At 34.0% G+C, this 57,671-nt stretch carries 57 protein-coding genes and 2 pseudogenes; 39 read left to right on the top strand and 20 right to left on the bottom strand.

From position 1 onward, the window contains the following. The first annotated feature begins 17 nt into the window (after window positions 1-17). Both ACODS7_RS10120 and ACODS7_RS10115 read left to right on the top strand, forming a co-directional pair. Window positions 18-545, top strand: coding sequence for a GrpB family protein (locus ACODS7_RS10120; protein WP_029442933.1), 528 nt, complete (start codon window positions 18-20; stop codon window positions 543-545). 141 nt (window positions 546-686) lie between these two features. Further along, window positions 687-1,286, top strand: coding sequence for an FMN-binding negative transcriptional regulator (locus tag ACODS7_RS10115; RefSeq protein ID WP_016512491.1), 600 nt, complete (start codon window positions 687-689; stop codon window positions 1,284-1,286). A gap of 73 nt (window positions 1,287-1,359) precedes the next feature. Here ACODS7_RS10115 and ACODS7_RS10110 read toward each other — a convergent pair whose 3' ends face one another. The 5 genes from ACODS7_RS10110 to ACODS7_RS10090 all read right to left on the bottom strand — a co-directional run bounded on the left by ACODS7_RS10110 (window position 1,360) and on the right by ACODS7_RS10090 (window position 5,900). Next, the gene (locus ACODS7_RS10110; protein WP_000592016.1) at window positions 1,360-1,548 is read right to left on the bottom strand and encodes a Phr family secreted Rap phosphatase inhibitor; all 189 of its coding nucleotides are present in this window, start codon (window positions 1,546-1,548) and stop codon (window positions 1,360-1,362) included. After that, window positions 1,545-2,639 (bottom strand): response regulator aspartate phosphatase, encoded by a 1,095-nt coding sequence (locus ACODS7_RS10105; RefSeq protein ID WP_029442932.1) that lies wholly within the window; start codon window positions 2,637-2,639, stop codon window positions 1,545-1,547. The genes ACODS7_RS10110 and ACODS7_RS10105 overlap by 4 nt, the downstream gene beginning before the upstream one ends. Before the next feature lie 255 nt (window positions 2,640-2,894). Further along, window positions 2,895-4,361, bottom strand: a complete 1,467-nt coding sequence (locus tag ACODS7_RS10100) for a protein adenylyltransferase SelO (protein WP_243168353.1) — start codon at window positions 4,359-4,361, stop codon at window positions 2,895-2,897. 177 nt (window positions 4,362-4,538) lie between these two features. Then, window positions 4,539-5,537 (bottom strand): NADP-dependent oxidoreductase, encoded by a 999-nt coding sequence (locus tag ACODS7_RS10095; protein WP_243168354.1) that lies wholly within the window; start codon window positions 5,535-5,537, stop codon window positions 4,539-4,541. 18 nt (window positions 5,538-5,555) lie between these two features. Next, complete coding sequence (locus ACODS7_RS10090) at window positions 5,556-5,900, bottom strand: ArsR/SmtB family transcription factor (RefSeq protein ID WP_017763468.1); 345 nt, start codon at window positions 5,898-5,900, stop codon at window positions 5,556-5,558. 91 nt (window positions 5,901-5,991) lie between these two features. Between ACODS7_RS10090 and ACODS7_RS10085 the strand changes: the two genes are divergently transcribed. The 6 genes from ACODS7_RS10085 to ACODS7_RS10060 all read left to right on the top strand — a co-directional run bounded on the left by ACODS7_RS10085 (window position 5,992) and on the right by ACODS7_RS10060 (window position 13,089). After that, complete coding sequence (locus ACODS7_RS10085) at window positions 5,992-6,123, top strand: hypothetical protein (protein WP_029442929.1); 132 nt, start codon at window positions 5,992-5,994, stop codon at window positions 6,121-6,123. A 287-nt stretch (window positions 6,124-6,410) separates the two neighbouring features. Then, complete coding sequence (locus ACODS7_RS10080; RefSeq protein WP_029442928.1) at window positions 6,411-8,030, top strand: FAD-dependent oxidoreductase; 1,620 nt, start codon at window positions 6,411-6,413, stop codon at window positions 8,028-8,030. A gap of 206 nt (window positions 8,031-8,236) precedes the next feature. Continuing rightward, on the top strand, window positions 8,237-8,821 hold the full coding sequence (locus ACODS7_RS10075; RefSeq protein WP_029442927.1) for a TetR/AcrR family transcriptional regulator: 585 nt from the start codon (window positions 8,237-8,239) through the stop codon (window positions 8,819-8,821). A 51-nt stretch (window positions 8,822-8,872) separates the two neighbouring features. Then, complete coding sequence (gene helD, locus ACODS7_RS10070; protein WP_243168355.1) at window positions 8,873-11,179, top strand: RNA polymerase recycling motor HelD; 2,307 nt, start codon at window positions 8,873-8,875, stop codon at window positions 11,177-11,179. Next, a complete protein-coding gene (locus ACODS7_RS10065; RefSeq protein WP_016080765.1) occupies window positions 11,180-11,776 on the top strand; it encodes a hypothetical protein in 597 nt (198 codons plus the stop codon). It abuts the gene before it with no gap. 368 nt (window positions 11,777-12,144) lie between these two features. Further along, the gene (locus ACODS7_RS10060) at window positions 12,145-13,089 is read left to right on the top strand and encodes a glycerophosphodiester phosphodiesterase (RefSeq protein ID WP_048564523.1); all 945 of its coding nucleotides are present in this window, start codon (window positions 12,145-12,147) and stop codon (window positions 13,087-13,089) included. Between the two features lie 38 nt (window positions 13,090-13,127). Here the strand turns inward: ACODS7_RS10060 and ACODS7_RS10055 are convergent, their stop codons facing one another. Continuing rightward, a complete protein-coding gene (locus ACODS7_RS10055; protein ID WP_098629685.1) occupies window positions 13,128-13,637 on the bottom strand; it encodes a DUF3916 domain-containing protein in 510 nt (169 codons plus the stop codon). After that, window positions 13,630-14,481: a LysR family transcriptional regulator gene (locus ACODS7_RS10050; RefSeq protein WP_098137848.1), complete on the bottom strand. Its 852-nt coding sequence runs from the start codon at window positions 14,479-14,481 to the stop codon at window positions 13,630-13,632. Before ACODS7_RS10050 ends, ACODS7_RS10055 begins: the two co-directional genes overlap by 8 nt. A gap of 86 nt (window positions 14,482-14,567) precedes the next feature. On the opposite strand from ACODS7_RS10050, the gene ACODS7_RS10045 reads away from it, so the two are divergent. Then, window positions 14,568-15,797, top strand: a complete 1,230-nt coding sequence (locus tag ACODS7_RS10045; protein ID WP_048564526.1) for an MFS transporter — start codon at window positions 14,568-14,570, stop codon at window positions 15,795-15,797. Between the two features lie 110 nt (window positions 15,798-15,907). Here the strand turns inward: ACODS7_RS10045 and ACODS7_RS10040 are convergent, their stop codons facing one another. After that, on the bottom strand, window positions 15,908-16,138 hold the full coding sequence (locus ACODS7_RS10040) for a hypothetical protein (RefSeq protein WP_016080770.1): 231 nt from the start codon (window positions 16,136-16,138) through the stop codon (window positions 15,908-15,910). A gap of 257 nt (window positions 16,139-16,395) precedes the next feature. On the opposite strand from ACODS7_RS10040, the gene ACODS7_RS10035 reads away from it, so the two are divergent. The 8 genes from ACODS7_RS10035 to ACODS7_RS10000 all read left to right on the top strand — a co-directional run bounded on the left by ACODS7_RS10035 (window position 16,396) and on the right by ACODS7_RS10000 (window position 25,767). Further along, window positions 16,396-17,523 carry a serine hydrolase domain-containing protein gene (locus tag ACODS7_RS10035; RefSeq protein ID WP_029442921.1) on the top strand — a complete coding sequence of 376 codons (1,128 nt, stop codon included), beginning with the start codon at window positions 16,396-16,398 and terminating at the stop codon, window positions 17,521-17,523. A gap of 338 nt (window positions 17,524-17,861) precedes the next feature. Beyond that, window positions 17,862-19,019 carry an agmatine deiminase family protein gene (locus ACODS7_RS10030; RefSeq protein WP_016080772.1) on the top strand — a complete coding sequence of 386 codons (1,158 nt, stop codon included), beginning with the start codon at window positions 17,862-17,864 and terminating at the stop codon, window positions 19,017-19,019. Between the two features lie 167 nt (window positions 19,020-19,186). Further along, complete coding sequence (gene psiE, locus ACODS7_RS10025) at window positions 19,187-19,603, top strand: phosphate-starvation-inducible protein PsiE (RefSeq protein ID WP_000916570.1); 417 nt, start codon at window positions 19,187-19,189, stop codon at window positions 19,601-19,603. A 180-nt stretch (window positions 19,604-19,783) separates the two neighbouring features. Then, window positions 19,784-20,716 carry a bestrophin family protein gene (locus tag ACODS7_RS10020; protein WP_098629684.1) on the top strand — a complete coding sequence of 311 codons (933 nt, stop codon included), beginning with the start codon at window positions 19,784-19,786 and terminating at the stop codon, window positions 20,714-20,716. A 231-nt stretch (window positions 20,717-20,947) separates the two neighbouring features. Next, on the top strand, window positions 20,948-21,925 hold the full coding sequence (locus ACODS7_RS10015) for an agmatine deiminase family protein (RefSeq protein WP_088114165.1): 978 nt from the start codon (window positions 20,948-20,950) through the stop codon (window positions 21,923-21,925). A gap of 42 nt (window positions 21,926-21,967) precedes the next feature. After that, window positions 21,968-22,789: a MerR family transcriptional regulator gene (locus ACODS7_RS10010; RefSeq protein ID WP_016080775.1), complete on the top strand. Its 822-nt coding sequence runs from the start codon at window positions 21,968-21,970 to the stop codon at window positions 22,787-22,789. Window positions 22,790-22,870: 81 nt separating this feature from the next. Continuing rightward, the gene (locus ACODS7_RS10005; protein ID WP_088114166.1) at window positions 22,871-24,613 is read left to right on the top strand and encodes an amidohydrolase; all 1,743 of its coding nucleotides are present in this window, start codon (window positions 22,871-22,873) and stop codon (window positions 24,611-24,613) included. Between the two features lie 107 nt (window positions 24,614-24,720). After that, window positions 24,721-25,767: an agmatine deiminase family protein gene (locus ACODS7_RS10000; RefSeq protein ID WP_088114167.1), complete on the top strand. Its 1,047-nt coding sequence runs from the start codon at window positions 24,721-24,723 to the stop codon at window positions 25,765-25,767. A gap of 47 nt (window positions 25,768-25,814) precedes the next feature. Here the strand turns inward: ACODS7_RS10000 and pepF are convergent, their stop codons facing one another. Both pepF and ACODS7_RS09990 read right to left on the bottom strand, forming a co-directional pair. Beyond that, window positions 25,815-27,602, bottom strand: coding sequence for an oligoendopeptidase F (gene pepF / locus ACODS7_RS09995; protein WP_098629683.1), 1,788 nt, complete (start codon window positions 27,600-27,602; stop codon window positions 25,815-25,817). A gap of 117 nt (window positions 27,603-27,719) precedes the next feature. Then, a pseudogene (locus tag ACODS7_RS09990) lies at window positions 27,720-28,510 on the bottom strand (arylamine N-acetyltransferase family protein). A gap of 203 nt (window positions 28,511-28,713) precedes the next feature. Between ACODS7_RS09990 and amyS the strand changes: the two are divergent. The 4 genes from amyS to ACODS7_RS09970 all read left to right on the top strand — a co-directional run bounded on the left by amyS (window position 28,714) and on the right by ACODS7_RS09970 (window position 34,053). Further along, a complete protein-coding gene (gene amyS, locus ACODS7_RS09985) occupies window positions 28,714-30,255 on the top strand; it encodes an alpha-amylase (RefSeq protein WP_043936329.1) in 1,542 nt (513 codons plus the stop codon). 494 nt (window positions 30,256-30,749) lie between these two features. Beyond that, a complete protein-coding gene (locus ACODS7_RS09980) occupies window positions 30,750-32,651 on the top strand; it encodes an endonuclease MutS2 (RefSeq protein ID WP_043936328.1) in 1,902 nt (633 codons plus the stop codon). A gap of 6 nt (window positions 32,652-32,657) precedes the next feature. Beyond that, window positions 32,658-33,182, top strand: a complete 525-nt coding sequence (locus tag ACODS7_RS09975; RefSeq protein WP_043936327.1) for a GNAT family N-acetyltransferase — start codon at window positions 32,658-32,660, stop codon at window positions 33,180-33,182. Window positions 33,183-33,342: 160 nt separating this feature from the next. Continuing rightward, window positions 33,343-34,053: a histidine phosphatase family protein gene (locus tag ACODS7_RS09970; RefSeq protein WP_043936326.1), complete on the top strand. Its 711-nt coding sequence runs from the start codon at window positions 33,343-33,345 to the stop codon at window positions 34,051-34,053. Window positions 34,054-34,118: 65 nt separating this feature from the next. On the opposite strand, the gene ACODS7_RS09965 is transcribed toward ACODS7_RS09970, so the two are convergent. Then, entirely contained in the window at window positions 34,119-35,084 is a 966-nt protein-coding gene (locus ACODS7_RS09965; RefSeq protein ID WP_043936325.1) for a quinone oxidoreductase family protein, read from the bottom strand. A gap of 122 nt (window positions 35,085-35,206) precedes the next feature. On the opposite strand from ACODS7_RS09965, the gene ACODS7_RS09960 reads away from it, so the two are divergent. From ACODS7_RS09960 to ACODS7_RS09950, 3 genes are all read left to right on the top strand, one after another. Then, window positions 35,207-36,100, top strand: a complete 894-nt coding sequence (locus ACODS7_RS09960; RefSeq protein WP_029442909.1) for a LysR family transcriptional regulator — start codon at window positions 35,207-35,209, stop codon at window positions 36,098-36,100. 300 nt (window positions 36,101-36,400) lie between these two features. Beyond that, on the top strand, window positions 36,401-36,913 hold the full coding sequence (locus tag ACODS7_RS09955) for a YjfA family protein (protein WP_000473732.1): 513 nt from the start codon (window positions 36,401-36,403) through the stop codon (window positions 36,911-36,913). 17 nt (window positions 36,914-36,930) lie between these two features. Then, the gene (locus ACODS7_RS09950; protein ID WP_029442908.1) at window positions 36,931-37,407 is read left to right on the top strand and encodes a DUF2690 domain-containing protein; all 477 of its coding nucleotides are present in this window, start codon (window positions 36,931-36,933) and stop codon (window positions 37,405-37,407) included. Between the two features lie 113 nt (window positions 37,408-37,520). On the opposite strand, the gene ACODS7_RS09945 is transcribed toward ACODS7_RS09950, so the two are convergent. After that, on the bottom strand, window positions 37,521-38,009 hold the full coding sequence (locus ACODS7_RS09945) for a DinB family protein (protein WP_000902416.1): 489 nt from the start codon (window positions 38,007-38,009) through the stop codon (window positions 37,521-37,523). A gap of 192 nt (window positions 38,010-38,201) precedes the next feature. Here ACODS7_RS09945 and ACODS7_RS09940 point away from each other — a divergent pair, with 192 nt between their 5' ends. Together ACODS7_RS09940 and ACODS7_RS09935 are read left to right on the top strand one after the other, a co-directional pair. Continuing rightward, entirely contained in the window at window positions 38,202-38,657 is a 456-nt protein-coding gene (locus tag ACODS7_RS09940; protein WP_001081119.1) for a DinB family protein, read from the top strand. A gap of 192 nt (window positions 38,658-38,849) precedes the next feature. Next, window positions 38,850-39,887 (top strand): DUF4003 domain-containing protein, encoded by a 1,038-nt coding sequence (locus tag ACODS7_RS09935; protein WP_141542558.1) that lies wholly within the window; start codon window positions 38,850-38,852, stop codon window positions 39,885-39,887. A gap of 123 nt (window positions 39,888-40,010) precedes the next feature. On the opposite strand, the gene ACODS7_RS09930 is transcribed toward ACODS7_RS09935, so the two are convergent. Then, window positions 40,011-40,775: a DUF817 domain-containing protein gene (locus ACODS7_RS09930; RefSeq protein ID WP_098629682.1), complete on the bottom strand. Its 765-nt coding sequence runs from the start codon at window positions 40,773-40,775 to the stop codon at window positions 40,011-40,013. 276 nt (window positions 40,776-41,051) lie between these two features. On the opposite strand from ACODS7_RS09930, the gene ACODS7_RS09925 reads away from it, so the two are divergent. From ACODS7_RS09925 to ACODS7_RS09905, 5 genes are all read left to right on the top strand, one after another. After that, window positions 41,052-42,086, top strand: coding sequence for a FecCD family ABC transporter permease (locus ACODS7_RS09925; RefSeq protein WP_016080794.1), 1,035 nt, complete (start codon window positions 41,052-41,054; stop codon window positions 42,084-42,086). Further along, entirely contained in the window at window positions 42,087-43,103 is a 1,017-nt protein-coding gene (locus ACODS7_RS09920) for a FecCD family ABC transporter permease (protein ID WP_043936323.1), read from the top strand. Between the two features lie 21 nt (window positions 43,104-43,124). Beyond that, window positions 43,125-44,033, top strand: coding sequence for an iron-hydroxamate ABC transporter substrate-binding protein (locus tag ACODS7_RS09915; RefSeq protein ID WP_029442903.1), 909 nt, complete (start codon window positions 43,125-43,127; stop codon window positions 44,031-44,033). A gap of 204 nt (window positions 44,034-44,237) precedes the next feature. Beyond that, window positions 44,238-44,789, top strand: coding sequence for a GNAT family N-acetyltransferase (locus ACODS7_RS09910; RefSeq protein ID WP_016080797.1), 552 nt, complete (start codon window positions 44,238-44,240; stop codon window positions 44,787-44,789). A 99-nt stretch (window positions 44,790-44,888) separates the two neighbouring features. Further along, entirely contained in the window at window positions 44,889-45,116 is a 228-nt protein-coding gene (locus ACODS7_RS09905; protein ID WP_001047304.1) for a coiled-coil domain-containing protein, read from the top strand. Window positions 45,117-45,187: 71 nt separating this feature from the next. On the opposite strand, the gene ACODS7_RS09900 is transcribed toward ACODS7_RS09905, so the two are convergent. Further along, complete coding sequence (locus ACODS7_RS09900; RefSeq protein ID WP_224980009.1) at window positions 45,188-46,513, bottom strand: ArsB/NhaD family transporter; 1,326 nt, start codon at window positions 46,511-46,513, stop codon at window positions 45,188-45,190. Window positions 46,514-46,775: 262 nt separating this feature from the next. On the opposite strand from ACODS7_RS09900, the gene ACODS7_RS09895 reads away from it, so the two are divergent. Next, a complete protein-coding gene (locus tag ACODS7_RS09895; RefSeq protein WP_000407046.1) occupies window positions 46,776-47,126 on the top strand; it encodes a YojF family protein in 351 nt (116 codons plus the stop codon). Between the two features lie 15 nt (window positions 47,127-47,141). After that, window positions 47,142-47,804 carry a bacillithiol biosynthesis deacetylase BshB2 gene (gene bshB2 / locus ACODS7_RS09890; protein WP_000439487.1) on the top strand — a complete coding sequence of 221 codons (663 nt, stop codon included), beginning with the start codon at window positions 47,142-47,144 and terminating at the stop codon, window positions 47,802-47,804. A 112-nt stretch (window positions 47,805-47,916) separates the two neighbouring features. Here the strand turns inward: bshB2 and ACODS7_RS09885 are convergent, their stop codons facing one another. Further along, window positions 47,917-48,660 carry an SDR family NAD(P)-dependent oxidoreductase gene (locus ACODS7_RS09885; protein WP_000768018.1) on the bottom strand — a complete coding sequence of 248 codons (744 nt, stop codon included), beginning with the start codon at window positions 48,658-48,660 and terminating at the stop codon, window positions 47,917-47,919. Window positions 48,661-49,592: 932 nt separating this feature from the next. Between ACODS7_RS09885 and ACODS7_RS09880 the strand changes: the two genes are divergently transcribed. Continuing rightward, a complete protein-coding gene (locus tag ACODS7_RS09880; RefSeq protein ID WP_050844360.1) occupies window positions 49,593-49,871 on the top strand; it encodes a hypothetical protein in 279 nt (92 codons plus the stop codon). 330 nt (window positions 49,872-50,201) lie between these two features. After that, complete coding sequence (locus ACODS7_RS09875) at window positions 50,202-50,426, top strand: hemolysin XhlA family protein (protein WP_000390462.1); 225 nt, start codon at window positions 50,202-50,204, stop codon at window positions 50,424-50,426. A gap of 66 nt (window positions 50,427-50,492) precedes the next feature. On the opposite strand, the gene ACODS7_RS09870 is transcribed toward ACODS7_RS09875, so the two are convergent. Continuing rightward, window positions 50,493-51,059 (bottom strand): DUF5823 family protein, encoded by a 567-nt coding sequence (locus tag ACODS7_RS09870; protein ID WP_088114170.1) that lies wholly within the window; start codon window positions 51,057-51,059, stop codon window positions 50,493-50,495. 397 nt (window positions 51,060-51,456) lie between these two features. Here ACODS7_RS09870 and ACODS7_RS09865 point away from each other — a divergent pair, with 397 nt between their 5' ends. Together ACODS7_RS09865 and ACODS7_RS09860 are read left to right on the top strand one after the other, a co-directional pair. Beyond that, a complete protein-coding gene (locus tag ACODS7_RS09865) occupies window positions 51,457-52,662 on the top strand; it encodes a multidrug effflux MFS transporter (RefSeq protein ID WP_243168356.1) in 1,206 nt (401 codons plus the stop codon). 551 nt (window positions 52,663-53,213) lie between these two features. After that, entirely contained in the window at window positions 53,214-54,605 is a 1,392-nt protein-coding gene (locus ACODS7_RS09860) for an amino acid permease (RefSeq protein WP_001284410.1), read from the top strand. A gap of 196 nt (window positions 54,606-54,801) precedes the next feature. On the opposite strand, the pseudogene ACODS7_RS09855 reads toward ACODS7_RS09860, so the two are convergent. Next, a pseudogene (locus ACODS7_RS09855) lies at window positions 54,802-54,909 on the bottom strand (zinc-binding alcohol dehydrogenase family protein); the annotation flags it as partial. Between the two features lie 165 nt (window positions 54,910-55,074). On the opposite strand from ACODS7_RS09855, the gene aiiA reads away from it, so the two are divergent. Continuing rightward, entirely contained in the window at window positions 55,075-55,827 is a 753-nt protein-coding gene (gene aiiA / locus ACODS7_RS09850) for a quorum-quenching N-acyl homoserine lactonase AiiA (RefSeq protein WP_043936320.1), read from the top strand. 40 nt (window positions 55,828-55,867) lie between these two features. Here the strand turns inward: aiiA and ACODS7_RS09845 are convergent, their stop codons facing one another. The 3 genes from ACODS7_RS09845 to ACODS7_RS09835 form a co-directional block, all read right to left on the bottom strand. After that, window positions 55,868-56,362, bottom strand: a complete 495-nt coding sequence (locus ACODS7_RS09845; RefSeq protein ID WP_029442898.1) for a hypothetical protein — start codon at window positions 56,360-56,362, stop codon at window positions 55,868-55,870. An 89-nt stretch (window positions 56,363-56,451) separates the two neighbouring features. Continuing rightward, the gene (locus tag ACODS7_RS09840) at window positions 56,452-56,916 is read right to left on the bottom strand and encodes a DMT family transporter (protein ID WP_000965812.1); all 465 of its coding nucleotides are present in this window, start codon (window positions 56,914-56,916) and stop codon (window positions 56,452-56,454) included. Window positions 56,917-56,929: 13 nt separating this feature from the next. Further along, on the bottom strand, window positions 56,930-57,376 hold the full coding sequence (locus ACODS7_RS09835) for a DMT family transporter (protein ID WP_015000769.1): 447 nt from the start codon (window positions 57,374-57,376) through the stop codon (window positions 56,930-56,932). Between the two features lie 108 nt (window positions 57,377-57,484). Here ACODS7_RS09835 and ACODS7_RS09830 point away from each other — a divergent pair, with 108 nt between their 5' ends. Next, window positions 57,485-57,622 carry a hypothetical protein gene (locus ACODS7_RS09830; RefSeq protein ID WP_243168357.1) on the top strand — a complete coding sequence of 46 codons (138 nt, stop codon included), beginning with the start codon at window positions 57,485-57,487 and terminating at the stop codon, window positions 57,620-57,622. Window positions 57,623-57,671: the final 49 nt, after the last annotated feature.

Raw genomic sequence — 57,671 nt, 5'->3', positions numbered from 1 at the left:
TTGAGAAGAGGGGTACGTTGAAGCAGAGAATTGCTATCGAAGAATATAATGTCAAATGGGAAAGTGAATTTAATAAAATATACACTCTTATTAACAATGTAATGGAAGACAGCATTGTATCTATTGAACATGTTGGGAGTACATCTGTTAAAGGGCTTGTATCAAAACCAATACTAGATATCGATATTGTAATAGAAGAGTACGAAATTTTTCATGAGGTAGTAAAAAAACTTGAGAAGATAGGGTACTATCATCAGTTAGAATGGAGCTTTAAAGGAAGAGAGGCGTTTGGAAGAAAGGATACGTTCGTTCCATGGAACGAGGGAAATACAGTTTGGATGGAACATCATTTATATGTGTGTGATAAAAATAGTGAAGAGTTGAGAAGGCATATAGTGTTTCGAGATTACCTTCGTGAACATACTGAAGTAGCTAATGAGTATGGAAACTTGAAGGAAGAGTTAGCAAGAGAGTCGAAAAATCGATCTAGTTATATTGAGGGTAAGACCGTATTTATTACAAATATATTAGAAAAAATAAACTAAAGCAGCATGGAATACATGCTGCCTATTGTTTTGAAATAGAAAGCTGCCATTATAAAACAAATACAAACTGGCCCTGTTGATTGATGCGGTTACTAAATATAATAGGAAACAAAATAGAAAAGAGCGGAAAAGAGGGAGCTTATGTACATACCAAAATACTTTGCAATACAAGATGAAGAGATGAAGTACGAAATAATGGAACAAAATAGCTTTGCGACATTATTTTCTCAACATAACGGAGAACCATATGCAACGCACTTGCCGTTGTTGCTAAATAGGGAAACTCTTACTTTACATGGTCACTTCGCACGACCGAATGAACAGTGGAAAGATATTGGGACTCAGCAAGTACTAGCTATATTTCAAGGACCACATAGTTATATCTCTCCGTCATGGTATGAAACAAACAATGCAGTACCAACATGGAATTACGTTGCAGTGCATGTATATGGTGAATTAGAAATTGTTGAAGATGAGAAGACATTAGTAGATTCTCTTCAAGATTTAGTAAATAAATATGAAGATCCAGAGAGCACCTACTCACTTAATGATGTAGATCCAAATTATATGGGAGGATTAAGTAAGGGAATAGTTGGATTCAAAATAAAGATAAATAAAATAGAAGGAAAAGCGAAGTTAAGTCAAAATCATTCTGTAGAGAGACGAAATTTAGTTGTGGAGAAACTTGAGAAAGTTGGTAGTGAGGGGAGTAAGAGGATTGCGGAGTTGATGAGAAAATAAAGTCTACATGAAAGGAAAATATTCTAAATAAGCGTATTTAAAAAGACCTTCTTAATTGAAGGTCTTCCGTTTTTTAAAGTGCTTTTTCAGTTGTTGTTGAGTTGTAGTCTTTACTTACGTCAACGGATTGAACAAGGTCAGGTCTTTGTGGTGCAGGAAGATCAGCATGACCCGCTTGGTATGTAAATGAACTATGAATACCAGTAGCCAAAATACCGAAAACAGATAGTCCTAAAAAAACAGAGCTAATTTTTTTAATCATTTCAATGCCCCTTTCTCAAACGTTTTTTCTTTTGCTTGTAACGCTTTATGAAAATATTCACTTGCCTTAATGTGGTTATTTTCACTATAAAATTTAACGGCTAATTTTTCTGAGTATTCTTGAGTGTAGTTATATAATAATTCTTTGTCGAAAAACGTAATTCCTTTAAGGATAATTGTTTCTAATTCTTCAGAACCAACATTATTATTTAGTTCGTTTAGAATTTTAAAATGATATATATATTCTTCATTATTTAATTCCGTACAAATTTTTAACCCTTTTTGGATTAATCCTTCAGCGATACTTGTTTCATCTAGTTTAGAGTGTTCTCTTGCTTGCAAGAAGAGAGCCTTGAAATGTGTTGGTTTCTTTTCGGTCACTTCTGATAGGTGACGGATTGCGAGTGTGGAGAGGTTTTGACTGGCATACAACCAACCCAAATTATTACGTACACTTAAAATTAATTCTTTTTCATCAGATTTTTGTAAAAGGTGTATTGCTGAATTATATTGCTCTTCCGCTTGTTCATATTGTTTTAAATATACAAATGAGGCACCTAATGTATTTTTACATAATCCAACTTTAACTTCAAAACCAGTTTGTTTATCGAAAATCTCTTTAGCCTTAGTTGCATATTCAATAGATTCAATTGGTTGGTAAAAGTGATAATGGAAAATCGCCATTCGATAATAAAATTCAGCATGCTCTAGATTATCAGTGTTATTTACTAATAATAACTTAGCCTGTTCATAATGTTCGCTAGCTAAGTTATAGTCTGTGGTTAAAGTTGCATAAATGCCTTTAAAGAAATGATAGTAGTAAGACAGTGGATGATTGGATGAGATTACGTAAGAATCTATTTTATCAAAGCTATCTTTTGAAATACTTAAACTATCTGTCAAAACTTTATGTCGAAACTCTAGTAAGGAATGATATAATGCTAAGTTTTCATCTTCTTCAAAGTTTAGTTCCTTTTCCTCAATTTCATGCTTTAAGTTTGTCGCTTGGGACACATCTTGTTTTAACATAGTTAAATACCAGTCATTAAATAATTTTGTAATTTGTTCATTACCTTGTAGTTGAACGTTCATGAAATCCCCTCACTTTTTGAATATTCTTATAAAATATAGTATCAAAAATAAAAATATTTAGAAATGATGTTTTATATTTCTCAATATTTGTTTAACAAGCTTACGAGTAATTCTATTGGAATAGTGTAGAATTTATTTTGGATTAAAGAAATGGCATCGGGGGATGTGCATTTTAAAGTTTTAGTTGAGTGGGGGGATATAAAAAGGGTGCGTTCACACAATTTATATGAACGCATCTTTTTACATATTAAACAATCAAGTGCCACAAAAAGTACGATAAGGGCGATTCGTCGGTGCAGGCGGAATGCAGTATTCTTCTTGATCTGTAGAATACGCATAAGGGTTTGATAAAGCTTCAAGAAGTTGCTCCATTACGCTATAGTCTTCATTTGTAACAGCTGCTTCTAGTGCTTCTTCTACACGGTGGTTCCTTGGGATGATTGATGGGTTATTATTTTTCATCATCTCGTAGGCGTTTTCTTTCGATTCTTCTTGTCTTTCTAATCGAGATTGCCACAGTTTGTACCATTCTTTAAATTCAGGACTTTCAAATAGAGCTGTATTTTCGATAGCATCAAGAGTTAATGAACGGAATGTATTTGTATAATCCGCTTTATATTTCTCCATCATTTTTAAAAGTTGCTCAATAAGTGATTGATCTTGTTCTTCGTTGCTAAATAGTCCTAATTTCTTTTTCATTCCAAGGAACCAATTGTTTTCATACTGTACGCTAAATTTCGAAATTTCGTCTTGAGCGATTTTTAGTGCTTCTTCTTCATCTTCGTGCAGAATTGGTATTAAAGATTCTGCTAATCGGGCGAGGTCCCATGCGGCCATATATGGTTGATTTCCATATGCATAACGGCCTTGTGTGTCAATAGAGCTAAATACGGTTCCTTGGTCGTAATTGTCCATAAATGCACAAGGACCGTAATCAATTGTTTCGCCACTGATCGTTATATTGTCAGTGTTCATTACGCCGTGAATAAATCCAACAAGTTGCCATTTTGCGATAAGACTTGCTTGTTTTTTAATGACTTCTTGTAGTAATGCAGTATATCGGTTTTCAGGGGATTCACTTTCTGGGTAATGTCTTTTTATCGTATAGTCAGCTAGCGATTTAAGGTCCTCTATTGAACCACGAGCTGCAGCATATTGAAATGTACCGACCCGTATATGACTACTAGCTACTCTAGTTAAAATTGCTCCAGGTAACTTTGTTTCACCATATGTAGGTTCACCAGTTGTGACAACAGCCAAACTACGAGTAGTCGGAATATCAAGTGCATACATTGCCTCACTAATAATATATTCACGTAGCATCGGACCGAGTGCAGCACGGCCATCTCCTCGGCGTGAATAGGGAGTAGGGCCAGAACCTTTCAGTTGAATATCGAAACGCTCACCTGAAGGAGTAATTTGTTCGCCAATTAAAAGAGCACGACCGTCGCCTAACATATTAAAATGTCCGAATTGATGACCAGCATATGCTTGAGCTAATGGATGAGCTCCTTCTGGGAGTCCATTACCAGCGAAAATGGCAATTTCAGCTTCCTTTTTCAGTTCTTCAGGGGTCAAGCCAAGAGATATCGCTAATGAATGGTTTAGTTTAACTAACTCAGGTGAACTTACGGGAGTAGGGGGGATTTCTGTATAAAATGATTGTGGTAAAGTCATATAACTATTATCTAAATTCCAACCTGTTTCATTATTTTTAGTCATTGTATCTCCTCCTTTTTGTATTTTAAATTATGTATTTGTACGTATGTATTCTTTGTAAAGTTAACTAAAAGTATAATATAATATTTCCCCTTGCAATCTATTGTAAGGACTTCATTGCACTATGTCTATTTAACAGCAAATTTAAAACCTCCATTTTTTAAAATGGAGGTTTTATTATTATTTAATTTTTACAATTATTTTGCCTTTTGCTCTTCCAGACTCTGAATATTCCATTGCTTTTTGCGCATCTTCAAAAGGAAAAACTCGATCGATTACAGGTTTGATTTGTCCAGCTTCAATATAGTTTGCAATAGTACGTAATTGATCCCCGCTTGGCTTCATAAATAAAAATGAATATTGAGCATTATGCTTTTTTTCAAGTGCAGTAAGTTTTTTGCTGGCTAATGAAAATAAGAGAGTTTTAAAGAATCCTGAACCAAATTCTTTACCGAAGCGAGCATTCGGCATGCCTGAAATGGAAACAATGTTTCCTCCGCTTTTTATAATATTGAATGATTTTGCAAGTGTTACACCGCCGATTGTATCAAATACCGCATCATAATTTTTTAGTATATCTTCAAATTTCTCTGTTTTGTAATTAATAATTTCATCTGCGCCAAGAGACGTTACTAAATTCGCACCAGCTTCACTAGCAGTCGTTGTAACAATGGCACCCATTATTTTTGCTAACTGAATAGCGAAAGTACCAACACCACCGGATCCAGCGTGAATTAAAATTTTTTGTCCTTTTTGTAATTGCATGATGTCATGTAATGCTTGATATGATGTTAAGCCAACGAGTGGAATCGAAGCAGCTTCCTCAAAATTTAAATTTTTCGGTTTTAAAGCTATATCATCTTCATGAATGGCTATATACTCCGCGAAAGTACCAATCTTATTTTTTCTTGGGCGTGCATATATTTCATCACCGACTTTAAAGTTAGTCACTTTTGCCCCAACCTTTACGATGACACCGGAAAAGTCATTACCAAGGATTAGGGGCATCTCATATTTAAGCAACATCTTCACTTTTCCATCGCGTATTTTAAAATCAATTGGATTAATACTAGCTGCATGAATTTCTGCGAGCACTTCATACTCATTAATTTCAGGAGTAGGTACCTCTGCCATACGCATTGGGACTTTTCCGTACTTATCAATTATCATTGCTTTCATTTCTTATACCTCCAAGTTTTAATAAAAGTTTTGCAATAGCTTCTCAATATCTAATACAAGATTTTTTAATAAACCTAATTTTGTGCGTATATCAATATAATAAAAATTCTTTGTACCTTCTTTTCTCATTAAAATAATGCCAGCTTCTCGTAAAATCTTAAGGTGATGTGATACTGCTGGACGGGAAAGGTGTGTTTGCTTCGTGATTTCTCCTACACGTAAGCCTGTTTGACATTCCGTTTCCATTAGTACTAATAAAATAGCTTGACGCGTTTCATCACCAATTGCCAATAATACTTTTTGAGAATCAATAAAATTTTTTTTTATAATATTTAATTGTTCTTGTTTATTCATTTCAATCACTTTGCCTCCAGGTAATTAGTCGAAAGGTTTAAGATGATGAACCATTATTTCGATACGGTAATGCTACATGATTGTTGTATGAGGTGCAATATTGAGAAAGAAAATCGAGACGAATGAATTTTTTATTGTTGAAAATTATAGGGAGATAGAAAAGGCATTGGAAGGATTACATAACACAATAGATGAAGTTTTAAAAACAAAAAATGATGTAACAATAAAATAAGCGGTTGTAACCTTGTATAATCCATAAGGTTACGACCGCTTATAATGTTTGTATTATTTTTGATTTTTACGATAGAACATGGTTCAACGTAAAGTACGTTCTTTTGTTTTACACTTTCATACAGCCACAATTCAGGTGGATTATAGATGTATGAAAAGGTAAAAGGAATTTTGGGGCGTAATCTATCTATATGATAATTCAAAATGAAATATAAGTCTATATTTTAATGTTTTTTTTGATTATATTTATGTCACTGAGCTCAGAACAATGATGTGGAGGGTAAATATATGAAATCGAATTATGTACCAGTTTTAATTGTTGGAGGGGGATTATCTGGGTTAGCGTCTGCGTTATTTCTTGCAAAACATAACATTGAGTACTTATTTATTGAAAGGCATCCGTCTACTGCCATTCATCCGAAAGCAGGCGGTCTTACTTTACGTACAATGGAGTTATTTCGAGAATTAGGCTTGGAAAAAAGAATTACATTGGCAGGTAAAGCATTAGAGAACTGCCGAGGAAGAATAGCAGTTCATACAATAGCTGAGGCGAATAAAGAAGAATTGGAACAAATGAGAGCGACGCAATACGGAAACGATGAAGAGTTACTTCAAAAAATAGAAAAGATTAGTCCATCAAAACAAACTGCTTGTTATCAAATTATTTTAGAAGAGATGATGTTACAAGAAGCGAAAACATTAGGCGGGCAACTATCTTTTTATCATGAATTAGTTTCATTTGAACAAAATGAAAACGGGGTAAAAGCAACGATTCGAAATCGTGAAACAGAAAAAGAAAGTGTCATACATTGTGACTATGTAATTGCAGCAGATGGAGCGAAAAGTAAAATACGTGAGCAGTTAGGGATTAAAACTGAGGGGCGTGGGACCATTGGTGGCTATTATATGAATATTTATTTTGAAGCAGATTTAAGTGAGTTTATACAAGGAGACGCATTCGGTTTTTCTATGGTACTTCATCCAGAGGTTCTTGGTGCACTGATCCCAGTAGATAACGTAAAAAAATGGATTTACCATGTAGCCTACGATCCATTAAAAGGAGAGGGACCAGAGGATTTCACTATAGAACGTTGTAAACAAATTATTGAAATAGCAATTGGAAGTACAAATGTTGAGTCAGAAATATTAAGTGTTTTACCGTGGGAAGCGGCCGAAAGTACAGCAATGAAATTTCAAGGAAATCGAGTCTTTCTAGTTGGAGATTCAGCACATATTATGCCGCCAACAGGCGGATTTGGTTCAAATACAGGAATACAAGATGCGCATAACTTAGCTTGGAAATTAGCGGCTGTTATAAAAGGGAAGGCAAAACCAAAATTGTTAGAAACATATCATGAAGAGAGACACTCTGTTGCAAAATTAACGACAGCTTATGCAAGTAGTTTACTGTTTCGTGCTGCGAATAGAGAGGAAGGCAGTTTGAATAATATGGATGGTTTAGCTGTTACAGTTGGATATCAGTATTGTTCAGAGGCGATTATAGATGATTCAGTCACTCCGCATAGAATGGATAGTGTAGAGTTGAACGGCAGATCTGGAACGCGAGCGCCACATGTATGGGGAACGTATGCAGGGAAGAAAGTTTCTATATTAGACTTATTCGGTAACAGTTTTGTATTACTTACAGGAGTAGAAAATAGTTCTTGGGCTGAAGCAGCACATACTGTTTCAGCTAAATTAGGAATAAATATAAAAGGGTATCGTGTTGGCTTAAGTGGAGACTTTATTGTTCAAGAAGATATTTTTAGCAAATTATATGGTATAGAGAATGGAGGTGCTGTATTAATTAGACCAGATGGCTTTATCGGATGGCGTTCGGCAAAAGAGGTATCAAATCTAGATACAGTGCTTAACGAAGTAATGAATCATTTATTGTGTAACTTTTAATTAACTAGGAAGAATTGTCTTATATAAGGCAATTCTTCTATTCCCTTTCAACTTACAAAATAAAAATATTGTAAGTTGAAAAAGGATATGTTAATCTTATAACCTAATTGAAATAGTATTTTTTTGCACTCAACTTACAAATAATAAAAAATGTAAGTTGTTATTTAAATAATATTATTATGTAAATAAAATGGACGGTGAGAAAAATGACAGATAAGGCGTTAACGAAAAATGTTGTTTTAGATGCAGCGGAAAAAGAGTTAATGAAATATGGATGGAGTAGGACGACACTTGTTAGTATTGCGAAGTCACTTGATGTTAGTCATGCGGCTTTATATTCTTACTTTCGGAGTAAGGCCACGCTACGCGATGCCATTTTAGAAAGGTGGCTGCTTAAGTACTCGGATCAGCTTGAGCAAATTGCGGGAAAAGATGGAGATACAGAAATCATATTACAAGAGTGGTTCGTTTGTTTATTTCAGCTTAAAAAGAAAGAGTTACTTGAAAACGAAGAGTTATTTACATTGAATAGTTCGTTAGTGCAGCAAAAGAATAAGGTGATTCAAAAGCATGAAGAAAGATTAGTTGGACAACTGGAGAAAGTGATAAATCGCGGGATAGAACGCAATGAGATTAAAAAACAGGATAGTTTATTTTTAGCACATACGTTATTTGGGTTACTTGCATCGTTTTATCACCCTGCTTTTTCTGAGAGATGGAAAGAAGAGAGGATCAACGAAGAGTTTCAAAAGTCATGGGAAATTGTTGCCTGTGGCATTTTTCAAAAGTAAAGGGTTACGTATCATATAAGGCTTTCAAATAGTATGAGAAGGGGAGATTATATGAGTCATTATAAAGAAGAGCAACAACGTGTCAATGTAGTCATTGAAAAAGTAGATGAAGAACTGAAAGAGCTTGATGTCCGAGTTGGATCGGTGAAGTCTGAAATTGTTAGTATTAGAAAAAACTTTTGGGAAGATGTAAAAGTAAATATAGATAATATTAAAGAAGCGGTTGAAACGGCGGCGAGTATTAGGCAAGAGGCAGAAGTTCTTGCTGAAAGAGAACATACACATCGTCATACGAAAAATGAATATAACCTTTTAACGAAAATAAAAGAAACGCCGTATTTTGGGCGGATTGATTTTAAAGAAGATGCTGAAGCGGATACCGATGAAATGTATATTGGTATCGGCTCTTTTTATGATAAAGAAAGTGATGAGTTTTTAGTATATGATTGGCGGGCACCTATTTCGAGTCTTTATTATGATTACACTTTAGGAAGGGCACAGTATAAAGCGCCTATTGGTACGATTTCAGGCGATTTGCTTCTAAAACGTCAATACATGATTCGAAACGGAACGATTCAAAGTATGTTTGATACAGGTGTGACGATAGGTGATGAATTATTACAAGAAGTACTTGGACGCAATGCAAGTGAACAAATGAAAAGTATTGTAGCGACAATACAAAGGGAACAAAATCAAATTATTCGAAATGATAAAAGTGATGTGTTAATTGTGCAAGGGACTGCTGGGAGTGGGAAAACTTCAGCAGCACTGCAGCGTGTTGCTTATTTATTGTATCGTTACCGCGGGATAGTTCATGCGGATCAAATTTTACTGTTTTCTCCGAATGAGTTGTTCAATAGTTATATCGCGAATGTTTTACCAGAGCTTGGGGAAGAGAATATGCAACAAACGACTTTCCAATCGTATGTGGAACATATGATTGGAAAAAGCTTTACTGTAGAAGATTCATTCGCGCAGTTAGAATACGTTTTAACGAAAAAGCATGAAAGTACGTATGAAACTAGAGTGAAAGGAATTCGGTATAAATCCTCAGTTGAATTTATGGGACTACTTGAGAAGTACGCGAGAAGCTTAAGTGAAAAAGGTTTACACTTTCATGATGTTACATGTAAAGGTGAAGTGCTCATAGAGGCAAAATCCATATGTGAATATTTTTATAGTTTAGATATTTCTATTGCTATACCGAATCGAATGCAACTTACAATGGAATGGATTCTTCAGAAGTTACATGAATTTGAAAAGATAGAAGCGAAAAAAGATTGGGTGGAACGAGAAATTCAGTATTTAAATAAAGAAGATTACAATCGCTTATATGAAAAATTAGAGAAAGATAATCAATTTGATTATTATGAGAAGGAACATGAGCTATTAACGAAATATGTAGTGAAGAAACATTTTCGTTCGATACGTAGAAAGGTGAAAAAATATGCTTTTATAAATCATACTGCGATTTTTGAGCAGTTATTTGAAAGCATTCAGAAAGATCTTTTCGTACCAAATTGTTGGGAAGATATATGTAAGCAAACGGTGAAGCGTTTGAAGAACAAACAACTAGCAAATGAAGATGCTACGCCGTATTTGTTTTTAAAAGAATTACTGGAAGGGTTTAAAACGAATCATCTTGTGAAGTTTGTATTCGTTGATGAAATGCAAGATTATACACCTTTTCAATTAGTATTTTTAAAACGACTATTTCCGAAGGCGAGATGGACGTTACTTGGTGATTGTAATCAAAATATTTTCTCTCATGATCTTAATAGAGAGAACAATATCGTCTCCACATTATTTGCAGATCGTGAGGTAGAAATAGTCCAGCTTAACCGTAGTTATCGATCGACAAAACCGATAATTGAATTTACAAAGTGTATGATTTCAAATGGAAATGATATTGAAGCTTTTAACAGGGATGGTAAGAAGCCCGTTTATATACAAGTAAGTGATGAACGAGAGCGTGTAGAGAATATGGTGCTTAAGGTGAAAGAGTTAAAAGAAAAAGAACATAAAACAATTGCAATCATTTGTAAAACAAATGAAGAATGTATGAAAGTGATAGGGCTAATAGGGGATACATTACATGCCCATCTTATGCAACAAGAGAATACAACTTATGAGAAAGGCGTTGTTGTTATTCCAGCTTATTTGGCGAAAGGGATAGAGTTTGATGCTGTTATTATATTTGATGCTTCTAAATCCAGCTACTATAGAGAGTCTGAACGCAATTTGTTTTACACAGCATGTACGAGGGCTATGCATGAATTATATGTATATTATGCTGGAGAACTAACGGAATTCCTGACGCATGTTACAGAAAAATTATATATAAGGGAGAAATGTTAGATGACGAATCAATATAATATTTTTCAAAATTGTAGTAAGGAAGTTGCGTTGGTATTACCAATTCCGAAGTATGTAAAATTAGTACGGGAACATAATGAATTACGTGACGGTGTGAATGTTGCCATTCAGCGTTATCAAGCAGAGGAGCCGTTACATTACGGCGGTGCTCACATTACAATTATTACTTCTCAAAATGGTAAGCGTTTATTAAGCTATACGAGTATGATGCCGGTATACGCTAATACATTACCTCATAAAGATGAGGCGGAAAAAATAGCGATGGATGTAATGGAAAAGGTTGATCAACAATATGCAAGTGGTTTAACTTTACTACGCATAGAAAAACAAACGAGACAGTATAAAGAGGAAAGAGAAATTGTTACTTTCCCTGTTTTGTGGGTGAAAATGATGCATCATAACGGCAGTTTCAACTGGGTAACAATTGGCGGAGAAGGACAAATCATTGAATTTGAGCGCGAAGTACGCTGGGATTATATGATGAGCCGCCGTCAGACAGAAATGTGGTATTACGATGATTGGGTATTGGCGCGTACGGGGAAAGGGCCACAATTAATGGCGCCAGCTGCTTTAGCGTAAAGATTATCTCTTAAAATAATATTCACAAATTTCAATAGGTTTGATATGATTAAATTCGACAAGTTAATAGAGGCCGGAGATATTTGAGAAAAGCCATAAATTTATTTAAGGATACAGGAGTGTATTCTAAATAATTTATGGCTTTTTTTATTGAATGAACCGTGCATAATAGGGAGTTACATGTGAAAAGGAGGGCTATAGAGATTAAATAGGATAATACTAGTATTCTATATTAAATAATATAGAGAAAGTATAATTGTAAGATTGGAATTTTAATATAGGTTTATAAAAATAATGAAAGTATGTTTTCTATTTCGTGTAAATCTCATTAGCTTGTTGAAATTTGCAACGTAGGAAGGGTTTGAAGGATGAGAAAAATTATTAGCGTATTAGTTATTTTCTTTACGATGGGAAGCATCTTTGCTGGGGGAGCTGTTCATGCAAAGTCAGAAGGAAAGCATGAGTGGAATACGAATAAGTTTTTAAATATTGCACATCGCGGAGCAAGTGGACATGCACCTGAGCATACTTTTGCTTCTTATGATTTAGTGAAAAAAATGAAAGCGGATTATTTAGAGTTAGATATTCAATTAACAAAGGATGGTCAATTAATTGCAATGCATGATACAGCAGTTGATCGCACTACAAATGGAACAGGCGAAGTACGTGATAAAACGTTAAGCGAAATAAAGAGTTTAGATGCTGGATCATGGTTTAATAAAGCGTATCCAGAAAAGGCTAAGCAAGAGTATGTTGGGCAAAAGGTTCCAACTCTTGAAGAAATCTTCCAAAAGTATGGAAGAAGTATGAAGTATTATATTGAAACAAAATCACCAGATGTGTATCCAGGAATGGAAGAGAAATTGTTGGCGTTGTTACAAAAATATAATTTAGTAGGTCAAAACATGTCTTCTAGCCGTGTTATGATTCAATCATTTAGTAAAGATAGTTTGAAAAAGATTCATAGTATGAATGAAAATATTCCGTTAGTTCAATTGCTTTGGTATTATCCAAATGAAAACAATGAAATTGTCGAATGGTCTGGCATTACACATGAACCGAAAAGTGTAACAAATGATGATTTTCAAGAAATTAAAAAGTATGCAGCTGGTATTGGACCAAATTTACGTAATGATAACGGAGAACTAATTATTGATGAGGCATATATGAAAATGGCTAGGAAAAATGGACTGTTAATTCACCCTTATACAATTAATGAGAAACCAGATATGAGACTGTTAATCAAATGGGGTGCTACAGGAATGTTTACAAATTATCCGGATCGATTACATAGTGTATTGAAGGAAAAATAAGTGGAAAAGGGTATACCAGTGTTTTAGGTATACCCTTTTTAATTTAATTCCCCGATAAACAGAATCTCTTTTTCATAGCATTCATCTTCATCATAAATAATTTCTTGAAAGTGAAGCGTTTTGAAGGAATGACAAACTGACATTTCCCATGTCTCCCCAAAATCAATTTCATTTGAAAGAAGAATCCATTTTTGAAATTCACTATTTCTATTAAAGAAATTATGAAAGTAGTCCTCATTTTTAAATATAATGATTTGCGAATCCCACAAATTATTTATAGAAATCAAAACAACAACTCGATATGTATGTGTATTGCTCGGTTTCATATTTATTAAATGATTTGCTTGATTTAATAAGGTTTGAATACATAATCGCTTTACTTTTCTAGGTGTTTTACGAGAGTCAATAAAAGCTTGCGAAACTGGCAATAGTATATTCCAATATTCATCGTTATAGAAAGTAGAAGGGAACGTTTTTGCATGTTCCTCAATTCGCTTTATCATAGTGTTTGTTTTTCGTTTCATACCACGTATTTTCTTTTCACGCATTGAGAGTCATCTCCATAAATTTTTGTAATGCAGCAGAGTGATATATATCTTTTCTAGTAATAAAAGTAGTAGGAACTTTTTTGAAGCTATTTGGCAAAGGATTGAATGATATGTCATGTTTATGACCATTTAAAATAGACTTCATCATAATTGCTACGCCCATACCTGATTTTACACATGCGAGTATCGCTTCAATTGTTCCAAACTCTAATACTCGTTTAGGTGAAATTCCTTCTTCTTGAAGCCAATTTTCTAATAAATTTCTATAATAGCACCCGTGACTAAATGCAAGTAAATTCATGTCTCCTATGTCTTTAAAGGAAGATAAAGGCTTTTTGCTAATGAGAACTAATTCTTCTTCACGAAATATATTTGTATGAAGTTCAGCATGCTGAGTAGAGCCAGCTATAAACGCTCCGTCCAGTTTTCGTTCTATTACAAACCTAATCAATTGTTCCGTCGTATTTGATTCTAAAATCAATTCGACTTTTGGGTATTTCTCATAATAGGCTGTTAATATAGATGGAAGTCTTACAGCAGTTGTAGATTCTGTACATCCAATTTTTAAAGTGCCCCTTGGTTCGATCCCATTACTTTGAACTGCTTTAACAGATTCATCCATTAAGTGGATAATTTGTTTAGCGTATGTTAATAAAATCTCACCGTTAGAAGTTAAAGTTACACCTTTTCCGTTTCGGTAAAATAAAGGCACACCTAATTCGTTTTCTAGTTGTTTCATACGCATTGTTACGCCAGACTGTACGTAGTTTAAATTTTTAGCTGCGTGAGATATGTTTTTTTCTTTCGCAACTTCGTAAAATACAGTTAAATCTTTTATATCCAAGTATCATCCCTCCATAAAAGGTATCATTTTTTTTGATGGATTACATGATAAATCTTTATTTTATATGATATCAGAACTTTCATACAATGGAAGGGGATGGAGGGATTATTGTGTTGATGGAAGAAAGGGTGAATAGTACTTATAAGTGGGTTATGTTAATTTTAGCGACAGTTGCTCAAACAACAGCGACCCTTATAACGTATGGTGTTGGAGCATTTGCTTTATTTTGGAAAGAAGAATATGCACTTACGAATACGGAGGGTGGATTGTTAGTAAGTGTTGTAAATATAGGACCGCTATTTTGTATGCTTTTTGTTGGGCGGCTACTTGATCAATACAATGAAAAGTTGTTAATTTCGATAAGTTCATTTTTACTAGGAGGTTCGTTTTTACTGACTAATATGGTCAACGGATTTAATGGGTTACTCTTTGTACTTTTATTAGTAGGAACATTTTATAGTGTTTCGCAGCCAGGAGGAAGTAAGGTGATAATGAAGTGGTTCCGAAAAGAAAATCGTGGGTTAGCGATAGGGATTAGACAAGCTGGTATACCGATTGGTGGCACGTTAGCGGGAGTATTAATCCCGTTTCTTACAATAAAATATAATATGGCTTATGCGGTAAATAGTATTGCATGCATTTGTATAATTGGAGGGTTTTTATTTTTTATATTTTATAAGGAACCATATATTCAGGAGAAAGTTAAACAAGAACGTATTAAACTTTCTTTTTGGATGCAGTTAAAAGAAGTGATGTGTAAAAAAGAGTTGTATGCAATTTATATAACTGGTATTTGTATGATTTCATTGCAAATGGTGTTAGTAGGACATTTTATAAAATTTTTAGTAACGGAACAATCAATTACACCAATTTTAGCCGGAAAAGTATTTTCCGTTATGTTCTTTTCTGGAATGGTTGGTAGGGTTATATTAGCAGCTACTAGTGATTTGTTTTATAAGGGGAATCGGCGGACCCCTTTATTTATAACTGTTTGTATTTCTATTTTCTTCATTCTAATATTAGTAATGAGCATACATACAATAACGAATGTATTGTATGGTGTAAGTGCATTGTTAGGGTTCTTTTCAATTGGATGGTTTAGTCTTTTTATAGCTGAAGTTTCAGAATCAGCAAGTGAAGAATCGGTAGGGATGACAGTGAGTTTTGCACTTACATTAAATCAAATTGCCATTATTGTTGCGCCTGCTTTATTTGGTTATATTGTAGATAAGAAGGGATATACGTACGCGTGGTTATGCATAGTTGTATTACTAACTATTTCAGCGGTTAGCTTATATAGGAAGTATAGAAAATGAAGGAATGTTAGCAATGTAAATTTTTTATGAAGAAAGTCTAAAGAAATGTTGAATGAGCGACATTTCTTTTTTTATTTGTTGTATAATCAAAATGTAAATGAGATTCGTTTTCAATTTCGTTCATTACCTCTTTTGAAATTACCTGTAATTTTAGCCATAATTAGCTGTTTTTCTTTATCGTTATTTGCATGATTTATTTTATTTAAAAATTTTTCAGCATCATTTCCTTTTAATGTCATAATTTGTTTTCCGTAATATTCAATTGATACCATGTTGTTTTTTGTTATCCGATAATGAAACATCTTATCATCTAAACGATTGCGTTTATCGGTATTTTTCATATTACATCTCCATTCTTTTTAGTATACAACAAATGTTACAAAAGAATTTGAAATTATAGTGTAATGCATCCGATTGTATGTTGGAAATTTTGCAAGAAAGAAATACAATAGAGAGTAGTAAAAATTGAAAATGAGAAAAAGGAATCTAGTTTTAACAGAGTGAATATTAAATAATATTATAATATACTTGATAATTAAAAGATATAAAATAGAATGGATCTACGTTAAGTGAAACTAGATAAAAGAGGGTTCCTAGTATGTTAAAGAAATGGTTAATCGTTTTCTTTATTTTTGCTGTTTTTTGTGGAAGTGTTGTTACACTAATACATGCAAATAAAGGAAAAAAATATGATGCAAAGGCATTTTCTAATGTAAATAGTAAGCAAAAAGATGTTAAGCAGGAAGTTGATGCGAATGAGAAAAAGCGTTATGAAATTGCAGCTGGAAAACTAGATCAGTACTTAAAAGATAAAGGATTTAATGGGAGTGTTCTTGTAGCAAGTAAAGATCATGTCATTTTACGAAAAGGCTACGGTTATGCGAATGTGAAAGATCAAGTATTAACGACGCCAAGAACGAAATATCGCATTGGGTCTATTACGAAAACAGTAGTTGCAATATCTATTATGCAACTAAAAGAAAAAGGGAAGTTGAACATTGAAGACAATGTAAATAAATATATCCCATCGTTTCCGGCAGATAAAAACATTACGTTACGAAACTTGTTAACACATACGTCTGGATTACCAGAACAGGGACAAGGTAGTGTTGACGCAGCATCACGGTTAAAATTAGTAACATGGATTGGGGCACAAACGTTACAATTTCCAGCAGGGACAGGATGGAAATATACAGATTATAATTATATGGTGCTTGCATATATTGTAGAAAAAATATCGAATAAACCACTTGCTGAATATGTGAAAGAAAATATTTTGACTCCTGTTGAAATGCATGAATCTGGAATGGGCGCAACACTCCCAGAAGATATTTTCTTAGCAGAAGGGTATACGAAAAAAGATAATAAGTTAATAGCCACGCCTCGCTTAAAAATGAACTGGCTGTATGGTTGTGGTGAAATGTATACGACTGTTGAAGATATGAAAAAGTTAGATGAAGCTATTATGGATGGTAAACTACTTTCTAAACAAAGTGTATCAGATATGTTTTCTGCATCACCTGCAAGAAAATATGGATTTAGTTTCTATATTTACCCAGATTATTATCATAACCACGGTGTATTAGCTGGCTGGAATACTTTTAATAATTTTAACTGGGATAAACGAACGTTTGTCATATTATTTTCTAACGTCCAAAATGGTATGAATGATGCATTTAATCAAGAATTTAGGAAAATGGCGAATGATTTAATAGAAGGAAAATAATTATAAAAAATCGGTATTGATATGTAATTATCAATACCGATTTTTTTATTTTGTAAAGTTTTACTTACTGAATAAAGTGAAACTTTAATCAGTGGGGTGTGTTCATCTCCCACCTAACTTCTTTGCTTCCGCTGAATTTTGAGGTGGGGGTCTTACTGCCCATAAATAGCGGGATAAATAGGTAAAAAAGGTGATTGGCATTTGAATAAATCTAAATAGGTAGTTAAATGATAAGTAATGCAAAGAACAATTGGTAATTTTTACATTGATAAAAAAGCTTGAGCTTCACACTATGTGAAGCTTTACATTATTGGAGACAAGAACAGGAGGTTGAAAAAATGAAAAAGGCAATAAAGTTTTGTTTAATAGCTACATTATCTACAACGATTATTAGTGGATGCTCTTTTGAGGGTAACAATGAAAATGTTAAAGGGAAAGAAGGAGAAAAAGTAGAGGTACAGAAAAATGCTGGGAAATATACGATGCCAGATGAAAAAGATAAACATGAAGGTACATGGCTGCAATGGCCACATGAGTACACATATGGCGAAGAGTATAAGCAGGAAGTTGAACCTATTTGGGTTAAGATGGCAAGTGCTTTAACTGAGGGTGAGAAAGTCCACATTGTTGCATATGACCAGGAAGAAAAAGAAAGAATCAATAAGCTTTTAACAGATGAAGGGTTAAATATGGAGAAGATTGATTTCTTTATCGCGCCTACTGATGATGTATGGGCAAGGGACAGTGGACCAATTTTTGTTTATGACAGCAACAAAAATCTCAAAATATTAGATCCAGCATTTAATGGTTGGGGGAAGAAGACACCTTATAAAAATGATGCTCAAATACGTAAGAATGTTAGTAAGCAATCAGGAATTGAAAGAATTGATTGGGGAAAATTTGTCCTTGAAGGCGGCGCGATTGAATTAGACAGCAATGGGACTGCGTTATTAACTCGAAGTGCAGTAACGAATAAAAATAGAAATCCTGATTTATCAGAAAAGGAAATTGAAAAATATATAAGTGATCTTGGGGTATCAAACTTTATTTGGTTAGATGGAGTACCTAATTTAGATATTACGGACTTTCATATTGATGGATTTGCTAAATTCCATAATAAATCTACCATTGTAACGATGAAAGAAGATGACCTAGCTGAATGGGGTTTATCCAATAAAGATATGGATACATTGTTAGATGCCAAAAATGCTTCAGGACAGAAATATAAGTATGAATACTTGCCGCTTAGTAAAGAAAAGGTTGCTTTAGAGAATGGAAAAACTCTCGATTATAAGGGATCGTATATCAATTATTATATTGGGAATACAGTTGTATTAGTGCCTAATTATAATGATCCGAATGATAAAATCGCAAACGATACGATTCAGAAGTTATACCCAGATCGTAAAGTAGTCGGTATTGATGTGAGAGAGTTGTATAAAAACGGCGGTATGATTCATTGTGTGACACAACAACAACCAATTGCATTGAAGTAATTAATTGTAATTTCGTTGTGCTGCTATATAGACAAAATAGGTGAAATCTTATCTTTACCTATTTTGTCGTTCCTTATTATTTGTAAAAATAAAAATTAAATATAATGATAATTGAATTGTAGTGTATGTTCGCTTTTCGTTTTATATGGTAAAGGAGAAAAATGTTTGTGTTAAAGAATTTTAAAATAGTGTTTTCGTATTTCCCTATCGTTTTACAGTACATTCTAAATGTAGCTTTAATTTGCTTAGGGGTTGTTCTAAGTGTATTTCTTATGAAAGAAGTCATTCAGTTTATACAAGAACTGAAATTGGATGGTAATGAATCTAGTTATCATTTAATTGATAGTATCGTCGTATTCTTTCTGTACTTCGAATTCATCGTAATGATTATAAAGTATTTTCAAATGAATTTTCATTTTCCATTACGATATTTTATATATATAGGTATAACAGCTATTGTTCGTCTTATTATTATAGATCACGATAGTCCGTTAGATTTATTGTTATATGCCTGTGCAATCTTTGTATTAATTAGTGCGTTGTTCATTGCGAATTCTAAAATGATGCGTCGGGATTTAGAATAGTGAACATTTGTTGTTGAATTAAATAAGATATTTTATCTTTTTGAAAAAAGGAGTAACAGTATTGAAAGAAATAATCTTAACCAGCCTCATAATGATAGGATTTATGATTCTATTATTTAATTGTATACTTTCATGATTTAAAAGAATAAAAGGTTAATAGAGAAAGAGGTTTTTGTAAATATGGTTCATTACAATAATCAAAATAGTTTACATCAAATATTTACATTAAAAGGGACAATTATAAGAGATATTTTCCCGCAAATCGTATTATATACGTGTATTTCAACGATAGTAGCTGTGATTAATTATTACTATACAGAAATAAATATAAATCAGACTCCCTGGGTAATCGTCGGAGGAGCTTTAGGATTACTATTAGTGTTTCGTACGAATACTGCCTATGATCGGTACTGGGAAGGTAGAAAGCTGTTTGGCACGATTGGTGCTTGTACTAGAAATTTAGCAATTAGTTTTTTGTGTCATTGGGATTCTAAAGGGAAGAGTATGGAGCAGGAAAAAATACAATTTTTACATCTATTAATTGCATTTCCAAAGTTAGCGAAAGGACACTTGAGAGAGGAAAAAGATTTATCTGAAGTGAAATCATTGCTTGCTGTCTGTTCTGAGAAGGAAAAAGCATTTTTGGTTGAGTCCAATCATTTACCGATTAGTATAGTTTTTATGTTAAAAACTATACTATCAAAAGGTTTGAAAACGGGGCAAATTCATCCAAATGCGATAATTAGTATGGAAACGGATTTGAATACGTTACTTACATCTGTGGGGGGATGTGATCGTATCAAAACAACACCTATTCCTTTTGCATATTTTGCTCATATAAAAATTTTATTGATTATATTTTGTGCGACTTTACCGATTGGTCTTGTTGATAGTCTCGGATGGTTTACAGTACTTGCGACTACGTTTATAAGTTTTGCATTCATAGGTATTGAAGCAATAGGGGTTGAAATTGAAGATCCCTTTGGTCAGGATCCAAATGATCTTCCGCTAGAAGGAATTTGTATAGGAGTAGAAGCGCATTTAGTGAATCTATATAATCAAAACAATCTATTAGAAGCAATGGGTTTGAATCGTGATAAAAAAATCATTTAATCATTTATTGTTGTTTTAAAATAAGTTATTTAAAAAACTTGTCAAGAGTCAATTTAAGTCTTAACGTCAGCTTTATATTTTTTATATAAATATATAATATTTCTCCATGCTATAATCCATTCATGAAATATACGCGGTTCATGAGTTTTAATGAAAAGAGAAATGAATTGAGGAATAGTTGGCTTTGTGAAAGCAGTTATATAACAATTATTAAAAAGCGAGGTAAATAATATGGAACAAAAACATAATGGCATTATTTTTACTGCAATACCAGACGAATCGAATGAATATTATCAACCATTTTATGAAGACTTGATTTACTTTAATGAATGTTTAAATGAAAAGAAATCAATTGCAGATCAACTTATATCTTTATCTGTTGAAGAACAAGACTTTCATACGAGCTGTTTTGAGTATGATGATATTTGGCTAAGAGATGTTGCACCGGTTGTCACAACTCATCTAGTTAAATTTAAATATAGACCAAATTATTTGCCAGATGATCAGGGGCGATATTTAGATCAACAGTTTAATAAATGGTTGAAAAAGAACGATTTTGAATATGTGAAATCCCCATTAATATTAGATGGTGGTAATCTTATTTGGAATAAAAAAGATACTGTAATATTAACAGAACGTATATTTGATGATAACGATGATTGGACAGAAGAGGAAATTATTGAGCAGTTAGAATGGGATTTAGATGTGAGTCGAGTTATTATTATTCCTGCTGAAGAAGGGGATGTACTAGCACACGCAGACGGAATGGTTAAATTTATTGATGAACATACAATGTTTATTAGTGATTTTTTAGGGGATCATGAATTTAGATATGGTGTTCAAGAGATTATTCAAGAACAAATGCCAGAAGCTGCATTTATAGTTGTTCCTTCATCATATACAGAGAAAGGACAATATGATCAAGAGATAGCATCGGCAAAAGGGTTGTATATAAATATGTTAGAATCATGTGATGCTCTTTATGTTCCTAAGTTTGGACTAGCTAAAGATGAGGAAGTTTTACGATATATTCAACAGTATACGGAGAAGCAAGTTATTCAAATTCATGTAGGAGAAATATCAACAATGGGAGGCGCAATGAATTGTTTAACATGGTATTGTCCAAGTCATTTGTTACCTTCAAAAATGAGAAGATTAAAAAATCAGAATGAAGATTTTTCAATGAAGAAGATTTTTGATTGGTTTTAATAAATAAGTAATGAAAAGAAAATATATTCAAGGAGTATTGATATGTATACCATCGCTGAGTTTTCTCGGATTTGTAAAATGAGTACGCGGATGTTAAGACATTATGACAAAGAGGAGATATTAAAACCGGCATATGTGAATCCGGTTAATGGGTATAGGTATTATGAACAAGGCCAGCTGGAGGTAGCGTTGAAAATCAAAAAGCTAAGGGAGTATAAATTTCCTCTTCCAAAAATTAAAATTGTTTTGCAGTCATCGGATCAAGATTCGTTTGTTCAACATATACAATCACAAATTATCGAGTTGTCTCATGAAGTGAAGCAAAATTTACAGGTTATTTCAGAAATGAATGAAATGGTAAAGGTGAATAGTAGTCTAAATATTGCTCGTCATAGAAATTACGATATATTAATGGGAATGAGGAATGAAGTAACGATAATTACTCAAAGAGTAAAAATAGATATAGATGATATGGATGATTATTTTTATGACTTATATGAAGAGGTACAAAAAAATGATTTTCAAATAGTCGGTTCGCCATCTGCAGTCTTTTATGATGAAGAATATATTCCAAGTAACAGTGATATTGAATTAAGAATCCCGGTTATGCAGGGGAATGATGAAGACGTAGTACAAGAATATGAAATGAAAAAACTAAGTCCACATCAAATCGTTACTACTATGCATTATGGAAGTTACGACTATATAGGTTACGCTTATATAGCGTTAGAAGAATGGGTTGAAAAAAATGGGTATGTAATAGTTAATTCGCCATATGAGGTTTATATAAAGGGACCTGAATGTGATTGTTTAGCAGAAGAGTATGTGACACAAATTTGTTTTTTAGTTACGAAAATAGAATGAGAATAAGGATTGACATTAACATTATGTCAATCCTTATTCTATGTACGAAAGCAATTTATCATAATAAAAAGGAGAAAGAATATGAGAAGAACAATCATGATTATTTGTCTAGTTCTAAGTATGCTATGGATTTCGGCATGTACTTCTAGAGTAGGAGAAGGTGAGGGTGGTAGCGCTGTACTACCTAATCAGTTACCTAAAAGTGTAGTCTTTAAAAATGGTACAATCTATACTTCAAATGAAAAGCAAGATATCGTAGAGGCTGTAGCCGTTAAAGAGGGGAAAATTACATTTGTTGGTTCAAACAAGGATGTAGAGGCATTTATAAATGAAGATACGAAAGTGGTGGATTTACAAGGACGTTTTATCCTCCCTGGTTTTGTGGACAATCATAATCATATATTTGAAGCGAAATCACCAGCAGCAGGAAATTGTAGTGTTTCATCAGATGCTTCTCTGCAAAAACAACGCTCGTATTTAAAGGCTTGTAAAAAAGGGGTGAAAGATGGCGAATGGATAAGTGGAACGGGATTCAGTTTGGAAGAGCTGTTAAAAGATATGGACGAAAAATCAGAACAACAAACCCCATTACAAGTTCTTGATGAGTTATTTCCTAATAATCCAGTATTAATTATGGAAAGAACGTCCCATTCTGTATGGGTTAATTCAAAGGCACTCGAGTTAGCTGGAATAAATAAAGATACGAAAGATCCACAAGGTGGAAGGATTATTCGGGATTCTGAGACAGGAGAACCGTTTGGTATTCTTTATGATACAGCAGGAGATATCGTGATGGAAAAAGCATGGAACTCTCAACCAAATCTCTTTGAAAAAAATTATGAAGGTTTGTTAGACGGTTTAGATGAGGTTGCGAAGAATGGTATTACTACAGTTGGTGATGGACGTCTTTATTGGAAGCGAGGTTGGTTAGACGTTTGGAATAAAGTAAATGACGAAAAAAAGCTAACAACGCGAGTAGTACTTCGTCCATGGGTATATCCAAATTTAAATGAAACAGAACAAATGGAGTATTTCCAAAAAATTAAACGTGATGACCTGTCATCCCGCATGCTTATTAATCAAGTGAAAATGTATAGTGATGGAATTAGTATTAATAGTACTGCAAAAACACTAGAAAAATACAAATTTGAGTGGTTTAAAGGAACCCCGTATGGCTTGAACTATATTCCGGAAGAAAAAATGAAATGGTGGTTAACAGAGCTTAATAAAATTGGTTACGGTGCACTCATTCACACAATTGGTGATGGTGGGGTAAGAGAGAGTTTAAATGCGATTGAAGCAGCGAAAAAAGAAGGCGCAAAACAGCCGTATACACTTACGCATGTGGAAATGGTAGAAGATAGTGATATAGATCGTTTTGCTAAATTAGGTATTAGCGCTGATTTTCAAGTAGGTCATGATTTTGCGGAAGATCCAAAACAAAGCTGGGCAAGTACGTATTTTACAAATCAGCAAATGAAACGAATTATGCCGTTAGGGCGAATTTGGAAAACCGGTGCGAATGTATCACTTAGTAGTGATTGGGATGTAAATGAACTGAATCCGCTTGTGACGATTTCGAATGCATTAAGCATTGATGAAAAGGGTTTGTCTGATGTATACGCAGCTATTGCTGCTTATACAATTAAGCCAGCGAAAGCATTAGGGCTTGATAATATAACTGGCTCGATAGAAGTTGGAAAATCAGCTGATATGATACTACTAAATGAAGATATTACTAAAATGAGTGCCGATCAGATTCCAAATGCGAAAGTATTAGTGACGGTTTTACAAGGAGAAGTAGTGTATCACAAGGCGAAATAAAGAGTCACCTTATAAAGTTGCTACAAGTAAATGAAGATATTCCTGTTGACCTTAACACGATGTCAAAGTATAGACTGTACGTACATTCATATAAGGGGTGAACACGTATGAGAAATATAGAAAATAGTTTGTTTTATATGCCTGCGGAATGGGAGAAACATGAAGGTACATGGCTCCAATGGCCACATGATAAAGCACATAGAGGTGAAGGTTATAGAGCTAAGTTAGATGATATTTGGATATTGATGGCAAAGGAGCTTCACTATGGAGAAAATGTCCATATTGTTGTATGTGATGAAGAAGAGAAAATACATGTCCAATCGAAGTTAATGGAAGCTAATGTAAATATGGATAAAATTGATTTCTTAATTCAAGAAACTGATGATATTTGGATAAGAGATAACGGACCAATCTTTGTAACGGATAAGGAAGGGAATCGCTGCCTAACGCACTGGATATTTAATGGTTGGGGAAATAAATATCCGTACGAAAAAGACGCTAATATTCCGAATAAAATAAGTGAAATGTATCGCATTCCAAAAGTTGAATCTAGTGTCTGTCTAGAGGGCGGGGGAATTGAGATAAACGGAAACGGGACCTTAATGGCGGCGAAAACGTCTATTATAAATAAAAATCGAAATCCCACACTAAGTCAGAAAGAAATTGAAATGGAGTTAACGAAATATTTAGGAGTAACGAATTTTATATGGATAACTGGTATACGCGGAGAAGATAATTATGATGAAGATACGGATTATCATATTGATGGCGCGGCACGGTTTGTAAATGAAAATACGATACTGTATGAATATGAACCTTTCGGTGAAGGAGAGCCATACCTTTTGGAGGCGTACGAAAAGCATTATCAAGAATTGCGACGAGCGAAAAATATAGATGGAAAGCCATTTCAGCTCATTCCAGTACCAGTAACAAGAAAAGTGGTAAAAGAAGCAGACTGTAAGGGTTCATATTTGAATTTTTATATTGGTAATGAAGTCGTATTAGTTCCTGTATATGGCGATGAACATGACAAGTTAGGGCTGCAAATTATTGAAGGTCAGTTTCCAGGAAGAAGAATTGTCGGTATTTATGTGAATGAATTGTATGCGTATGGTGGTATGATTCACTGTGTGACGCAGCAGCATATAGAATAGAGTAATTCAAATGAAAAAGCATGCAGAGCATATACTCTGCATGCTTTTTATAATGCTGAAAACTCCTCAACAAGTTGAGTGAATTGTTTCAATGCACTTTCAATCGGTTCTGGCGTAGTTAAATCAACACCAGCTTTTTTCAATAGGTTTAGTGGATAATCAGAACTTCCACCTTTCAGGAATTCAATATAATTTTTCTGAGCATTCGGATCACCGCTTAATAGTTTATCAGCGATTTGAATGGCAGATGCGAATCCAGTTGCATATTTGTATACGTAAAACGGGCGGTAGAAATGAGGGATTCTAGCCCATCCGTATTTTACTTCTTCATCAAATACAAGTGAATCACCGTTATATTCTTTAAATAGTTTTTCATAAATTTCACTGAAGACTTGTGCATTTAATGGTTTACCTTGTTCCGCCATTTCATGTGTGATTTTTTCAAATTCTGCAAACATAATTTGTGTAAAGAAAGTACCTTTGAATTTTTCAATAAAATGGTTAACTAAATGGTTACGCACGTTCGTTTCTTTTGCTTCTTTTAATAAATAGTGAATTAATAACACTTCATTTACTGTAGAAGCGACTTCTGCCACAAAGATAGAATAATGTGCAGAAATTCTTGGTTGGTATCCATGTGAATAGTGCGTATGCATACCGTGCCCGCATTCATGAGTAAGAGTGAACAGGCTATTTAAATCATCGTGATGATTTAAAAGAATGAAAGGGTGAACACCATATACACCAAAGTTATAAGCACCAGAACGTTTTCCTGGTGTTTCTCTTACGTCTATATATCGTTTATCTTTAAAACTTTTTAATGTCTCAATATATTCTTCTCCTAAAGGAGCTAGTGATGCAATCATAATGTCAAATGCTTCACTATATGGGATGTCTTGTTTTGCACCTTCTACTAAATCGACGCCTAAGTCGTATTGTCTTAGTTCATCTACGTTTAATTTTTCTTTTCGAATTTCATTGTATGTATGTAATGTTTGAATGTTTTTTTTCATTGTATCAATAAGGTTTTCATATACTTCTTTCGGAACCATATCGCCAAATAATGATTTCTCTAGCGCTGATGGATAGTTTCTTAGCTTCGAAACGGTAACATTATTTTTAATAGCAGCGGATAAAGTAGATGCGATGGAATTCTTTAACTGAACATATGGTTTGTAATATGCTTTATAAGCTTCTTTACGCTTTTCACGATTCGTATCTTCTATTAACTTTGCATACATTCCGCGTGTTAAGTTCACTTTTTCTCCATCGTCAGTCGTCACTTCACCAAATAATATATCTGCATTGTTTAACATACCAAATGTGTGCTGTGGAGAAGAAAGAGCTTCACCCATCTGTGATAAAATTTCTTCTTGGTCCTTATTCAATACATGTTTTTTATAACGGTATAATTCAAACAAGTCTTCTTTATAATATTGTAAGCCTTCTGTTTCTTCTATGTAAGAATGTAATGTGCTTTCGTCTATGCTAAGTAAGAAGGGGGAAAAGAAAGATTTAGCTGCACTTACTTTTACGTGTAATTGTGATACTTTATCGACAAGAGATTGCGCGTCAGTATCGCGTGTATCAAGGTCAGATTGTAATCGTGCATAAGCGAACATTAAAGATATTATGCTAGAAATTTCTTCACTCTTCGTTAAATAAGCTAATAAACTATTGCCATCGTGAATATTGCCATTAAACTCGTGTAATTCCTTCGTTAATACTTCAATTTTATGAAAATCACTTTCCCAATCTTCAATTGTATGGTAAATGTCTGTTAAATCCCATTTTTCTATATCAGCTACTTGTAATCGATCTTTAAGTTCTGTCATAATCATTTCCTTTCTAAACATGTAGTTATATTTCTATATAACTATGAAATACAACAAATTGCAAAAAATCCCTGCTGAAAATTGAAAAGCCTTGCTAAAATAACAAGGCTTACATACTTATAGTGTAATTCCGAATTTTGAATGTAAAAGGTTTGTATATTGCATGTCTGTAACGGTTTCTTTCGTTTTTTTACCATTTTTCGCTACTGTAAGGCTATCTTTCGTTAAAGAGGCATGCCCATCTTCAGTTAGTTTTACAATAAGAGGTATTTATTAAAGGGTGACCCTTCATGTTCAACGATAATTTTTTGTGCTGTATTTGCTTTTTCTTCATCCACTTCTTCTATATAAAATGCATAACCTAACGTCCAATCATCAGCAGAAGATTGATCCAAGAACTCATTGTTTTTCCGCATCTCTAAAATGTAGTTTCCCTTTTCGGTCATTTCTTTACGAATACGATAATCTCCTGTAACAGAGTGAATGACTTCACCTGAGAAAGGGACAGGGGCAAGAGGTAAGTATGATCCGAATCCTACTTCAATTAAATAAGATTCATTATGATGTGTTAAAACGGTTGCGATATGGCCAGAATCAACAGCCCATATGGAGTTTGCAGCGTTATAAACTGTTCCTGAAACGAGATGAACATCAAATCCAGCGTCTTTAAGGAAGTAATACATAGTAGGATTGAGTTCATAACAAAGACCGCCACGGTTATTTACTAAAATTTTCTCTTTCAAATTTTCTTTTGATATTTCTTTAAAATTCTTTTCGAGAATATTTAAGTTTTCAAAAGGAACAGTTTGTGCCATTGCGTACATAATGTTAGATAAATCTTCAAATGAAACTGTATCTTTTTCTTCTATATATAATCGTGCGAAAAATTGTTTTTGAAAGTCTGTCATAGAAATCCCTCCGTTATGTTTTTATAGGTAAATTGTAAACAATCTTGAATAGGATGTGAAATTAAAACTACGTTGAATATTTGAAGTGAGATTAAAAAAAATGTGGGAGAGTGAGAGATTGCTACTTTACTAACGGTGGGACGAATATTATAATAATTCTGATAAACTATGCAAACGCTTTCTTAGAAGGGGATGGTGTACAGATGTTTAAAAGAATAACAATAGTCGGATTGTCAGTTGTTATGTTTTTACCTAGTATATATGAGGGGAGTAGAGCATATGCAGATACAGTTAACAATGGAACGTTAATGCAGTATTTTGAGTGGTATGCTCCGAATGATGGGGATCATTGGAATCGTTTGCGTACTGATGCTGAAAATTTAGCGCAAAAAGGAATTACATCTGTTTGGATACCCCCTGCATATAAAGGAACTACGCAAAATGACGTAGGATATGGAGCATATGATTTATATGATTTGGGGGAATTCAATCAAAAGGGAACAGTGCGGACGAAATATGGGACGAAAGCACAATTGAAATCTGCAATTGACGCTTTACATAAGAAAAACATCGATGTATACGGTGATGTAGTTATGAATCATAAAGGTGGGGCTGATTATACGGAAACTGTCACAGCAGTTGAAGTAGACCCGAGCAATCGAAATGTTGAAGTATCAGGTGATTATGAAATTAGTGCGTGGACAGGCTTTAACTTTCCAGGGCGTGGAGATTCTTATTCTAATTTCAAATGGAAATGGTATCATTTTGACGGAACAGATTGGGATGAAGGAAAGAAATTAAACCGAATTTATAAATTTAGGGGCATAGGTAAAGCGTGGGACTGGGAAGTGTCTAGCGAGAATGGGAATTATGATTATTTGATGTACGCGGATCTTGATTTTGATCATCCAGATGTTGCGAATGAAATGAAAAAATGGGGAACGTGGTATGCGAAGGAATTAAATTTAGATGGCTTTCGTTTAGATGCTGTTAAACATATTGATCATGAATATTTGCGCGATTGGGTAAATCATGTTAGACAGCAAACGGGGAAAGAAATGTTTACAGTAGCTGAATATTGGCAAAATGATATCCAGACTTTAAATAATTATTTAGCGAAGGTCAATTATAATCAATCTGTGTTCGATGCACCACTTCATTATAATTTTCACTATGCTTCAACAGGAAATGGGAATTATGATATGAGAAATATTTTAAAAGGAACGGTAGTTGCGAATCATCCTACACTTGCGGTTACTCTAGTTGAAAATCATGATTCACAGCCTGGTCAGTCATTGGAATCTGTAGTGAGCCCTTGGTTCAAACCGTTGGCATATGCATTTATTTTAACGCGTGCAGAGGGATATCCTTCTGTTTTCTATGGTGATTACTATGGTACAAAAGGAAATAGTAACTATGAAATTCCAGCGTTAAAGGACAAAATTGATCCGATTTTGACGGCACGAAAAAACTTTGCATATGGTACGCAGCGGGATTATTTTGATCATCCAGATGTAATTGGCTGGACAAGAGAAGGTGATAGTGTACATGCTAATTCTGGTTTAGCAACATTAATCTCTGATGGACCAGGAGGGTCAAAGTGGATGGATGTTGGAAAGAATAATGCAGGGGAAGTATGGTACGATATTACGGGTAATCAAACAAATACTGTAACAATTAATAAGGATGGTTGGGGACAGTTCCAAGTAAGTGGAGGATCAGTTTCCATATATGTTCAGCGGTAGGTTTCCCCCTTCTTTTTTACATGCTGCATAGTTATAAAGGTATGACACCTTTACTTTTCACGTAACATATAGTATGATGATTTCAATAAATTAGATTTCAATGACTATAATATAAATTAATGAGAGGTGCTTTTTTGTGAGTGCGGTAGGTACTAAATAGGAAAAATTTAATGAAATAAATCGGATAAAATCAGGGGATTTTTATGTGTATCATACCCCTAAATTTGTCATGGATTTATTTCGATACCTATGAAGATACCTACAACACTTTATAAAGCGTGTAATAAGGGGATTGCCATCCGTTTTTTATGGTTTATTTCCTCATATGTTATTGCACATGCCTTGTAAATGTAAAAGCTGCGGTATCCCCGCAGCTTTTTTGTATATATTTTTAATGTATAAAAATGGTAATTGGATAATGTAGAACTCATTGGAATCTAATGAGTAGGTATCTTCATTTATGATAAAAATCAATCATTGTGAGGAGAAACAAAATGAATACGATGACTTTTGAAAAGTTACAATATAACGAATTAAAGGATATAGTGAAATCTTATTGTGTAAGTGGATTAGGTAAGGAATTACTAAACAAATTAGAGCCGAGTACGAGTCTAAAAGTAGTGAGAAATCGCTTGAATGAAACGACAGAAGCACGAGCTATATTAGATGCAGAGGGGCATGTTCCTTTCTTCGGCATTTCTAATATTGCTAGTACAATTCAAAAATTAGAAAAAGGGATGATTTTAGACCCAGAAGAATTAGTAAGTGTTTCAGACTTTTTACGTGGGTGTAGAAAGATTAAAAAGTTTATGTTAGATAAAGAATTTTTTGCACCAGTATTAGCTTCTTATGCAAATTCAATGACTGAATATAAAAGTATTGAAGAGGAAATTAACTTTTCAATTAAAGGAAATAGTATTGATGTAGCTGCAAGTAAAGAGCTAAAGCGAATTCGAAATAATATCGATTCTGTAGATGGGAAAATAAAAGAACGTTTAACGAAGTTTTTAAATAGTAGTGCAAATAAGAAATTCATTCAGGAATTCTTTATTAGTAAAAAGGATGACCGTTATACGATTCCAATTAAATCTTCCTATAAAAACCAAGTTGCTGGAAGTATTATTGAAGCCTCGGCAAAAGGTTCTACTGTATTTATAGAACCACATACGGTTACGAAATTGAATGCAGAATTAGCAGGCTTGAAAGCAGAAGAAGCGGTTGAAGAGTATCAGATTTTAGCGACTTTATCAGGAATGGTGTTAGAAAACATTTATAGTATAAAGATTAACATGGAGCTAATTAGTCAGTATGATATGGTATTCGCGAAAGCGAAGTTTAGTAAATCGATTGATGGAATAGAACCGAAGTTAAACGATCATGGCTACATTCATTTAGTGAATTGTAAGCATCCGCTTTTAACAGGGCAAGTTGTACCGTTACATTTTAAAATTGGTCAAGAGTATCGTAGTTTAATTATTACAGGGCCGAATGCGGGCGGAAAGACAATTGTGTTAAAAACGATTGGATTGTTAACATTAGCTACAATGTCAGGCCTTCATATTGCAGGAGATAAAGGTACAGAAATTGCTATTTTCGAAAATGTATTCGTAGATATTGGTGATAATCAAAGTATTGAAAATGCACTAAGTACATTTTCTTCTCATATGAAAAATCTTTCTGAGATTATGAGGATGTCAAATAATAATACGTTGCTATTATTTGATGAAATAGGAAGCGGTACAGAACCGAATGAAGGTGCAGCACTTGCAATATCTATTTTAGAAGAGTTGTACCTTGCGGGATGTATTACCGTTGCGAGTACGCATTACGGAGAAATTAAACGATTCTCAGAAATGCACGATGACTTTATGAATGCAGCGATGCAATTTAATAGTGAAACGTTAGAGCCGCTTTATAAATTAGTTATTGGCAAATCAGGGGAAAGTAATGCACTTTGGATTGCAAACAAAATGAACGTAAAAGAACATGTACTGAAAAGGGCGAAAGAGTACATGGGAAATAAAGAGTACGCTTTAGAAAAAGTGAATGAAAGTAAAATTAGAAAACCGAAATTTGTACAAGAAAAAAGAGAATCTCATTATGAGTACAAAATCGGCGATCGTGTGAATTTATTGGATTATGATGATTTTGGTATCATCTATAAGGAAAAAGATAATTTTTATAACGTTGATGTATATTATAACGGTGAATTCGTTGAAGTAAATGTAAAACGTATTACTTTAGAGGTAGCAGCGAAGGAGTTATATCCAGAAGGATACGATTTAAATACACTATTTGTTGATTATAAAGAAAGAAAAATGCAACACGATATTGAGCGCGGATCGAAAAAAGCACTGCGTAAAATTCAAAAAGAAATAAGAAAGAATAGAGGATAAGTTAAAATGGTAACGATTAGACAAGAACAAAAAAATGATTATAGAAAAACAGAAGAAGTCGTAAAAGAGGCATTTTCACTTGAAGAATTTAGCGATAAAACAGAACATGAACTTGTAAAACGTATTAGAGAATGTGACGCATTTATTCCGGAGTTATCAATTGTTGCGGTAGATGAAGATATAGTTGGTCACATTATGTTATCGAAAATTACAATAGAACAAGATGGAACTTCTGTAGAATCGTTAGCACTTGCACCAGTTTCAGTTACTAGGGGCCATCAGAAGAAAGGAATTGGCGGAAAACTGATCACGGCTGCTTTAGAAAAAGCGAAAGAACTTGGATACGGATCAGTTGTAGTATTAGGACATCCAGAGTACTACCCGAAATTTGGTTTTAAGAAAGCAAGTGAGTGGAATATAAAAGCACCGTTTGAAGTGCCTGAAGAGGTATTTATGATAATGGAATTAACAGAAAATGCTCTTCAAGGTGTAGAAGGAATTGTACAATATTCGAGTGCTTTTGCTGAGTAGGAGTACCGGTTAAGAAATGTAATCATAAAAGATGCTATCTTTTTGTATGGATATACAGAAAGATAGCTTTTTTTATTAAGCGGATCTACTGACGTATATTTTGCTCAATGAATAATTGAGGTGGTAAAATTGATATAGAAACGTAAAGGGAGAGAATGAAATGAATAAGCGAGAAACAGATAGCAATGAGAATGCAGTTACGTTATATGTTACAAGGCACGGTAAAACAATATTAAATACGAATCATCGCGCGCAAGGTTGGGCAGACTCTCCATTAGTAGAAAAAGGTGTGGAAGTTGCTACAAATTTAGGAACAGGATTAAAAGATATTCATTTTATGAATGCGTATAGTAGTGATAGCGGCCGCGCGATTGAAACTGCTAATTTAGTATTAAAATATAGTGAGCAATCAAAATTGAAACTTGAGCAAAGAAAAAATTTGCGAGAATTAAATTTCGGTATTTTTGAAGGTGAAAAACTTGAGAATATGTGGGATGTGGTTGGAAAAGCTGCGGGCGTTGCATCACCAGAAGAACTCATGAAGTTTTCTATTCAAGAAGTTATCGATCTTATTAGAGCAGCAGATCCTACGAAACAGGCGGAAGATTGGGAATTATTTTCTACTCGTATAAAAGTAGAGATTGATAAAATTAGTGAAGAAGCTGCTAAAAATGGCGGCGGTAACGTATTAGTTGTCGTTCATGGGCTTTTGATTACTGCCTTAATAGAAATGTTAGACAGTAGCAAAACAAAACTTGGGGTGGAAAATGCTAGTGTGACGAAGATTGTATACCAAGATGGAACATATACAGTCGAGTCGGTTGGAGATATGAGTTATGTTGCAAAAGGGAAAGAAAGTGTTGAAATATAATTAAATCTCAAATAGAAATAAGAAAAGGAAGGTAGAGAAATCTAGCTTCCTTTTCATTTTGTGAATTATGGGATTAATAAAATCTTCCCAGTACTTTTACGGCTTTCTAATAATTCATGAGCACGGGCACCGTCTTGTAAAGAGAATGTAGTAGGATTTGAAATGTTTAATTTTCCAGTTGCGATCCAATCAAATAATTGAGTGGAGCGCTGCTTACGTTCTTCATAAGTGGTAAGAACGTTCCAAAGGTCTCCGCCAGTTAAAGTTTTTGAAGTATCCATAAGCATACGTGGATCAACTGGAGCAGGATTACCACCAGCCATTCCGTAAAATACGACAGTACCGCCAATTTTAGTAGCGTTAAAACTTTCCTCTAATGTAGAACCTACTGATTCATATACAACATTTACTCCAGTTCCATTAGTCATTTCAAGTACTTTCGTATGCCATTCTTCGTTATATAAAAATACGTGATCGGCACCAGCTAATGTAGCTATCTTTGCTTTCTCTTTTGATGACGTTAAACCAATTACTTTTCCGCCATATAGTTTAATCATTTGAACGAGAAGTTGACCGACGCCACCAGCTGCAGCGTGTACTAAAGCTATATCACCTTGTTTTAGTTGATAGCTATCTTGCGTTAAATAATGTGCTGTTAATCCTTGTAATAAGACAGAAGCGGCTGTTTCAAAAGAAATAGAATCTGGTAGTGGGATTACTTTTTCAGATGGAACGGCAACCAGTTCTGCATTTGCAAATGGGACGTCCGCAAATGCAATACGGTCTCCTAGGTTGATAGTAGTAACGTCAGCTCCTACTTTTTCAACAATTCCAGCTCCTTCATAACCTAATACATAAGGCGGATTGCCAGCAAGATGATAATCGCCGCGGCGTCTATAAATATCAGCGAAGTTTAATCCGATTGCTTTCGTGCGGACTAGAATTTCATTTGGATTTATGGTTGGATCATGTATTTCTTTATATTGTAGTACATCTGGACTTCCAAACTGTTCGAAACAAAGTGCTTTCATATGGAATACCTCCATTTTATTGTTTGTCGATGCTCTTTATCATACAATATAAATATCAATAGACAAAGAGGATTAATTCGATGGAATCAATCGGAAATATCGATTGAAAAGAGGGATGATAAATGGAGATAAAACAATTAATTACATTTAAAGTAGCAGCAGATACTTTGAACTTTACACAAACTGCGAAGAAATTAAACTTTGCTCAATCGAGCGTGACAGCGCAAATTAAAACGTTAGAAGCCGAGCTTGGTACACCGTTATTTGAAAGATTAGGAAAACGTCTTTTCTTAACTGAAGCAGGAAGAAAGTTTCAACTATATGCGGACAAGATTATTGCACTTAGTAACGAAGCAAAGACGGCCGTGAAAAATGATGAGGAAATAGCAGGTACGTTAATAATTGGTGCACAAGAAAGTCAATGTACATACAGACTGCCTTCTATATTAAAGAAGTTTAAAGCACAATTTCCTCAAATAAAACTTATATTTAAACCAGCACATTCTAATAAAGATGCGAAGGAACAATTGATGGAAGGGAAAGTAGATCTTGCATTTATTTTGGACGAATGTAAAACAGAAGATGTTTTGCATGTGGAACCACTTATGAAAGAAGAATTAAAAGTAGTAGCTGCTCCAGGGCATCGTTTACTTGAACAACCTTCAGTTTCTATAAAAGATTTAGAGAGTGAAACACTTTTACTAACAGAATTAGGCTGCTCGTATCGGACTTTATTTGAAGAGCTATTTCGCGGGGAAGATGTATATCCAGCAAATAAAATTGAATTTGTTAGTGTTGAAGCAATTAAACAATGTGTTATTGCAGATTTAGGCATAGCCGTTTTACCAGCAATAGTAGTAGAAAAAGATATACGAGAGGGGACGATAAAAGAGTTACATTTAGAAAATACAATCTCTCCGATTTATACGCAAATCGCTTGGCATAAAGATAAATGGATGACAGCACCACTGCGACAATTTATTGATGTAACGAGGGAGTTTTTTGTAACGGATTAAGTGGAGAAATATTTATTTTATATAAAAGAAAAAATGGCAATTTTGTATAAAGAACCGATGCTTGAATATAACAAGTATCGGTTCTTTTATGTTTTAAATATAGAATGCTATAAAATGTGTATTTCTCAACTTTTTTTCTTACAAGGATAAGTAAAATTTTTCGTATATTCCAATAATCATAAGGGAATTTACAACGTTTATACGTTTCTGTAAGATGCCTCTAGGAAGCGTGAAAGGAGGACTTACATAGCGGTATAGTTTGTCTTTAGTATACGTACTTATTGTGAGGAGGAATTTAAAATGTTTAAAAAGTTAATGAAAGTATGCGTGTTAAGTGCGGCAAGTATAGGTGTATTATTTAGTTTTCAAGGAAGTACATTTGCAGCTACTGATTTAAGTAGTTATTATGACGGGAAAAATCCAGCAACAACGAAAGTATACGGGGGAAGTACGACGTGTGATGCAGATGGATTTAATGCAAAATCTACAGCTGTATATGAAGGTAGTAAAAAAGTAGGGACAGTGTATTTACGTTACAGTAATAAATGTCATGCAGCATGGGCTAAGTTTGTTTTAGATCAACCAGCACCAGCTGTTTCGGGAGGAGTGTACGCGTACGCTGTTGTGAATAAATACAAAAATGGTGTATTTCAAAAATCAGTTACTTCTAATCAGGGGAACGGCACAATAAAAACAGGTCAAACGAGCACTTATACAGGAATGGTATTTGATTTAACTGCTGATTTCGGATACACAGCAGATGCTGAAGCAGTTACGTTTAATAACGGTTACGGGAAAACAGCACGTTATTAATAAAGGAGTGAAATGATATGAAACTTTTAAAAAAGACGAGTGCATGTTTATTGCTATCTTTACTCGTTGTAACTAGTATGTTTAGCACGACTAATAGCGATAAAGCATACGCAGAAGACCATTCATATGATGGGAAAAGTCCTTATTATAACAGCTGTGATCAATCTGCAGTAACGAAAGAAAAGAAGTGGATTGATTCAAATTCGTATGTGGAATTAAAATTTAGCACGACGTGTAAAACAGCGTGGGCAAAAGTTACTGTAACGCGTGCAGCGGTTTATAATAACGAAGCTGATGCAAGGATTGTTAGAAAAACAGATGGAAAGGCATACACTTGTGGAAGTGCTGGAGGAAATGGTGTTGTAAATAAAGGGCAAACATCATGCTATACGCCAATGGTATATGACTTAGATCCAAGAAAGGCGCAAGCGCAGGGGAAACATGCAATACCGAATAGTGATGCTTATAATTATGCGGAGACTATTTGGTATTGATGAGGATATGGAGATTGTAAGATAGAATATTTTAAGAGCATGTTTTGATTGGATTTCAAAACATGCTCGTTTTGTATTCATTCTAATTTTTTCGGTAATCATGGACCATTGAATTAACTAAGGTCTGTATCAGGAGGATTGTATCCAAGGTGACGAGCCATTGATACAATTTGTCCTTTATGATGAAACTCATGAGTCTCTGTATGAGTTAAAAGCCATAGCGGAGTTGTGCTCCAAGGTTCTCTTTGCCATTTCACTTCATTTGCTATGTTTTCAAGCCAACGATCATTGTATTCATTTAAAAAACTTTGTACAGTCTCATCTACTAATTTAAATCTAGCACGGACTTTCGCGACATCTGCATGCTCAATTTCGTAATCGCTAGCAAATGAAAAATCTGCTCTTTTTTGCTTGAATGCGAATGACCCAAGCCAGTATCGATAGCAATCGGCTACATGAATATGTGTCTTTATAATGCTACCGCTCCCGAAATTCGGAACAGTGCTATGTAATTTTTCTAATGGGATTTCTTCTAAAAATGTGAATAGAGTTTCTCTTGTAGAGCTAATAAGATTATATTGCTGTTTTAAAATATGTAACATGCAAGTACACTCCTCTTTTATTTACATAGTAAGTAATTCTATATTTACGAGGAGTGAACCTTTTTATTATTTTTAATAAGCATATTAGATGTATTTCTTATTTGTTTCTGATAGATTAAACAAGGTGAAACTTTAATAAGTTGAACATTCTTAGTTCATAATAAATTGTACATCAAGAAGGAGAACGATAAAATGAATAGACTAGTGGGTTTAAAACAATTTGAAATAACGCGCGGGGCGTTACTTAAATTTATGGAAACGTTAGATGATAAAACTGCGGATACGCAGCCAGAGGGTTTTAACAATACAATTCGTTGGCATATCGGTCACGTGTTAACAGCAGCAGAAGTTTTCATGTTTGGAAAAGAATTCAAACAATTACCAACTGAATATCCAGGTATGTTTGGGTATGGATCACGACCATCTAAATGGAAAACAGAAGGACCATCGTTAGAAGTATTAACGGCTCAATTAAAAGAACAAGCAAAACGTATTAACGAAATTCCAGCAGAAGCATTTGAAAATAAACTGCCAGAGCCATTCCTAGGATTGGAAACAGTAGGGGAGCTTTACGGTATGATGCTTTATCATGAAGCTGATCATATTGGGCAAATGAAAGCGATGGAACGTATTATTAAAGCTCTTTAGTCTTAATTGCATATAACAAGCAATACAGTTGTAATGTTAAATAATATATACAAAAAAGGTCGATAAATTATTATCTACCTTTTTTGTATAACTTCTTGAAGGATTAGGGATTATCATCGTGGTGCTGATGAAGAAGGATAAGAGAATGTTATAATTTTTATGGTGTGATTATTAATTATAGTATTCCTAAATATGGAATATACGTATAATAATAGAGAAGAACTAGAAATAGGGGTGAATACTATGATTACATTAGAGCAAAAGTTGGAGCAATATAAACATACATATGTACAGTTAAAGGGAGAACTAAAATGGAAAACGAGTGATTCTCGAACAGGAATGATGATTGCTGCTATGTATGCAGGTAGTGATAAATTGTTTGATCTCGGACGTTTTTTAGAAATTAGTAGTTATATTAAGAATCAGGTAGGGATGTTTTCATACTTAAAGTCTTATCATCGTTTTGTAGTGGCCGCAACATTAGATATTCACTTTACAGATTACAAGGAAGCTTTTCGGACGTTTTTAGATTTATATGAACAATTGGTCACTGGTGGCTTTAGCCGGAGTATATTTACTTATCTCGCAGCAGCTGTGCTTTTAACAGAAGAAAATGAACAGCATGGCACACATATTCAGCGTTCGATGCAAGTATATAAACGCATGAAAAAGGATCACCTCTTTCTTACAAGTACAAATGATTATCCGCTCGCAGTTTTATTAGCAGGACAATCAGAGCATGTAGAAACACTTATGGACCGAGTGGAACGTCTTTATCAGAAACTAGCGACAGCTGGTTTGCGTAAAGGGAATGATCTTCAATTTTTGAGTCATATTCTTTCACTAAAGAAGGATGTCAGGGAAGAACTATTAGTTGCAAAATGTACAAATATATGGAATTTGTTAAAGCAAGAAAAGATAAAAGTAAAACAGATGCATTACCCAGCTATCGGGCTACTAGCGTTACTCGAGGACGGAGAAAAAGAGATTCATTCTATTCGAGCATTTATTGAAAAATTGCAGGGGGATAAATTATTCCGTTGGCATACAGATACAAATATTCTTATTGCTATTCAACTGTTCGTAAGTCAGAAAGGTGAGGAAAGTAAAGCTACCAACACAGGTTTACAAACAATGATAGAAGTCCTCATACAAGCACAACAAGCAGCTATGATGGCAACGATTGCCGCTTCATCTGCAGCAACCTCTTCTGCTAGTAGTAGTTCATAATATGCAACTGCTTATGCTCTTGTAAATTATAACTCCTTTGATAAGGACTGTTTAAAAAATATTACTAAAAAAGCCCATCACTCTCTTATGAGTGATGGGCTGCCTGTTTTTACATAATCAGTATTATCTTTTTGATTCCTTCAAATGTTTGAGCTGCGTGACAATCATAATGCTAATAACAACGAGTAAAAACCATGAGCTAATTTTACTTAAGTGAACGAGATTCCACGCTTCCCGTTGATTTGGATATTGCCATGCACCGAAAAATGTTACGATGTTCTCTGCAATCCAAATGAAAAATCCGATAAGGAAAAAGGAGAGAATGAGTGGCATTTTATATGTAACACCTTGTAATGAAAATTGTACAAATGTGCGAGAGAAAACAATGAATAGTAGTAAAGTTAATATCCATCTAAAGTCGTATGTAAAGTGGTGTGTGAAAAAATTGAAGTAAATCATAGCTCCTAACGGTACGGCAAAAATAGCTTTCGGCCAATGATGCATTTGTAAATGCAACCTTCTCCACGCTTGGCATATGTAACTTGCGACACTAGCATACATAAAACCGCTGTAAAGCGGGACTCCAAAAATCTTTGAATATGCCTCTTCAGGATAACTCCATGAACCAAAATGGACTTTATATATTTCTAGAAAGAGTCCGATGAGGTGAAAGACAGTGATTACTTTTAACTCGTCTTTCGTCTCAAGTCCAGTCTTGTACATAATCCACTGCATAAGAAGGCATACGATGAGTATGAAATCATAACGATATAACCCTGGGATTGAAACAATTTTTGACAGGGCTAGTGTTAAGAAAATAACGACTGGGAATAAGCAAGATAATGCTTGCTCGTAAGTGAAATATAGTAGTTGTTTTATATAGAACATTGTGTCACCTTCGGTATCTTTATTAGAAAAATCAAAATAATTAATAAGTATACTACAATTTAAAAAATAATCCAGTAGTCTATTTTGCATGTATTTGTAAGTTTTAGAAGGGAATTGTAATGAGTATTTTAATATTGTAGCAAAGTAAAAAAATAGTTTGCTATTTAAAAAAAGTGGGGATATAATATCTAAATGAAAATGATAATTATTATCAATAATAATTACAAATAAAAAATAATTATAAAAAACAACTGAATATAAAGGATGAAATGAAACATGTTACATAAGTCTACTGTACATGCTGGTAGTAACCGCTGGATACATATTAAGTTCATATGTTTCATGAGCTTAACAATTTTATGTTTAATTGGATCTATATTTTTAGCCATTTCATTTGGTGCAAAGGATATTCATTTACAAACGGTGTGGACAGCGGTTTTGGATTACAATCCGAAATTAACGCAGCACCAAATTATTTATGAATTAAGGCTCCCGAGAGTAATTGGAGCAGCAGTTGTAGGGGCAGCTTTTGCGGTCGCTGGAGCGGTTATGCAAGGAGTAACACGAAATCCTTTAGCTGATGCAGGTGTACTTGGCATAAATGCAGGAGCGATGTTTGTAGTAGCACTTAGTTTTGCTTTTTTTCCGCATATGCCGTATTCCTATTTAATGATTGTTTCCTTTATTGGAGCAGTCTTAAGTACAGTACTTATTTTTGTTATTGGATCAGCAACATCAGGTGGGTTAACACCAATGAGGTTAACGATTGCTGGAGCTGTTATGGCAGCGCTTTTACATTCATTAAGTTCAGGTGTTGCGATTTATTATGATTTAAGCCAAGATTTAGCGTTTTGGTATGCTGGTGGTGTTGCAGGGGTTAAGTGGGAACACTTGAAATTTTTAGTGCCTATTATTCTTATAACGATTATTTTTGCGATAGTGTTAGGGCGATCTATTTCACTCATATCAATGGGGGATGATGTTGCTACAAATTTAGGAGTGAAAACGAACCGAACGAGAATACTAGGGATGACTATAGTAGTTATTCTGGCAGGTGTTTCTGTTTCAGCTGTTGGTTCTATTGGATTTGTAGGATTAGTTATCCCACACATTGCTAGAAAATTAGTTGGTGTTAATTATAGACTCATTATTCCTATGTCAGCATTATTAGGAGCTATGTTATTAGTTGTAGCTGACCTAGGAGCAAGAACAGTAAATCCTCCTAAGGAACTTGCGATAGGGATTATGGTAGCTCTTGTTGGAGTTCCGTTCTTCCTCTATATAGCACGTAAAGTCGGGAGGGAGCTATAAGTGAAAGATCTTTTTAACACGGATAAAAAGAGAGCTATTACTGTAACTGCAATCTTCGGATGTGTAAGTATCGCTGTAATTTTAATTAGTTTAAATACAGGGACACTGAGTATAGCGCCACTTAAAGTAATTGAAACACTTTTTGGTTATGGTGATTTTGAGAGCGCAACCGTGCTATACGATTATCGTATGCCAAGAATTATTATCACAATGTTAGCCGGTATTGGCCTTGGGATTTCCGGTGCGATTTTGCAAGGATTATCACGTAATGCACTTGCAGACCCTGGTATTCTTGGACTGCATTCAGGTGCATCTTTCGGGCTAATTATATTCGTTACATTCTTTCATTCTATTAATGAAAGTGCATCCATTTTAATACCGTTATTTACATTTGGCGGAGGAGTATTAGCTGCATTTCTTATTATTTTACTTGCGAGTGATCGGTCAAAAGGTTTACTTCCTATTAGACTTATTCTCGTTGGTATTGCAGTTTCAGCTGGTTTTAGTGCAATTTCGTTATTTTTCTCTCTCAAGTTAAATGATGAGACGTATACATTCGCTTCTAGATGGCTAGTTGGTAACGTGTGGGGAAGGGATTGGATTCATGTCCTTGCATTATTACCTTGGATTTTCATACTAACCCCTTATGCGTGGCTAAAATCTAAAACGTTAAATGCGTTGTCACTAGGTGATAGTGTAGCGGCAGGACTTGGTGTTTCTGTTCAAAAAGAACGGTTATTACTATTAGCTACAGCGGTTGGATTATCTTGCGCAAGTGTATCGATGGCAGGAGGGATTGGTTTTATCGGTTTAGTTGCTCCACATATTGCAAGAAAGTTAGTAGGTACTACCTATCAACATTTTCTTCCGCTAGCTGGCATTATCGGAATGATTATTTTAGTACTAGCAGATACGATAGGTCGTTCTATATTCGAGCCAAATTCTATTCCAGCTGGTGTAGTAGTGGCAGCTTTAGGAGCACCTTATTTTCTTTATTTACTTACAAAAACAAAATAAATACTTCAAAGAGGAGAACATATGAAAAAGAAACTTACTATTTTATTTAGCATCATGTGTATTTTAGTATTAGCAGCATGTGGTCAAACGAAAGCTAATGAAGAGGCAACGAAAAAAACTGAAAAAAGTAATAATCCGAAAATCGCTTCTATGTCCATTCACTTAACGAATAATTTACTTGCATTAGGAATTACACCTGTAGGCTCTGTTATTGGTGGAGATTTAAAAGATTTCTTACCGCATGCTAAAGAGAAGTTGAAAGATACGAAGAAGCTTGGTGTTGTAACAGATCCGAATATGGAAGCGTTGCTTCAGTTAAAGCCATCTGAAATTTATGTGGATGAAAAATACGCTGGCAAAGATTTAGCGAAATACGAAAAGATTGCAAAAACACATTCTTTCAATTTAGATGAAGGTACGTGGAGAGATCATTTAAAACAAGTTGGTAAACTTGTAAACCGTGAGAAAGAAGCAGATAAATATATTCAAGATTACGAAGAGCAATCAAAACGAGTAAAAAGTTTAATAGATAAAGAGCTAGGTAATAACGAAAAAGTAATGGCAATTCGCGTTACTGCAAAAGAATTACGTGTATTTAGTACGAAAAGACCGATGGGACCAATTTTATTCCAAGATTTAGGATTACAACCTGCAAACGGTGTAGAGAAAATTGATGGAAACCGTCCTTTCGAAGTCATTTCACAAGAAGTATTACCTGACTTTGATGCAGATGCGATTTTCGTCGTTGTAAACAGAGATGATAAGGCAAAAGCTGCATTTAAACAACTTCAAGAAACACCAATTTGGAAAGATTTAAAAGCAGTTAAAGGCAAGCACGTATACATTATCAATGATCAACCATGGCTTGACTATTCTGCTTTAGGAAACAAAATGGCAATGGATGAAGCGGAGAAAATGTTTACGAAATAATATCGATTCGTTGTTAGGAAGACCCTCTAAATTTTGAGGGTCTTTTTTTATTGTTAGAATAAATGAAAAATTATACAATGAATTTAATTTAACGTAGAGGAGATATGCCAATGTCAGCGCTTATTGTAAGTATCCCGTTTATGAAACAAGGGGATAAATAGGTTAAAATAAGTATCCCCGCTATTAAAAAAAGGGGAGTTTGAAATGACAATGAATCTTTTTCGAAATAAAACGATTAAATTATCAGCTATTAGAGAAGCTGATGCTGAAGTAATGGCTATGTGGCAAGAGGATAGTGAATATTTAAGAAATGTAGATACAGATGTAGCATTCCCGCAATCGATACAAGAAATAGCAAGTGATGGGCTATTAAAAGGACGGAAATCGAATAGTGTATCTTTCATGTTGAGGACAGTTCAAGATGATCGTTTAATTGGTTTTGTGGCGATTCATGGCATAGAGTGGAATAACAGAACAGGGTTATTAGCAATTGGTATAGGAGATGCGAATGATAGAGGGAAGGGATATGGAAAAGAAGCGATCCATCTTATCTTAAAATATGCTTTCTATGAATTGAATTTGCACCGCGTCGGTCTTGATGTTATCTCTTATAATAAAGCTGCGATTGAGTTGTATAAAAAGATGGGTTTTCAGATGGAAGGTTGTATGAGAGAAGCAGTTCAAAGAGATGGGAAGTGTTTTGATCGTATGATTATGGGGATATTGCGGGATGAATGGATAGAGCTGCAAGATTAGCGAATACATTCAATATTATATATGTAGTATGCAGGAGATATAATGATAATTGGCGAAAATTTACAGTGAACTGATTGAATTTATAAGGAGTTATGTAAAATGAATTTAGAAAAAGCAAAACCAGTAAATGAAGAGGTCGCTGAATTAAAGGAACTAATTAAAGAGTTACACGGAAGTGTACATCAACTGCAAAGCGAAGTGCAGCAACTAAGGCACGAAAGACCAGTTGTTGAAGTGAGAAAAGGTGTTCAATTATCACCAACAATTGTCGGACAAATTGGTGGTATGATTTTAGGTGGGTTAGCAATTATCGGTATATTTTGGTGATGAAAAAAGGTTTGCAGCACGATGCTGCAAACCTTTTGTATTTGACGATATAATTTCATGCAATACAACTTTTACATTAAATAACGTAAATATATATAAGCATGTGATAACAAGAGTGCAACAATAGTTAATGGTAAACCAATTTTTAAGAAGTCCATATAAGAGAAAGCATGTCCTTCACGTTTTGCAATACCAGCAACGACTACGTTTGCAGATGCTCCGATTAGCGTTCCGTTTCCTCCTAAGCAAGCTCCAAGAGATAACGCCCACCATAGTACTTCGATTTGCGGAGAATCGACAGATAGTCCGAGTCCTGTAGCTAAGTCTTGAATAAGAGGGATCATCGTTGCGACAAATGGGATGTTGTCGATTGTCGCAGATGCGATGCCAGATACCCATAAAATAAGTATAGCTGCGAATCCGATGTCACCGTTTGTTACGTCGACTACTTCTTTTGCAAGTGAAGAGATAAGTCCGATATCAATTAACCCGCCAACGAGAACAAATAGTCCGGCGAAGAAGAAAATGGTTACCCATTCAACGTGGGCAAATACATCTTCAATGTCATGTTCTTTCACGCCGATTAACATAAGAAGTGTAGCGCCTGTCATCGCGATAACAGCAGCGTCTACATGAATAATCGAATGAAGTACGAAGCCTAAAATAGTTAGTCCTAAAATCGAAATAGATTTTAAAAGGAGGCTTTGATCTTTAATGTAATCTTTTTCGTTTAATGCCATTAGTTTTTCGATTTGTTCAGGTGTTGTTTTTAGTTTGTTACGATACATGAAGTAAATAATGCCAAGTGTCACGATAGAAATAATAATTACGATTGGAGCTAAGTTAAGTAAAAAGGCGTTAAAGTCTAAATGCTTGTTTGCTGATCCAATCATAATATTAGGTGGATCACCGATTAATGTTGCTGTTCCGCCTATATTTGAAAACAGCACTTCTGAAATCAAATAAGGCACAGGATTTACTTTTAAAATACGTGTAATGGATAATGTAACAGGAACGATTAATAAAACAGTCGTTACATTGTCCAAAAATGCTGATCCGACAGCAGTTAATAGGGATAGTAATAATAAAATGCGAATCGGTTTTCCGCCAGCCGCTTTTGCCGCTTTAATGGCCACAAATTCAAAGACGCCTGATTGACTCGTAATATGTACGAGAATCATCATCCCAATTAAAAGGGTAATCGTTTCCCATTGAATATGTGATGTGAAAGCAGTATGTAAATCTACAACTCCAAAAATAATCATAATAGCAGCACCGAATAGTGCGATTACAGCACGATTCAATTTCTCAGAAATAATAAATCCGTACGTGATTAAAAATACGGCAATTGCAAAATAATATTGCCAATTTGCTACTTCATGTGCTGATTGTTCCAATCATGTCACCTTCTTTAAATTATGTATTCAATTGTCGAAATGTATCTCGCTGCAATAATGCGGGATAAAATATATTGTAGCAAATTCAAAAAAGAAAGAAAACTATTTAACAAAGTGAAGGAAAAAATGTATTTTTTACATATCATATAAAAAATATAAAAAACACAGTGCAAATTATTAGGAAAAGTGAGCGTTGTCCTCTAATATAGAGATAGCAATTTACATTATTTTTGCGTAAAATGGTTTAAAGAGGTGAATTCCGATGGAAATAGTAAAAGATAGTTCTCTTATTCAAAATGAAATTGAACGTTTTGTAAATAAAGATGTATATATTCATTTAGAAACGACAAACGGAGCGTATGCATCACACATAAATGAAAAGATGATGACAGTTGGTGCTTTCATTCGAAATGCAATTATCCGTTTTGAACGCGGGAAGATAACTGGAACAAATCCATACCGAGTTGGTCTAAAAATGGATCATGGTTGGGTATATGCTGAAGGTATTACGCACTGGGAAGTAGATGGTCAAGAGCGTTTATTACTAGCTGGACATGATAATTTAGGTCGTCTAGCAGTTGCACTTGAGTTAAGCTTAACACCATTTAAGTAAGAAGGAGGGAAACTTATGGAGAGACATGTACTTGTTGTATTTCCGCATCCAGATGATGAAGCATATGCTGCGGGAGGAACAATTCGCTTATTAACAGATCAAGGAGTACCTGTAACATATGCATGTGGTACTCTAGGACAAATGGGACGTAACATGGGTAAGAACGTATTCGCTAACCGTGAAACGATCCCAAATATCCGTGAGAAAGAATTGAAAGATGCTTGTGAAGCGATGGGGATTAAAGATTTAAGAATGCTTGGCTTCCATGATAAAACGTTAGAATTTGAAGATGTTGATTTCGTTGCTGACAAAATTGAAGCAATCATTCAAGAAGTAAATCCATCTCGAATTATTACATTTTATCCAGAGCACGGTGTACATCCAGATCATAATGCATTTGGCCGCGCTGTCGTTCGCGCTGTATCACGTATGCCAAAAGAAGAGCGCCCAGTTATCCATGCGGTTGCGATTACGAAAAATCGTGAAGCAGTATTAGGAGAACCGGATGTTGTAAATAACATTAGTGAAGTATTTGATCATAAATTAACTGCACTAGGTGCGCACCGTTCACAAACAGAAGCAATGCTTGAAGACACGCATGCAAAAATAAAAAACAAAGATGCAGCAACATTAAAATGGCTGCAACTTGAACAATTTTGGACTTATAAATGGGAGTAGGCTAGAAGGGTATCTTCTAGTTGCTCTTACATAGAAAAAGCGCCGTCACTTGTGATGGCGCTTTTTCTTGTTGAAGACTATATATTTCTTAGGGTGCTTCAAAATTTTAAAATTAACGTGCAGTATAGCCTCCATCAACAAGAAGTGTTGTACCGTTAACAAAACTAGCATCATCACTTGCTAAAAATAAGACAGCTTTAGCGACTTCTTCTGGTGTTCCAAGTCTGCCTTGTGGATGAAGTGAAGCTAAATATTCTTTCTGTTGAGGATTAACACTACCTAGTAAAGGGGTGTCAATATAACCAGGGCACACCGCGTTAATACGTATTCCATATTTAGCGTAGGCAGTACATAAATTTTGAGTTAATAGTTTCACACCACCTTTTGCAGAGGAGTATGCTGTTGGGGTAGGTAATGAAACAAAACTATGAATCGAACCAGCGTTAACGATGACACCACCTGTACCTTGTTTAAGAAATTGTTCAATCGAATATTTATCAGAAAGGAATACCCCAGACAAATTAATATCAATAGTTCTTTTCCACTTTTCATAGGATAATTCGTTTGCCGGTGCATCATCAGCAACGCCGGCATTGGCATACATAATATCTAATTTACCGTATGTACTTACTGTCTCATGAATTAGCTGTTTAATATCTGCCTCTTTTGTTACATCGGTTTTAATAAATAACGTATTATATCCATGTGCATTCAATTCATCTGATAGTTCTTTTCCACGTTCAGAAAAGTCAGCAATAACTACTTTTGCACCTTCTTCGATAAAAAGACGAACAGTAGATTCGCCAATTCCACTTGCACCACCAGTTATGATTGCTACTTTGTCTTTTAATTTCATATAAACCTCTCCATTCATCAATGAATTTAAGTCGAATTTTTAAATCTTGTTACTAAACTATTAACCTTAAATAGTAAGTAGATAGAAGAAAAAGCTCGCGTTTACTTAATCGTGAGAGTGCTATTTTTCTTTAGTGTACTTTTTGATACAGTTATGGACGAAAATATTAATTTGGTCAATTTTATCATTAGATTGAATATTTGGTAAAGAGCTCTCGAACAGAGCGAGTACGGATGCTGAAAAATTAAAATAAACATGCAGTATTATTTGTAGGGTAAGGAACAAGGGGGGGGAGAGAAGCATAACGAAAACTACTACTCTAGTTAAATAGGAAAAAGCCTTGCAGGGGGGCAAGGCTTTAAACAGGGTATTAAAAATTATTGATTTATTAAGAATAACTTCTTCTTGTGAATAAACTAATTTTAGCATGATAACTCATATGTATGTGTTACGAATTTGTGAATAAAAACTCAATGATAAAAGTATGAGTGAAAGGAAATAATGTATTTGAAATATGCATTATTACACAAAGTTCAGTTGAAATAGGGAGAAAAATAAAAAAGTGCAATGAGCAAAATGATTAAGAGACGAATTATACGAAAGGTCGGTGGAACGCCTAATATTTAATTTGTTTCACTATAATATTAATTCCGATGCTACAAAATTCAAGAGATGACTTATCAATATAAAAACAAAAAGTTCTCAGAATCTACGGCTTTAAAATCAAAAAAATTTAATCATTGGCATAAGGGAATTTTATATTGATTGGTCGAAGAAGGAGATTTGTATATTTAATTTCTTTTTGCATTTAATTCTTTAGAACTGATTTTTAATAATGTATATAAGAAGCGTATATTTTGAATTATTTAATAGGATAATATATATTTATATTGATTTAATGATTTTAGTTTGTTAAAAATGGGGAAATCGATATGAAGGTTAAATTTGCTGTAATAAAAGATGAGAATTTTGATTGTATTTTATTGGAAACAAAATTATTGAAAACTTTTAAAGAAGTAGATTGTGAAGCAGATATTGTAAAGGTTGAGGATGAAATTATTGAAAACAATGATATACAAACGCATTTATCAGAAATAACCATTCATGTTACTGGAAAAAATATCGGATATAGATCCGTTTCAGCCAGTATATTTATTGTTCTAGAGAGTTTATCAATACAGCTATTTCGTATTAATATTAGTATACATTAAGCAGCTGAAAAAGTGGATTCTTCAGAAAATCATACTGATTATATTGAGTTGTAAATATGAAAATGGTGATGAAAACAATAGAAATTATCGTAGGTGCTCCCGAATGTTGGATTACACCTTGTTTGTTGTTAAATAAACAAGGGATTCCTTTTCTAATTTTAATTTATCTTAACGCTAATTTATAAATAGAAAAATGGAAACATGTGAGTAATTCAATTAGATTGTACAAATAATTTGATACGCGGATATACGCAATGTATTCACAGGTAAGAGGGTTGTCTCATAATATATATAGATTTTTCTATTAAGATGAACAGAGGGTGTGAATATATGGAAGATGTTTACGCTAAAATTGACAGTTTAAAAGCGGAGCAAAAAGAAATTATGAGAGACATTCGAAATTTAGAAACGCGTACTACTATTAATGAGAAAGATATAGCAACAATCAATAAGCAATTAGAAAAAATAAGTACAAACACAACTTGGATTTTGCGGATTATTATTAGCGCGATAATAATGTCAGTTTTAGGATTAATATTAAAAGGAATGATTTAGTCTTGTGAAATAGAAAGATAGAAAAGAAAGAGGGGAGCTCCCTCTTTCTTTTCTGTAAATGAGAAGCTATAAATTTTCCGTTTCCTTTTCACCTGCATATTTTTCCTCTAAAGAAATTAATAGAGGAATGGATACAGTTACTAGAATAATTAAAGTAGTTATAAAAGATTTAGAAAGAGAAAAAGAACCTTCAATTAAAGGTGATAAAAACTTGAATGAAAGTATACTTGTTATTAAGGAAATTACTAAAAAGCTCAAAAGAGATATATTTTTATTCTTTATAGATGTCTCTATAAAGTCTTTAATACAGGTTATTACGACAAAAATAGTTAATATGATAAGAGAAATAAAATAATGTGTTACATTTGTCATACTAATAGTAGGATCGTCTATTATGTAAGCAAGTAACTTAGATACTAACATGCCTCCAAACAATAAAATAATAAAAGCGAGTAATCCTTCCGATATATAAGTGCTTAAATTGTTTTTCTTGTTAAAGAGTTTATAGTTTAGAGTAGATTGGGTTATTTGAATTAGGAATAGGGTAATAATCCATACATAATATACAAATGGTAATTCTCCTGAGAATAGAGAAATTAGAAAGTTTACTACTGTCCTTAAAATTTCAATCATTACGAAAGTCCTCCTACTTGTTCAGCTTTATGACATTAGGAATATATGAGTCTATCATTTTATAATTAGGTTTGTGTATTCAAATTATTTCTAATTATTCCATAATAAGGTTGTTATATCAAGTAGTTATCTTCTATGGTGTGTATTAGTTGTTCACTAATATAAAAAGAACATTTGAACGTTAGCACTAGAAAAATAAAAGTAATATGTAATATAATTGAAAAAGTATATTTAAAAATCAATGTTAATATTACCCTCCTATAAGTATTAACATACGTAATTGAGGTGTTTTCTTTGTTGTTTTATGATCGAATTTCTATAATGGCCCCTCCTGTTCCGTAGCTAAGGAAAGTCTTTTTATTTCTGAGATTTTCAAAGTTATAGGAGGGTATGAAAAATGAAAAATGAAAAAGTCTCAGTACCATCACTTTTGTTAATGATTATTCTTGTCGCATTTCCGCAAATTAGTGAAACGATTTACACACCGTCTTTACCGGACATTTCAAAGGCGTTACATGTAAGTAATAATGAGGTGCAGTTAACACTTAGTGTGTATTTTGCTGGATTTGCTTTAGGTGTATTTTTTATTGGATGGCTATCAGATATGATTGGCCGTCGCCGGGCGATGCTACTTGGAATTGTTGTATATGGCGCGGGGAGTTTCTTATGCTATATTGCAAATTCCATTGAAGTTTTATTGGTAAGTCGTTTTATTCAAGCGTTTGGAGCAAGTGCAGGATCTGTGGTTACACAAACGATTCTTCGGGAAAGTGTAGATGGGCATAAGCGGCATGTTATGTTCGCTCAAATTTCGGCAGTCATTGCTTTTACACCAGCTATAGGACCGTTAATTGGTGGCTTTCTTGATCAAATGTTTGGATTTAAAATAGTATTTTTAAGTTTAGTTGTTATGAGTGTCGGGATTTTTCTGTATACGTTTGTTTCTCTTCCAGAAACAAAAACGGACTCAGTGACAAATGAAATAAATGTCTTTTCAGTATTGAAAAGATTAATTACAAATCCGAAAGTAGTAACATATGGGCTATTAATTGGAGGAGCAAATGGTGTTTTATTTAGCTATTATGCAGAAGCGCCGTTTATCTTTATTGAATACTTTCAATTATCACCTAGTATGTATGGATTTTTAGGAATTGTTGTAGCGTCTGCTTCTATTGTTGGAGCGAAAGTTTCAAAACGTTTACTTGCTACTTATAAACCAGAGAAAATTATATATATCGGTTGTCTCGTAATGATAGGAGGAGCTATCCTTTTATCTGTTATTACGTTTGTTGGATCAAATCCGAATGTTATATATATGGTTGTATTTTTAATAGCGATGTTTATATTGTTATTAGGGATTGGAGTAGCGTTACCTAACTGTTTAAGTTTAGCGTTAGTAGATTTTCAAGATGTTATTGGTACAGCAGGTGCATTGTTTAGTTTAGGGTACTATGTAATTGTAACGATGACAATTTGGGGAATGAGTCAGCTGCATACAGGCTCGTTACTGGTGATGCCACTTTATTTTCTGGTTATTGTAGTTATAATGGCAATGTTTACTAAAGTGTTTATCTTTGGTAAGAAAACTTCGAAATCGATTTAAATATGAAATCGTAAAAGGGTCTCATTTTTTAATGAGACTCTTTTATATTTTATACCTCAAAATTGGACTGGACTAAAGAAGTTAGTAATTTATTAATATATTAAATTTCTGATTGGTATATGAATCTAGCGTTTGGGAAATTACGTTATCAACTATGAAGATTGAAGTGCATGAAGTATGAAACCGAGGAAGATAAGATCTCCTCGGTTATTTATATTGTAATAATATACATGCCGGAATCATATTGAATAGATGTATTTTATTGTTAATTTAGTTAAAAATTAAGTGCAATCATGCATATTAATTTATTGAAAAAATAATTGAATTTTTCAGATTAATGAATTAATATAAGGTAAGTAATTTTAAGATTTATAGAATATTGGAAGATGAAAGGTTTTGAGAATTTTATTAGGAGCACAAAACGATTTTAGGATAGCTTTAAAGCTAGTGTAAAATGACGTTTGCTTCATCATTTTCAGGGCCGAAAGGAATTAGGGGAAAGCATCTTGTTTTAAAATGCGGCTATGAATCATCTAAGAGGGGGAAGTGAAGTGGCAAACAAAGAATTGAAAAGAGGTTTAGAAGCACGTCATATTCAAATGATTGCTTTAGGCGGAACGATTGGTGTTGGTTTGTTTATGGGGTCAGCCAGCACAATTAAATGGACAGGTCCGTCAGTAATGCTTGCTTATGCAATTGCAGGTATTTTCATCTTCTTCATCATGCGTGCCATGGGAGAAATGTTGTATATGGAGCCAAGTACAGGCTCATTTGCGACGTTCGGTCATAAGTATATTCATCCGCTAGCTGGTTATATGACAGCTTGGAGTAACTGGTTCCAGTGGGTTATCGTTGGGATGTCAGAAATTATCGCGGTTGGAGCGTATATGCAATATTGGTTCCCGGACTTACCAGCTTGGATACCAGGTATAATTGCAATGGTCATTCTTGGCGCAGCTAACTTAATTTCTGTTAAGTCATTTGGTGAATTTGAATTTTGGTTCGCGATGATTAAAATCGTTACGATTCTATTAATGATTATTGCAGGGTTTGGCCTTATTTTCTTTGGAATTGGTAACGGCGGAGAAGCGATTGGCATATCTAATCTTTGGTCAAATGGCGGTTTCTTTACAGGTGGTTTTTCAGGATTCTTCTTTGCATTATCACTTGTAGTTGGAGCGTATCAAGGTGTGGAATTAATCGGAATTACTGCTGGCGAAGCGAAAAATCCAAAGAAGACACTTACAAGAGCGATTCAAAGTACAATTTGGCGTATTTTAATATTCTATATTGGTGCTATTTTCGTTATTGTAACTGTATATCCGTGGGATCAATTAAGTACAATTGGTAGCCCGTTCGTAGCGACTTTTGCGAAAGTTGGTATTACGGCAGCAGCTGGACTTATTAACTTCGTTGTAATTACAGCGGCAATGTCTGGTTGTAATAGTGGTATTTATAGTGCTGGACGTATGCTTTATACGTTAGGTGTAAATGGACAAGCACCGAAATATTTCACGAAACTTTCTGGAAATGGTGTACCTTTATTCGGTACAGTTGGCGTAATTATCGGTCTGGCGGTTGGTGTTGTTTTAAGTTACATCGCACCGAAAAATTTATTCGTATATGTATATAGTGCGAGTGTACTCCCTGGTATGGTACCGTGGTTTGTCATTTTAATTAGTCAAATTAATTTTAGAAAAGAAAAGGGAGCAGAGATGAAAGATCATCCGTTCAAAATGCCGTTTGCTCCTGTTACAAACTATTTAACGATTGCCTTTTTAATTATGGTGTTAATCGGAATGTGGTTTAACGATGATACTCGTATTTCACTAGTTGTAGGTATTATTTTCTTAGCTATCGTTACAATTAGTTTCTATGCTTTCGGAATAGGGAAGCGTGCTCCGTTAGACGTTCAAAATAATAAAGAGATTTCAAGTAAATAAAGAAAAGGCTGTTCATCTGGAACAGCCTTTTCATGTTGTTGCTATTTGTCGATAAATCGATATACCTTGACGAATCGTTGATATAATTTGATTTATGATAGATATATTTGAAAAATCGTTGATATATTGTACGTTATGATAGATATATTCGAAAAATCGTTAATATAGTTTCACATACTATCTGTCACTATCATGATTAAAATCTCTCTAATACGATTTTCCCAATGGTGTGCCCGCTTTCAAGTAGTGCATGTGCCTTCTTTAAGTTTTCAGCGTTAATCGGTGTTAATGTTTCATTTAAAGTAAGAATTCTTTACTTCTATATTATAGATGGTGAAATACTGCTATGTAAAAAAATACCCTCTTTTTATGCAAGCTGTACTGATAGTCTAGAAGGAGTTTATTTCTAAAAAGAAGAATTTTTTACTGTATTACTTTATCCAAAACTAAATGTAAAGGTGGATACATAATGACAGTAAAGAAACTTTATTTCATCCCAGCAGGTCGTTGTATGTTGGATCATTCGTCTGTTAACGGTACTTTAACTCCAGGGAAACTATTAGACTTGCCGGTTTGGTGTTATCTTTTGGAGACGGAAGAAGGTCCTATTTTAGTAGACACTGGTATGCCAGAAAGTGCAGTTAATAATGAAGGGCTTTTTAACGGTACATTTGTTGAGGGACAGATCTTACCGAAAATGACTGAAGAAGATAGAATTGTCAATATTTTAAAGCGTGTAGGGTATGAGCCAGAAGACCTTCTATATATTATTAGTTCTCACTTACATTTTGATCATGCAGGAGGAAACGGTGCTTTTACAAATACACCGATTATTGTACAACGAACGGAATATGAGGCAGCACTTCATAGAGAAGAATATATGGACGAATGTATATTACTGCATTTGAACTACAAAATTATTGAAGGGGATTATGAAGTGGTACCCGGTGTTCAATTATTGTATACGCCAGGGCATTCTCCAGGCCATCAGTCGTTATTCATTGAGACGGAGCAATCCGGTTCAGTTTTATTAACGATTGACGCATCGTACACGAAAGAGAATTTTGAAGATGAAGTGCCGTTCGCAGGATTTGATCCAGAATTAGCTTTATCTTCAATTAAACGTTTAAAAGAAGTTGTGACGAAAGAGAAACCGATTGTTTTCTTTGGCCATGATATAGAGCAGGAAAAGGGTTGTAGAGTGTTCCCTGAGTATATATAGTGCAAAAAGTCATGAGCTCGCGTGCTCATGACTTTTTCGTTTAAATAATTTTTTTGAATAAGTTATATACTTTTTTCGAATTGTCTTCATTTAATTGGTAATACGTAAGGTTTACATCATCAGGAGTATCTTGTTGCGCAATCATCACTTCGCTATTGTGATGATCAACTACCCATATGAAATATTTTTTATAAGTTCCATCTTCGAATGTAATCCACATATCACAATCTATTAAATCTGATCCTTCCTCATCCAATGTTAATTTTCCTTTTTTTGCGGTATTCATACTCGTAATAAACGTTTTTAATTCATCTGTTTTTGTGAGAAAGATATCCTTTTTTGTTTTAATTGATTCTACATGTATATCTTTTATTTCCTGTTTTCCTAAAAAAACAGGGGGCTCATTTGGATCTCGCGAGCTTGAAATAATAGTAGCTTTCTTTTTCGGTTGATTTGCAGTATAGAGATCTTGAATAGATTTTCCCGAGTTTATAAACCATACAATTCCAGAAATAATTAATACGCTACCTAGCAATAAAATAATTTTTTTAATAGGGTTTTCTCCTCTCTATTACTTCGTGTGAAGAGCTTTTCTATTAATATATGATAGGTAAGCGTAAAGTATTATAGTTGAACTTGGTTATGCTTCACAGTTTTTATCGGGCGATCTATGAGTAAATTGTAAGTGAGCCCAATTAATACGAAAATGCCACCGATAACTTTACCGATTGAGAGTTCATTTGTCAGGAAGAAATCAATAATAGTCCCCGCAAATAATTGTCCGATAAAGATGAGTAATGTTAAATAAAAGGCTGATATTTTAGGAGTAATATAGTTGGATAATGAAATAACGATAACGCCTACTAATCCACCTAAGTACACGGCGATAGGAATAGATTGCAACGTATGAATAGGAATATACAATGAATCTGAACTGAAAATTAAAAATAACATAGAGAAAAATAATCCAGTAATATAATTGAAAAACGTGCCTTCCCAGTTTCCAATTTCCTTTGCTAAATTCGCGTTAATAATTCTAGCAACGACGATAGAAACACCAGCTAAAATAGCGATCGTAATATATAACATATTTTTGCCCCCATTAATATATTGTCATGATAATAATCCCAGAAGAGATGAATGCCAATCCAACTAGTTTTTTCTTTTCAAACTTTGCAACTTTCATTCCTAATAAGCCGAAATGATCGATAACGATGGAAGCAATAGATTGACCGAGTAAACTTAATGCGATTGTAATAGAGGCACCGAGGACGGAGAAACTTATATTATTAAAAAGAACAGTGAATACTCCAATCGCTCCAGCACTATATAAAAAAAGTGGAATACTTTTATCGAAATGAATTTTATGTTTGTTTAAGATTAAAATGAAAATAACTGCAATTAAACCGACAAGGTGAATGACAACGCTTGCTGTATACTTCCCAATTAACTCGGATAAAATTCCATTCAATGGAAGCATAACGGCGATGAGCACACCAATAAAGACAGAAAGAAAGTTATACAATGTAATATCCCCTTTATATTTCATATTTGTAATGACTGTATCATGCTGAAATTGTGTATTGTTATGACATATGTCATAGTGGAAGAAGAAAATTTTGATTACAATGGGGATGAGTTGTAAAGGTGGGGGACTATGAAGAAAGTATGTAATTCTATTAAATTAGCAGAGTATATGAAGCAAAATAATATTGATTCATTTTTTAGTAATGATATGAAGCCATATATGGAACTTATATTTTTTAAAAAGAATGAGTTTATTTGTAGAGTATAAATGCTAGTTTAAATGTACACATTAACACTTGAATAATCATGTACATTTT

The sequence above is a fragment of the Bacillus sp. FG16 genome (assembly GCF_057809515.1).
This window is presented reverse-complemented; position numbering and strand designations above follow the sequence as displayed.

Excerpts from the sequence above, each read along its gene's own strand:
- ACODS7_RS09925 (WP_016080794.1), top strand. The coding sequence starts at position 41,052 with ATGTTACATAAGTCTACTGTACATGCTGGTAGTAACCGCTGGATACAT.
- ACODS7_RS10095 (WP_243168354.1), bottom strand. The coding sequence starts at position 5,537 with ATGAAAGCAATGATAATTGATAAGTACGGAAAAGTCCCAATGCGTATG.
- ACODS7_RS10100 (WP_243168353.1), bottom strand. The coding sequence starts at position 4,361 with ATGACTAAAAATAATGAAACAGGTTGGAATTTAGATAATAGTTATATG.
- ACODS7_RS09840 (WP_000965812.1), bottom strand. The coding sequence starts at position 56,916 with ATGTTATATATTACGATCGCTATTTTAGCTGGTGTTTCTATCGTCGTT.
- ACODS7_RS10020 (WP_098629684.1), top strand. The coding sequence starts at position 19,784 with ATGGTTCATTACAATAATCAAAATAGTTTACATCAAATATTTACATTA.
- ACODS7_RS09835 (WP_015000769.1), bottom strand. The coding sequence starts at position 57,376 with ATGAAATATAAAGGGGATATTACATTGTATAACTTTCTTTCTGTCTTT.
- ACODS7_RS09960 (WP_029442909.1), top strand. The coding sequence starts at position 35,207 with ATGGAGATAAAACAATTAATTACATTTAAAGTAGCAGCAGATACTTTG.
- ACODS7_RS10110 (WP_000592016.1), bottom strand. The coding sequence starts at position 1,548 with ATGATTAAAAAAATTAGCTCTGTTTTTTTAGGACTATCTGTTTTCGGT.
- amyS (WP_043936329.1), top strand. The coding sequence starts at position 28,714 with ATGTTTAAAAGAATAACAATAGTCGGATTGTCAGTTGTTATGTTTTTA.
- ACODS7_RS09975 (WP_043936327.1), top strand. The coding sequence starts at position 32,658 with ATGGTAACGATTAGACAAGAACAAAAAAATGATTATAGAAAAACAGAA.
- ACODS7_RS10015 (WP_088114165.1), top strand. The coding sequence starts at position 20,948 with ATGGAACAAAAACATAATGGCATTATTTTTACTGCAATACCAGACGAA.
- pepF (WP_098629683.1), bottom strand. The coding sequence starts at position 27,602 with ATGACAGAACTTAAAGATCGATTACAAGTAGCTGATATAGAAAAATGG.
- ACODS7_RS10040 (WP_016080770.1), bottom strand. The coding sequence starts at position 16,138 with ATGAAAAATACCGATAAACGCAATCGTTTAGATGATAAGATGTTTCAT.
- ACODS7_RS09880 (WP_050844360.1), top strand. The coding sequence starts at position 49,593 with ATGAAGGTTAAATTTGCTGTAATAAAAGATGAGAATTTTGATTGTATT.
- ACODS7_RS09935 (WP_141542558.1), top strand. The coding sequence starts at position 38,850 with ATGGAATATACGTATAATAATAGAGAAGAACTAGAAATAGGGGTGAAT.
- ACODS7_RS10060 (WP_048564523.1), top strand. The coding sequence starts at position 12,145 with ATGAGAAAAATTATTAGCGTATTAGTTATTTTCTTTACGATGGGAAGC.
- ACODS7_RS09955 (WP_000473732.1), top strand. The coding sequence starts at position 36,401 with ATGTTTAAAAAGTTAATGAAAGTATGCGTGTTAAGTGCGGCAAGTATA.
- helD (WP_243168355.1), top strand. The coding sequence starts at position 8,873 with ATGAGTCATTATAAAGAAGAGCAACAACGTGTCAATGTAGTCATTGAA.
- ACODS7_RS09930 (WP_098629682.1), bottom strand. The coding sequence starts at position 40,775 with ATGTTCTATATAAAACAACTACTATATTTCACTTACGAGCAAGCATTA.
- ACODS7_RS10010 (WP_016080775.1), top strand. The coding sequence starts at position 21,968 with ATGTATACCATCGCTGAGTTTTCTCGGATTTGTAAAATGAGTACGCGG.
- ACODS7_RS10000 (WP_088114167.1), top strand. The coding sequence starts at position 24,721 with ATGAGAAATATAGAAAATAGTTTGTTTTATATGCCTGCGGAATGGGAG.
- ACODS7_RS09970 (WP_043936326.1), top strand. The coding sequence starts at position 33,343 with ATGAATAAGCGAGAAACAGATAGCAATGAGAATGCAGTTACGTTATAT.
- ACODS7_RS09870 (WP_088114170.1), bottom strand. The coding sequence starts at position 51,059 with ATGATTGAAATTTTAAGGACAGTAGTAAACTTTCTAATTTCTCTATTC.
- ACODS7_RS09945 (WP_000902416.1), bottom strand. The coding sequence starts at position 38,009 with ATGTTACATATTTTAAAACAGCAATATAATCTTATTAGCTCTACAAGA.
- ACODS7_RS09950 (WP_029442908.1), top strand. The coding sequence starts at position 36,931 with ATGAAACTTTTAAAAAAGACGAGTGCATGTTTATTGCTATCTTTACTC.
- ACODS7_RS10005 (WP_088114166.1), top strand. The coding sequence starts at position 22,871 with ATGAGAAGAACAATCATGATTATTTGTCTAGTTCTAAGTATGCTATGG.
- ACODS7_RS10075 (WP_029442927.1), top strand. The coding sequence starts at position 8,237 with ATGACAGATAAGGCGTTAACGAAAAATGTTGTTTTAGATGCAGCGGAA.
- bshB2 (WP_000439487.1), top strand. The coding sequence starts at position 47,142 with ATGGAGAGACATGTACTTGTTGTATTTCCGCATCCAGATGATGAAGCA.
- ACODS7_RS09885 (WP_000768018.1), bottom strand. The coding sequence starts at position 48,660 with ATGAAATTAAAAGACAAAGTAGCAATCATAACTGGTGGTGCAAGTGGA.
- ACODS7_RS09915 (WP_029442903.1), top strand. The coding sequence starts at position 43,125 with ATGAAAAAGAAACTTACTATTTTATTTAGCATCATGTGTATTTTAGTA.
- ACODS7_RS09895 (WP_000407046.1), top strand. The coding sequence starts at position 46,776 with ATGGAAATAGTAAAAGATAGTTCTCTTATTCAAAATGAAATTGAACGT.
- ACODS7_RS10115 (WP_016512491.1), top strand. The coding sequence starts at position 687 with ATGTACATACCAAAATACTTTGCAATACAAGATGAAGAGATGAAGTAC.
- ACODS7_RS09965 (WP_043936325.1), bottom strand. The coding sequence starts at position 35,084 with ATGAAAGCACTTTGTTTCGAACAGTTTGGAAGTCCAGATGTACTACAA.
- ACODS7_RS10055 (WP_098629685.1), bottom strand. The coding sequence starts at position 13,637 with ATGCGTGAAAAGAAAATACGTGGTATGAAACGAAAAACAAACACTATG.
- ACODS7_RS10030 (WP_016080772.1), top strand. The coding sequence starts at position 17,862 with ATGAAAAAGGCAATAAAGTTTTGTTTAATAGCTACATTATCTACAACG.
- ACODS7_RS09940 (WP_001081119.1), top strand. The coding sequence starts at position 38,202 with ATGAATAGACTAGTGGGTTTAAAACAATTTGAAATAACGCGCGGGGCG.
- ACODS7_RS09865 (WP_243168356.1), top strand. The coding sequence starts at position 51,457 with ATGAAAAATGAAAAAGTCTCAGTACCATCACTTTTGTTAATGATTATT.
- ACODS7_RS10105 (WP_029442932.1), bottom strand. The coding sequence starts at position 2,639 with ATGAACGTTCAACTACAAGGTAATGAACAAATTACAAAATTATTTAAT.
- ACODS7_RS09830 (WP_243168357.1), top strand. The coding sequence starts at position 57,485 with ATGAAGAAAGTATGTAATTCTATTAAATTAGCAGAGTATATGAAGCAA.
- ACODS7_RS09905 (WP_001047304.1), top strand. The coding sequence starts at position 44,889 with ATGAATTTAGAAAAAGCAAAACCAGTAAATGAAGAGGTCGCTGAATTA.
- ACODS7_RS10035 (WP_029442921.1), top strand. The coding sequence starts at position 16,396 with ATGTTAAAGAAATGGTTAATCGTTTTCTTTATTTTTGCTGTTTTTTGT.
- ACODS7_RS09910 (WP_016080797.1), top strand. The coding sequence starts at position 44,238 with ATGACAATGAATCTTTTTCGAAATAAAACGATTAAATTATCAGCTATT.
- ACODS7_RS09875 (WP_000390462.1), top strand. The coding sequence starts at position 50,202 with ATGGAAGATGTTTACGCTAAAATTGACAGTTTAAAAGCGGAGCAAAAA.
- ACODS7_RS10080 (WP_029442928.1), top strand. The coding sequence starts at position 6,411 with ATGAAATCGAATTATGTACCAGTTTTAATTGTTGGAGGGGGATTATCT.
- ACODS7_RS10045 (WP_048564526.1), top strand. The coding sequence starts at position 14,568 with ATGGAAGGGGATGGAGGGATTATTGTGTTGATGGAAGAAAGGGTGAAT.
- aiiA (WP_043936320.1), top strand. The coding sequence starts at position 55,075 with ATGACAGTAAAGAAACTTTATTTCATCCCAGCAGGTCGTTGTATGTTG.
- ACODS7_RS09980 (WP_043936328.1), top strand. The coding sequence starts at position 30,750 with ATGAATACGATGACTTTTGAAAAGTTACAATATAACGAATTAAAGGAT.
- ACODS7_RS10065 (WP_016080765.1), top strand. The coding sequence starts at position 11,180 with ATGACGAATCAATATAATATTTTTCAAAATTGTAGTAAGGAAGTTGCG.